Here is a 55,144-nt window from a genome sequence, read left to right as displayed (position 1 = left end):
ACGAGGTCTTCTGGATCAAGCAAGGCGTCCTGACCAAGGAACAAGTGCGGGAGTCGAGGGATGAGGAAATCATCGCCGACATCTTGGCGTTCATGCTTCTGGAGCCGAAACCGCCGTCGCGCAGCGAGGTACTTGATGACTTCTTCGGATACAGCGAGGGAGAACCGCAGCAACAGAGGCACGCGCAAATCGAGTTGGCCACTCAGAAAATCACGACCGAAGTTGCTACGGCGGACTTTCAACGGGTTCTGGATCAGCTCAAGATAACCCTCAATCGATCTGGCCGCACGCTGGGTCAATTGCTGCTGGGTGACCAGCCACCGAGGGCGCCGCGGTATTTTCAGGTGGTTTTCCTCGCGCTTCACAAGCTGATGGTGGTTCAGAACCAAGAGGTTGTTGATCAGGATCAGCTGGCCAAGCTGTTGGACGGCAGTGGGAAGCAGATCCAAGTGCCGGAGGGTGGCCGTTGGGGAGCGGAGGACCGAGCCAATCTGGTGAACGGAGCCGCGGGTGTCTATGGCCCCGCTTTCGGCCCCGCCAAGGCCTACGATCCGGCTCAGGTGCGTTGGATCACGCAGATGGAAAACATCCTCACGCAGTCGTATACGGAGCAAGCGGCCTACGATTTCAAGCAGGGGTTCCTTCGACTTGACGGCAAACACACTTTTGATGAGGACAGCTTCGACAAAATCCTGAAAACGCTGGCTGGCATTGCCAACATCCGAAAGGGAGTGCGCGGATACGTTCTTGTTGGCGTCGCCGACACCGGCGCCGATGCGGAACGGGTGACACAACTCTACGGAGTAGACGCCAAGCCATTTGAGAGATTCTTTATCACCGGCGTTGAGCACGAGGCAAAGGCGCTGGGCCGCTCGCTCGATGATCTATTCATGGAGCTGACTTCGCGAATCAAGAGGTCGGCGCTGTCTGAACCGTTGAGAGACTATGTTGCTCGCAACGTGAAGTCGGTTCGCTACTATGACAAGACCGTTTATGTCTTTGAGGCCCAGGCGCAGGAAGAGCCCTCGAACTTCAATAACGTCTTCTATGTGCGGCATGGGAACCAACTGGCGGAGGTGCCGGCCGCCCAGTATGGAGAGCTATTCAAGCGCTTCTTAGCGGGGATGTAGCCGCCCACAAACGAGGCTTCTTGGACGCGTTCGTGTATCGAGGCATCCTTCACCAAGTGCGCGAGCGCCGCGGCGACATCAGGCACTTTGTGCAAAACCGCGCAAACGCGCTGCTGTTAGCTCCCTTCAGCCATCGCCCGAAGGATACGCTGCGCCTCAAGAGCATCGAATCCAGCCTGCTTGCGACACTCGCTATAGATGCCGTACTTGTACGCAAGATCAACTACCTTGAATCTCGCTTCTGCAGGCGGAGTAAGGTACCGCGGTAAGACGTCTTCTTGCATCTTGATGCTGGCATGTGCTACTCGATGCAGTTTGCACAAGAAACCCACCAAGCTATCCCCGCCCCACCCCTCATAGAACCATCCAACTTTGTTCGGATAGCTGCTATTTAAATTCCACGGATTGAGCGACGCATCGACAAAGTTGGAGAAGACACACACATCATTTACGACGATGAAATCCGCCTGATCGACCGGGTCCGTGCCGCGATCTGCGTAGAACTCCAGGATCTCAAATCCCGTTTCGATTGGCGACGCTTTGCATTGCATCGCGAATACGCCAAAAGGCACACGCTTCGCCCACTCCGATAGCGGATGAAAATCATGGAGAAGTGAGGTAGTCGCTCGTCGCAGCTTCTTTACAGTTAGCCCCTGTTCGAGGGCGCGGTGAAGTTCTGCTCTATCAGCGATGTTGGGTTTGACCTCCACGACGGAATCCACACCTTCGGCCAGCAAAAGGCTGAATTTGTCCTTAGCGCTAACCGTGTACGGATGATTTGGCGCACAAATTATGCAATCTATGGATGCGGCGATGCTTCCATACGAATCACGCACCTTGCCTTTGGCGATTCGATGCGGAAAAGGGAAATAACGCGATAAGAATGCCTGAACAGCGTTTTCCCGGAATTCCGCAATCTCCTGCGAGGTGCCACGCCCTTGAATTGATGCCTTACGGAACTCACTGGACAGCTGCAGAGCATCCTCGCGCAGCAAGTTGTATAGATCATTCATAGTCTTAGGGACGAGGTCATGGCAGTAGCCTACTCGAAAGCGGCTGAATGACCTGCAGTTCGTGCTGGAGTGGTCCACTGCATCGCGAGAATCGTCCCGGCCTTCTCCGATTAGTGCGCGCATTGCTTAGGTAGGAAACCTTCGCCGCCGGACGACAAGGTGCGTTCTTCCGCCCACCAAGGTACGCAAGGTGCGGCCAGCGATGAGCGAGCGAGGCGCCTCATCCTCGCTGTTGCGCAACTGGTCAAGGTAGTCGGCCCAGCGCTGCATCATCTCGCGGCGTTGCGGCAAATGCGCGGTACGGTTGTAGGCGCGGCCATTGGCATCCTTTACTAAGTGCGCGAGCTGATGCTCAATCAGGTCGACCCGCTCCTCCAATACCTCGTCCAGGATCGTGCGGGCCATCGCGCGGAACCCGTGCCCCGTATGGGCGTCTCCATAGCCCATGCGATGCAGCGCCTTGTTGATGGCGGTAGCGCTCAGGCACTTCTGCGGGTCCCTGGCATTCGGGAACACATAGCGCTTGCCGTCGCTCAGAACCTGCATGCTCTTGAATGCGGCGATTGCCTGCCTCGACAGCGGCACGATATGGCCGACTCGCATCTTCATCCTCTTGGCCGGTATGCGCCACTCCGCAGCGTCGAAGTCGATCTCCGCCCATTCCGTCGCGCGCAGCTCGCCGGGACGGACGAAGGTCAGCGTGAGGAGCTTGAGCGCAAAGCGAACGCTGGGGTGGCCCGCGTGCGCGTCGATGGAGCGCAGCAGCGCGCCCACACCCTTCGGATCGATGATGGCCGGATGGTGGTGGGTCTTCTGTGAGGAGATAGCGTCGCTCAGGTCGGTGGTTGGGTCACGCTCGGCACGTCCGGTCACAACGGCATAGCGGAACACCTTGCCGCAGATTTGCAGGCATCTGCGCGCTGTCGTAGTCGAGCCGCGCTCCTCAATGCGATTGATCACCTTGCGCAGGATGTCGCGCGGCGTGAGGGAGGCAACGTGCATCCTTCCGATATATGGGAGGATGTCATGGTCCAGGAATGCCTTTATCGCGTTCTGCGTGACCTTCTCGCGCCTTCCCGCCGTCTTCGCCAACCACTCAAGTGCCACGATCTGAAAGGTGCTGTTCGCCTCGAGTTCGACTTTCTCCTTGATCCGAGCCTTCTCCCTTTTGCGTTCCGCGCCGGGGTCCTCGCCCTCTGCCAATATTGCCTTCGACGCCCTGTGCTTCTCGCGGGCAGTCTTCAGCGACACATCGGGGTAGACACCGTAGGCCAGCTTTTTCTCAACCCCGCCGACGCGGTATTTCGCGCGCCAGTACCGGCTGCCGGTCTTGGTGACTTCAAGGTAAAGTCCACCTCCATCGGCGTGCTTACCAACAGCCAACCCATTACGAATAGTGATATCGGAAAGTTTCATACGATTCATTCGTGTTTATGGTGGGGGGTACAAGTTGGGGGCACATCACTTTTTGTAACAGGCGAAATCCGGCATCCACGCGGCTTCCCACGCCTTATCCGGCTTCTCTCAGGTAAAGCGGACAGCAGGGGTGGCCCATGGCTTGCGCCATGGAATTCGTCTGCCCCTTTGGAGTGCCCCGTGGCTGCTTCTTCCGCTCCCTCCGACGCCCCTCTTCTCAAGACGCCGCTGTACGACCTCCACGTGGAGCTCGGCGCCCGCATGGTGCCTTTCGCCGGCTATTCGATGCCGGTGCAATACCCCGCCGGCCTGATGGCCGAGCACAAGCACACGCGCGATGCGGCCGGCCTGTTCGACATTTCGCACATGGGACAGCTGCGCCTCGTCGGGCCCGATGCGGCAGCCGCCTTCGAAACCCTGATGCCCGTCGACGTGATCGACCTGCCCGCCGGCAAGCAGCGCTACGGCCTGCTGCTGAACGACGAGGGCGGCATCCTCGACGACCTGATGTTCTTCAACGAAGGCCACGGCTCGATCTTCGTGATCGTGAATGGGGCCTGCAAGGTGGCCGACATAGCGCACATCCAGCAGAAGATCGGCGCCCGCTGCGACGTGCAGCCCCTGCCCGACCACGCCCTGCTTGCACTGCAAGGCCCACAGGCCGCCGCCACGCTCGCGCGGCTGTCGCCCGGCGTCGAACGCTTCGTGTTCATGACGGGCGGAGCGGTGCAGATCGGCGGCATTCCCGCCTTCGCCACCCGCAGCGGCTACACCGGCGAGGACGGCTTCGAGATCTCGGTGGCCGCCAAGGACGCCGACGCCCTCGCCCGCCTGCTGCTGGCCCAGCCCGAGGTCAAGCCCATCGGCCTCGGCGCGCGCAATTCGCTGCGGCTCGAGGCCGGCCTGTGCCTCTATGGCAACGACATCGACACCACCACCACGCCCATCGAGGCTTCGCTCAACTGGGCGATGCAGAAGGTGCGCCGCACCGGCGGCGCGCGCGCAGGCGGTTTTCCGGGCGCCGCGAAGATCCTGGCGCAGCTCGCCGCAGCCACCGTGGGCGCGGCAGGCCACACCGACCACGACACGCTGAAGCGCAAGCGCGTGGGCCTCGTCGCCCTCGAACGCATTCCTGTGCGCGACGGCACGGTGCTGCAATCGTTCGAGGGCCAGGACATCGGCCTCGTCACCAGCGGCCTGCTTGGCCCCACCGCCGACCGCTGCATCGCGATGGGCTACGTGGCCACCGCTTTCGCCGAGCCGGGCACGCGCATCCAGGCCATCGTGCGCGGCAAGCCGGTGCCGATGGAAGTCTCGACCATGCCTTTCGTGCCCACCCGCTATTACCGTGGCTGACCGCGGCTAGGCTCGGCACCCCGATTCATTTTTTCCACGAGGAGTTTTCCACCATGAGCATCAAGTACACCAAGGACCATGAATGGGTCTCGGCCGAAGGCGGCGCGGCCACCGTCGGCATCACCGTGCATGCGCAGGACGCGCTGGGCGACGTGGTGTTCGTCGACCTGCCCGAAGTCGGCAAGGGCTTTGCGCAAGGCGATGTCGCCGGTGTCGTCGAATCGGTCAAGGCCGCAGCCGACGTGTTCATGCCCGTGTCGGGCGAGATCACCGAAGTGAACGAAGCCCTGCGCGCCGACCCCTCGCTCGCCAACACCGACCCGCTAGGCACTGGCTGGTTCTTCAAGGTCAAGCTGAGCGACCCCACACAACTCGACGCGCTGCTCGATTCCGCCACCTACGACAAGTTCGCCGCCGAATCCTGATCCGCTGATTCACCCACGCCGCATCCCCTTCCTCCCCGAGCCTTCACCGCCATGCCGATTCCCGCCCTTCCCTCTTTGCAAGACCTGGAGAACGCCGAAGAATTCCTCGCCCGCCACATCGGCATCGATGCGGCGGACGAGGCGCGCATGCTGCCGGTGATCGGCTCGGAGACGCGGGCTGAGCTCATCGACGGCATCGTGCCCCCGGCCATTCGCCGCGCAAAGCCGATGCGGTTGCCCGCCCCGGCGACCGAAGCCGATGCGCTGGCCGAGCTGAAGGTGATGGCGTCGAAGAACAAGGTGTTCCGCAACTTCATCGGCCAGGGCTACTACGGCACGCACACGCCGGGCGTCATCCTGCGCAACGTGCTGGAAAATCCCGCCTGGTACACCGCCTACACGCCCTACCAGGCCGAGATTTCGCAGGGCCGCATGGAAGCCCTGCTCAACTTCCAGACGATGGTGTGCGACCTCACGGGCATGGCCATCGCCAACGCGTCGATGCTCGACGAAGCCACGGCCGCGGCAGAGGCCATGACGCTCGCCAAGCGCAGCGTCAAGAGCAAGAGCAACGTGTTCCTGGTATCGGGCGACTGCCATCCGCAGACCATCGAAGTCATCAGGACACGCGCCGCGCCGCTGGGCATCGAGGTCAAGGTGAGCACCGTGTCGGAAACGCTGCCGCTGCTGATGGTGAGCGGCGAGTTCTTCGGCGTCCTTGCGCAATACCCGGCCACCACCGGCCACGTGCACGACCTGCGCCCGCTCGCGGGCCACGCGCACCAGTGCGACGCCGCCCTCATCGTCGCAGCCGACCTGCTGGCGCTGACGCTGCTGGTCGCGCCCGGCGAGTTCGACGCCGACATCGTCTGCGGCACCACGCAGCGCTTCGGCATGCCGCTGTGCAACGGCGGCCCGCACGCCGCCTACCTGGCCTGCCGCGATTCGTTCAAGCGCTCGCTGCCGGGCCGCTTGGTCGGCGTGAGCGTCGACACGCACGGCCAGCCCGCGTACCGACTCGCGCTGCAGACGCGCGAGCAGCACATCCGCCGCGAGAAAGCCACCTCCAACATCTGTACCGCGCAGGTGCTGCCGGCCGTGGTGGCCAGCATGTACGCCGTGTACCACGGGCCCGACGGGCTCACGCGCATCGCGCAGCGCGTGGCGGCGCTCACTGCCATCCTCGCCCGGGGCCTGTCGCAGATGGGCCGCGAGCCGGTCAACACCACGGCCTTCGACTCGCTGACCATCCGCACCGGCGACGACACGGCCGCGATCATCGAGCGCGCACAGGCGGGCGGCGTCAACCTGCGCCAGCGCCTGCAGCAGCACCTGGGCATCTCGCTCGACGAGACCACCACGCGCGCCGACATCGAGACACTCTGGGCGCTGTTCGTGCCCGCCGGCACCCCGATGCCGCGCTTCGACGACCTGGCCGCCAACACCGCGCCGCTCATTCCCGAAGACCTGCGCCGCACCAGCGCCTTTCTCACGCACCCGGTGTTCAACACCCACAAGAGCGAGACTGCGATGCTGCGCTACATCCGCAGCCTCTCGGACAAGGACCTCGCGCTCGACCGCAGCATGATCCCGCTGGGCAGCTGCACGATGAAGCTCAACGCGACCAGCGAGATGATCCCCATCACCTGGCCCGAGTTCGCGAACATCCATCCCTTCGCGCCCGCCGAGCAGCTGGTGGGCTACGCCCAGCTCGACGCGCAGCTGCGCGCCTGGCTCTGCGAGGCCACCGGGTACGCGGGCATCAGCCTGCAGCCCAACGCCGGCTCGCAGGGCGAGTACGCAGGCCTGCTGGCCATCAAGTCCTTCCATGAGGCCAAGGGCCAGGGCCACCGCAATATCTGCCTGATTCCGTCGTCGGCGCACGGCACCAACCCGGCCAGCGCGCAGATGGTGGGCCTGCAGGTGGTGGTGACGGCCTGCGACGCGCAGGGCAACGTCGATATGGACGACCTGAAGCGCGCCTGCGAGAAGCACAGCGCCCACCTCGCCGCCGTGATGATCACCTACCCGAGCACGCACGGCGTGTTCGAAACGCGCGTGAAGGAGCTGTGCGAGCTCGTGCACGAGCACGGCGGGCGCGTGTACGTGGACGGCGCCAACATGAACGCACTGGTCGGCGTGGCCGCGCCGGGCGAGTTCGGCGGCGACGTGAGCCACCTGAACCTGCACAAGACCTTCTGCATTCCGCACGGCGGCGGCGGCCCGGGCGTGGGCCCGGTCTGCGTGGTGGAAGACCTCGTGCCGTACCTGCCGGGCCATGCGACGGCCGGCGTCGCATCGAACGGCGTCGGTGCGGTTTCCGCAGCACCGCTCGGCAATGCGGCGGTGCTGCCGATCAGCTGGATGTACTGCCGCATGATGGGCGCGAAGGGCCTGCAGGCCGCGACCGAGACGGCAATCCTGAGCGCCAACTACATCAGCGCGCGACTCAAGGACCACTACCCCACGCTGTACGCAAGCCCCAACGGCCACGTCGCACACGAATGCATTCTCGACCTGCGCCCGCTCAAGGACACCAGCGGCGTTACCGCCGAGGACGTGGCCAAGCGCCTGATCGACTACGGCTTCCACGCGCCCACGCTCAGCTTCCCCGTGCCCGGCACGCTGATGGTCGAGCCGACCGAGAGCGAGCCGCTGGCCGAGCTCGACCGCTTCATCGACGCGATGATCGCCATTCGCGGCGAGATCCGCCGCATTGAGGAAGGCGTCTGGCCGAAGGACGACAACCCGCTCAAGCACGCGCCGCACACCGCCGCGAGCCTGCTCGGCAGCGAGTGGAGCCACCCGTACTCGCGCGAACTCGGCGCGTTCCCGCTGGCCGAACTCAAGCAGGCCAAGTACTGGCCGCCGATCGGCCGCGTCGACAACGTGTACGGCGACCGCAACCTGTTCTGCAGCTGCGTGCCGGTGGGCGACTACCAGGAAACCGAAGAGGCCTGAGAAGGCTGGAAAGGCGCGCTCAGGATTCGCGGCGATAGGTCGCCCACTTCACGGTCAGGATGTCCGCGGCGATCTTTGCGGCATTGACGCCCGCATAAGCCTCGGACGGATTGAACTGGAATGCCTCCTGGTATCGCTTGACCTGCGCGTAGTCCTGGTCGAAGGTCATCGGGCCCATGAGTTCGGCAGGATCGGTGCCCGCGGGAAGCGCGAGGAATTTCTCCGGATCGGTAGCACTCTGGTAGAGGTCGACGCTCATCGGGTTCATACGTTTGTCCTCGAGATCTTGGTCTTGGGGACAAATCATCTGCGGCATCCGCGCGGCATGCAATCGGTCCGCGCCTACACGGCGCGCCGGGCGCGTCAGGGCTGCTTCTTTTTCGCCAGGCCGGCCGTGGCGATCTGCTCGCGAAAACCGCGCAGACTGGCCTTCAGCCTGCGTTCGTTCTCGAGCCCCACGCGCACCATGATCTTCTGGCCGGAAGAGAGCGCCTCGAGCTGCGGATCGGCGTATTCGTAGCGCACCCAGGGCCGCTGCGAGGGAACGTTGCCCTTCACCTCGACCAGCCGCACCTGCACCGGGCCGGCGGGCTCCGGCGCCTGCAGCAGGTGGTCGATCACGGCAATGAGCCGGTCGTTGAAGTAGCGCCCCGGATAGCCGAGTTCTTCATAGGCTTGCTGGAACAGCGGGTAGAGCCGGGCATACGTCTTGGCCGCCTTCGCCGGATCGACCGATTCGGCAAACAGGACGACGGCGTTGTAGCGCGCGGCATTGTTGGGAGCGATGACCTGTTTCTCGCCCTGCCCTGCGGTGATGAAGCGCTGCTTGGCCGGCTGCACCGGCCATGCGCTCGCGGGCGCCTGCTCGCGCGCGAGGTTGTCGACCGTCGCCACGAAGCGGCGCACGACGCCGTCGAACCGCAGGAAGTCGGCCACGTTCTTGCTGCCGAGCAAGTCGACCAGCGCCTTCATCACGCGCGTATCGGAATCGGTGATGGTGGGCAGCCCCGTGTCGGGCACCGCGATCGCATCGATGGGGTTGCGCGGTTCCAGGGACTCTGGCGCAGGCATGGGCGCTGGTGCGGGCGCGAGCCCGTCGTTCGGTGCCGCGGCCACGGGAGGAGCCTCGGGTGGTTGTTGCTGCTGCTGGTACCAGCGCCAGCCGAGGAAGGCCGTCCCGAGCAACACCAGCATGAAGGCGACGATGGCGCCTATGGGCATTTCGCGGCGTGGCCGGAATTCGGGGGAATCGTCCCCGGAGCCGGGGGTATCTCGTTCGGACATGGCGGCACTTTCCTTCTGCTAAGGCTGTGTGTGTGATGCGGAGAGACCGGTCATGTTGCACCAATCGGCGCTCCATGGCACCACGGCCGCGTAACGCCCTGTGTCGCCCCGTGCCTTGCAAGCCGCGCGATCAGGCCGCGTCGGCGGGCCCGCTCAGCGATTGCAGCCAGGCGAGCGACCCCTGCAGCTCGGCCGGTCGGATCTCGTGCGCGCCAGGAAAGTCCGAGCCCGACAGCGCCAGCGGCAGGCCGCGCGCCAGCTCGCGCGTGGCCTGCGCGGCGCTCGGCGGAATCACGTTGTCGGCGCTGCCATGGCTCACCCACAACGCCTTGCCCTCGAAGGCCTCCGGCGGTGCGATCTGCGGCACCACCTGCGAGAGCAGCCGGCTGTGCCACACCATCGCGGCACGCACGCTCTGCGGCTTGGTCAGCAGCTGCGACAGCGACATGATGCCGCCCTGGCTGAAGCCGCCGACCACCACGCGCTCGGCCGGCACGCCGAGCTGCTGCGAGGCCGAGACGATCATCTCGCCGACGAGGAAGCGGCTTTCGCGCTCCTGCTCTTCGTTGATCTGCCGCTCGCCATTCGGCAGCACCTGGAACTCGAACCACGCGTAGGCACCAGGCGACAGCACATACGGCGCGCGCAAGCTCAGCACATGGAACTGCGACGGCATCAGCCGCGCAAGGCCGAACAGGTCCTGCTCGTTGCTGCCCACGCCGTGCATCAGCACCAGCAGCCAGGGTTCACGCACCTCGGGCCGGGCCGCGTGTTCGAGGAATTTGAGGGGCAAGTGGAGTTGAGGCATCGATGGATCTTCAGACGGTTGCGTGAAAGCCTTGCGCGAGCGCGCGGGTAACTTCGGCCGCTGGCACCTCGCGGCAGCCGGTCGCGTTCTGCCCCGACCACAGCGGAGAGAAATCGCCGCTGCCCTGCGCTTCGGCCTTGGCCCGCAGCGGCGCAATGCCCGAGGTGGCCAGCGGAAACTCCGGCGCGGCCTCGCCGATGGGCCCCAGGTCGCGCATCACGCGGTTCACGATGCCGCGGGCCGGTCGGCCGGTAAAGAGATTGGTGAGCGCCGTGTGCCGCGCGGCCCTGCCCTTGAGCGCCTCGCGGTGCAGCGCGCTGGTCGTCGCCTCGGGCGTCAGCATGTAGGCCGTGCCCACCTGCACGCCCGCCGCGCCCAGCGCCATGGCCGCGGCCACGCCGCCCGCATCCGCGATGCCGCCCGCCGCGATCACCGGCACCTTCACCGCGTGCACCACCTGCGGCAGCAGCGCGAAGGTGCCGAGCTGCCGCGTCAGGTCGTGCGAGAGAAAGTGCCCGCGATGCCCGCCCGCCTCCAGTCCCTGCGCAATGACCGCGTCCGCGCCGCGCGCTTCGAGCCACAGCGCTTCTTCGACCGTTGTGGCCGAGGCCAGCACCTTCGCGCCCCAGCCGTGCACCTGCGCCAGCAGCGCCTCGGATGGCAGCCCGAAATGAAAACTCACCACCGGCGGCGCGAATTCGGCCAGCAGCCCGGCCACCTCGGCGCTGAAGGGGTTGCGGCCGGGCCCGGTCGGAATCCCGGCCGCATCGATGCCGAACTCGGCGTAGTAAGGCGCCAGTGCGGCGCGCCACGCGGCCTCGCGCTCGGCGCTCGGCACGGGCGGCGTATGGCAGAAGAAGTTGACGTTGTAGGGCTTGTCGGTGCCGGCGCGGATCGCGGCGAGCTCGCTGCGCATGGCCTCCGGGCTCAGCATGGCGCAAGGCAGCGAACCGAGGCCCCCTGCGTTGCTCACCGCGATGGCCATCGCGCTGCCCTGTATGCCCGCCATCGGGGCCTGGATCAACGGGAGTTCGGTGCCGAGAATCTGCTGCAGCGTGGTCATGAAGGCGCTCCTTTTGTGTCGGATGCCGCCAATTCTCCCGCCAAGGCGGAATTGCCCCCGCAGCAGGGTCATCGCCCGTGGATCAGCTCACTCCTCGCTCGTCCACTCCACCTGCACGCCAAGGCTGCGCAGGTTCTCCACGAAGCGCGGATGCGCGCGGCGAATGGGCGTGGCGTTGCGGATCTCGGAGCGGCCTTCGATGCTCGCCGCCACCATGAACAGCGCGATCGCCACGCGGATGATGTACGGGCTTTCGACCACGGCCGGCGTCAGCGGATTGCCGCCGAAGGTGATGAGCCGGTGCGGGTCCGAAGAGAACACGTGCGCGCCGAACTTCGAGAGCTCGCCCGTCCAGCCCAGCGCCCCGTCGTACACCTTGTTCCAGAACATCGCATTGCCCTGCGCACGGACGCCCAGCGCGATGAAGATCGGCAGCAGGTCGACCGGAAAGTAAGGCCACGGCGCCGCCTCGACCTTCGTCAGCACGTTGCTCGTGAACGGCGTCTGCACCTTCAGCGGACCGCTGCGGATGGCGCGCGACCAGCCGTCCTCATGCACGATCTGCACGCCGAACTTCGCGAACGTGCGGTCGATCAGCGGAAAGTTTTCGGGGGCGCTGTTGCGCACGACCACGTCGCCGCCGGTGATGGCGCCCAGCGCCAGGAAGGTCGTGATCTCGTGGAAGTCTTCGTCGAAGCGGAACTCCCCGCCCTTCAGCGTGCCGCCGCCGTGCACAGTGAGCCGCGAGGTGCCCATGCCTTCGATGCGTACGCCGATCAGGGTCATGAAGCGGCAGAACTCCTGCACGTGCGGCTCCGACGCGGCGTTGGTCAGCGTCGAAGTGCCGCCCGCCGCGGCGGCGCACAGCACGAAGTTCTCGGTGGTCGTGACAGAGGCGTAGTCGAGCCAATGGTCGGTGGGCGTGAGCCGGCCCGCGCTGCGCACCAGCAGCGAGCCCTCGGTGCGCTCCACTTCGCCGCCGAAGCGCTGGAACACCTCCACGTGCGGATCGATCTCGCGCACGCCGAGCGTGCAGCCCTTGACGTTGTCCTCGAGCCGCGCAACGCCGAAGCGCGCCAGCAGCGGCGGCACCAGCATGATCGACGAGCGCATCTCCTCGGGCAGCCGGTGGCGCGATGCGTCGAAGCTGGTCTCGCGGTGGTGCAGCTCGAGCGTGCCGGTGTCGTGGTCCATGCGCACGTCGCTGCCCAGGGTGCGGAAGATGTCGAGGATCTTGCGCACGTCGGTGATGTCGGGCACGCCATGCAGGCGCAGGGGCTCCCAGGTGAGCAAGGTGGCACAGAGCACCGGCAGCACGGCGTTCTTGTTGGCAGAGGGGGTGACGCGGCCACGCAGCGGCGTACCGCCGTGCACGATGAGGTTGGACATGGAGGAGCGAGCGGGAAAGCGGGAGGCGGTGGAAAAGAGGCCGCGGACGATCCGAAACCGGAGGCGATAACTTTACCGTCTGAAGCAGCATGAACGGCGCCGAAGTTGTAAGAACTTCGAATGAAAAGCCAATTGCTGGACCGAATCGCGACGAACTTGTTACTCCCCCGCGGCACGCCTGCCCGGCTAGATTGGCTGCATCCAGCCATACCCGCTGGAAAACACACCTCGAAGGACAAAGAAATGAACGACGCCTACACCGGCGGTTGCGCGTGCGGCGCAATCCGCTACGAGATTTCGGCCGAGCCGGTCTTCCAGAACGACTGCCAGTGCCGCGACTGCCAACGCAAGAGCGGCACCGGCCATGGCTCGTACCTCACCTTCCCGCGCGACGGGGTGAAGCACAGCGGCCCGGCCACGCTGTGGGATATGGTCGGCGACAGCGGCAACGTCAAGACGCGGGCCTTCTGCCCCGCCTGCGGGTCGCCTGTGTACATGACCTTTGCGGCGATGCCCGGTGTCTTCACCGTGCACGCCGCGAGCCTCGACGACCCCGGCCGGTACAAGCCGCAAGCGGTCACGTATGCCGTGCGCGGGCATGAATGGGATTTTCTGGATCCGGCATTGCCCAAATTCGACAAGATGCCGCCGATGTGACGGGAGGACTTCGATGCGGCTGCGGGTGCCTTCGAGAGGACAATCGAAGAAGCTCCATTCGAATTCACAGCCACGACCATGCCCCGCCTCGACGATCCTCTCCACGACGCCGAAATCGGCTCCCGCGACAGCACGCTCGACACCACGCGCATCGACGACGTGCGCATCGGCGCCGTCCGCCCGCTCATCACCCCTGCGCTGCTGCAGGAACGCGTGCCCGTGCGCGACAACACGCTGGCGCTGGTCGAACGCAGCCGTGCGGAGATTGCCGACGTGCTGCACGGCCGCGACGACCGGCTGGGGGGCGNGCGCTGCTGCAGGAACGCGTGCCCGTGCGCGACAACACGCTGGCGCTGGTCGAACGCAGCCGTGCGGAGATTGCCGACGTGCTGCACGGCCGCGACGACCGGCTGGTGGTCGTGGTCGGCCCATGCTCCATCCATGACCACGACCAGGCCATCGAATACGCACAGCGCCTGAAGACCGTTGCCGATTCGCTGCAGGACGACCTGCTCATCGTGATGCGNCCATGCTCCATCCATGACCACGACCAGGCCATCGAATACGCACAGCGCCTGAAGACCGTTGCCGATTCGCTGCAGGACGACCTGCTCATCGTGATGCGCGCCTACTTCGAGAAGCCGCGCACCACCGTGGGCTGGAAGGGCTACATCAACGACCCGCACCTGGACGGCAGCTTCGCGATCAACGAGGGGCTGGAGCGCGCGCGGCGCCTGCTGCTCGAACTGACCACCCTGGGCCTGCCGACGGGCACCGAGTTTCTCGACCTGCTGAGCCCGCAGTTCATTGCCGACCTGATCGCCTGGGGCGCCATCGGCGCCCGCACCACCGAGAGCCAAAGCCACCGGCAACTGGCGTCGGGCCTGAGCTGCCCGGTCGGCTTCAAGAACGGCACCGACGGCAGCGTCAAGGTCGCGGCCGACGCCATCCTCGCGGCCCGCGCGCCGCATGCCTTCATGGGCATGACCAAGATGGGCATGGCCGCGATCTTCGAGACCCGCGGCAACGACGACTGCCACGTGATCCTGCGCGGCGGCAAGGCCCCCAATTATTCGGCCGCGGACGTCGCCGCGAGCTGCGAGGCGCTGCTGTCGAACGGCCTGCGGCCGCAGGTGATGATCGATGTCTCGCACGGCAACAGCAGCAAGCAGCACCAGCGGCAGATCGTGGTCGCTGAAGACGTGGCAGCGCAGATCGCAGCGGGCGAGCGGCGCATCACGGGCATCATGATCGAGAGCCATCTGGAGGAAGGGCGGCAGGACCTGAAGCCTGGGGTTGCGCTGAAGCATGGGGTTTCGATCACCGATGCCTGCATTGGGTTTGCGCAGACGGTGCCGGTGCTCGAGGGGCTGNCGGCAGGACCTGAAGCCTGGGGTTGCGCTGAAGCATGGGGTTTCGATCACCGATGCCTGCATTGGGTTTGCGCAGACGGTGCCGGTGCTCGAGGGGCTGGCTTCGGCTGTGAAGGCGCGGCGGCGGGTGTTGAAGGCTGCTTGAATGCGTCAAAGGCGGCTATGCGCAGCCAATCCACCAGTTCCGCCTTTGGATCGCCGAAACAAGATGACAAGCCCGGAAATGAGAAAGTACACAGCCCCGACCGCCGCATAGCCGCCAAAGGTCTGCACAACCGGCGCCGCGCTGCCTTGCTGCGCCACAAAAAATCCCCCAGCCAGCGCAGACTGCGCCCCGCTCAGCATCATCACCCACTGCCCTCGATCGCCTTTGCGACGACGAATGGCCGTCGCCAGTTGAAGCAGCCCCGCAACGATGGCCCATCCCCCAAAGATCACAAAAATGATCTGCAGCCCGAGCACAAGCGAAACCATCACGGCAACCGTGACCAGCCCACTCATCCAGGCATTCAGGACCTGCGTGGGATTGACCTTTGCGCCCCCCGCCATCCTGGCGTCCAGCAGGTTTGCCAACGCGTCCCATGCGGGATAGACGATCAGCAGGCCGCTCGCGAGTGCGGGCGACCCCTTGGCCACTGTGAACGCCAGCGCGACCCACGCGAAGGAAAAGGCGGCGCGAATGAAGTAGAGCTTGCGCAGCCACGCAGCTCGCTGAAGAGAGGACTGGTTGATGTTGGACATGGCATTGGCGGTGAAGACCGCGAGATCAGGTAGAAAGGTCGGAGCCCCTTGAGCGGGGCTGGTGCAGGAGATTCTGTTTCGGCGGCACCGGGCGCGGTATCGGTCGAATGACCGACAGGCCCCGAAAAAGAGCGACTGTGCGATGCTGGGCTTTTGCCTCAGCCATCCATGTCCGACGACGCAACCATTTCCGTTTTTGACGCAGTCCGCGCGCTTGCTTTCATCGGCGACCTGAGCATGGGACAGCCGACCGACCATTCGCTGCGCACCGCGTGGCTCGCCGGAATGATCGCGACGCAGGCCCGCTGCGAGCCATCGCAGGTCGAGGCCGCCCGGCACGTTGCGCTGCTGCGCTGGTCGGGCTGTACTGCCAATGCCCAGGAGTTCGCGGACTTTCTGGAAGACGACGTGCAGGGGCGAAGCGCCCTTCTTGCATCGCAAAAGCCGCGAAAGGCGCTGCAGCCGCCTCGCAGCGTGCCCATTCCCGACGGCATGCTGGCCATGGCCAACATCCATTGCGAAATCGCCGGCGACATAGCGAACACGCTGGGCTTGAGCGCGAATACCGAAGCTGCTCTGCGCGCCATCTTCGAGACCTACGACGGCGGCGGCGTGCCCGGCCTTCTGCAAGGCAACGATGTGCCGCTGGCAACCTACGTCGTGGCCCTGGCGAGCGACCTCGAAATTTTCAGCCGCCTGTACGGACTCGACGAAGCGCTCGCGCTGGCCCGCGGGCGCGCGAACAGCGTCTACCCCGGCTTCCTTGTCGACGCCAGCGCACCGTGGGTCTCGACGTGGATGAAAGCGCTGGATTCCGCTGCCCCACCGTGGACCGACGTTGCCGACCAGCCCGCTTCGATGCTTCGACGCGTCGGGCTGGAACTCGTGGGCGACGTGATCGATCTCAAGCTTCCCTGGATGACGGGCTACTCGCGCCGCGTTGCACAACTGGCACGCGATTGCAGCGCGCGCGCCGGCCTGGACGAAGCCTCGTGCCACCGCACGTACAAGGCCGGATTGATCCACGGCATTGGGCGTGCGTCGGTGCCCAACGCCATCTGGAACGCGCCCGAACCACTGCCAGCCTCGTCATTGGAACGCCTGCGGCTCGTGCCGTACTGGACCTCCCGCGCCACCGGACAAATCGACGGACTCGCGCTCGAAGCAGAAATCGCATCCTTCGCCTTCGAACGGCGCGATGGCTCCGGCTATTTCCGCGGCCGATCGGGTATGGCGATGCCGCAAGAGGGGCAAATCGTCGCCGCAGCCGAGCAGTGGGTCTCTCTTCGAACCCGCCGTCCGTGGCGAGCTGCGTTCACCGAAGCAGAAGCGCTCGATCGCATGAAGGAAGAGGCAGAGGCGGGCCGCCTCGACCAGGAAGTCGTCGCTGCGTTGCTCGCCAGTGTTCTGTCGCATGCGCCCGCGAAGGCTGTGGCGCCGGTGCGCGGCGAACCGTCTCTGTCAGAACGCGAACTGGAGGTTCTGCGCTGCATCAGCCGGGGCGACAACACCAAGCAGGTTGCTCGTGCGCTGGGCATTGGTCCGCGCACGGTGCGAACCCATGTCGAGCGTCTGTTCCTCAAGCTCGAGTGCTCGACGCGAGCGGCCGCGACGCTGAAGGCGGCGACCAGAGGGCTTATTTGACGAGACCTCGGGCATGGGCTTCGCAACTCCCCGGCAGCCTCGCAACCACCTTGATCTCGAACTGAAACCCATAGAGCCATGTCACCCCGATCCCGGTCAGCGTCGGATGCGGCGCACTGCCCCAATACTCCGGCACCACCTTCCAGACCGTCTCGAAGTTCAACTCCGGATCGACGATGAACACCGTGACATCGACCACGTCGTCGAACGTGCAGTTCGCCGCCGCAAGGATCGCATTCAGGTTGCCGAACGCAAGTCGCACCTGCGCCTCGAGGTCGGGCTCGGGCGAGCCGTCGGGGCGACTGCCGACCTGCCCGGAAACGAACAGGAATCCGTTGGACCGTATCGCCGGCGAGTAGCGATTCTTTTCGTAGAGCGCCTGGCGCCCGGGCGGGAAAACGACGTCGCGCTGAGTCATGGATTGGTTGCCTTCTTCTTGAAATGACGATGAAGGGACTTTAGGGAGCCGCGCCTCCCGGATAAACGGGCAAGGCCAACAATCACTGTTTGCAGAACCCAAACAATCCGCGAATCCGCAGGAGCAGCACCCATGGACCGTTTCGATGCGATGCAGGCATTCGCCCGCGTGGTGGAAGCAGGCAGCTTCACCAAGGCGGCCGAGACGCTTCACATGAGCAAGACCAGCGTGACTCAGCTGGTGCAGCAGCTCGAAGCGAGGCTGCGCGTGAAGCTGCTCAACCGCACGACGCGCAAGGTCAACGTCACGGCCGACGGCGCGGCCTACTACGAGCGTGTGGTGCGCCTGCTGGCCGACATGGACGATGCCGAGACCAGCCTCTCGGGCGCCTCGGCATCGCCCAGGGGCCGGCTGCGCGTGGACGTGCCCAGCCCGCTGGCGCGCACGATCCTGGTGCCGGCACTGCCTGCGTTCCACGCGCGCTACCCCGACATCCAGCTCGACATGGGCGTGAGCGATCGCATGGTGGACCTGATCGGCGAGAACGTGGACTGCGTGGTGCGCGGCGGCGAACTCACCGACCAGTCGCTCATGGCGCGCCGCGTGGGCGACCTGCAGCTCGGCGTGTATGCGGCGCCGAGCTATCTGAACCTCGCCGGTACGCCCTCGCACCCGCAGGAGCTGGAAGACACGCATCACCGCATCGTGGGCTTCCTGTGGTCGCGCAACGGCAAGACTTTTCCGTACGCCATGCGCCGCGATGGCGACCGCATCGAGGTGCAGGGCCGCTACGTGCTGTCGGTCGACGATGGCAATGCCTACCTCGCGGCTGGTCTGGCCGGACTCGGCATCCTTTGGCTGCCGGACTACTTGGCCAAGGCGCACCTGGCGAACGGCGAACTGGTACCTCTGTTCGAGGGCTGGCAGCTCGACCCGATGCCGCTGTACATCGCGTTTCCGCCGAACCGGCACGTCAGCGCCAAGCTGCGCGTGTTCATCGATTGGGTGGCCGGGCTGATGGCGCTGCATGCGCCCATCAGCGGCCGACGCGATTCATGAAAGCGGCATAGCGGACAGCTCGCGCAGCCGCTGATGCGCAGCCCCATCCCACGCAATGGGCTGCTGGTTCTTCGCACTCAGGTAGTGGTGCGTGAAGACCGCGAGGTAAGCCTCCAGCGTTTGCTCGGCGGCGTGTTCACCTGCCAGGTTCATGCACAGCGCGGCCACCTCGCTCGTGCAGAAATGGTCGTCGCGGCCGGAGCGGCGCAGCTTGTATTGCGTGATCTGCTCCGGCTGCAGGCTCAGCACGGGCAGCAGGTCGAGGTAAGGGCTCCTGCTGAACATCTTGCGCGCCTCGGCCCAGGTCCCGTCGAACAGGATGAAGAGCGGGCGCTTTGCAGTGCCGCCACGGGTTGGGTCGGGCGACGAGACACTGGCGACCACCCGCTCGGGCGCCGCATACTGCCCCGGGAACACCACGTACGGTTGCCATTGCGGGTCGCTCAGCAAGGCCAGCAGCGCGGGGTCGGTGTCGGTGCGCATCCAGCCGAAGGCGAAGGTATCGGCCACCACGTCTGCAATCAGCCAACCTGTGTTGGTCGGCTTGAGCGGCTCGATGTCGGCCATGAGCAGGCACACCCCAGCGCGTGTTGCCACCGACGGACGCACTGCGCACATGCAGTGGCTGGGTACCAGCCGGCAGGCGGCGCAGCGCTCGCGCTTGAAGCCCCCGCGGGCCAGAAAGGGTTTGGCGCTTCGCGCCAGGCGCGCGGCACGAAGGAGGGAAACGGCGTGGGGCATGTGGGGATTCTCTGCGGTGACAATGCGGAAATGGCCAAAGGCAAACGAATTTCCGCAGACATCGGGGGCGACGCTATTCAAGCGATCAAGGAGCTGGGCGCCGCCGCCAAGCTGGCGCGCACGAGTGCTGGCGAGGGCCAGGCCGCCGCTGCCGCACGCCTGGGCGTTCACGTCCAGACCATCGCCCGGATCGAATCGGGCGAGCCGGGCGTTGCCATCGGGCATGTGCTCGGCATGCTGGCGCTTTACGGCATCTCGACGCAGCTGCAGCACCCGGACGCAGGCGGGGCCGCCTAGCGCCGGTCTTCGGTCTTTCGAAACAGCACCTGCACTTCGGCTGCGCGCGCCCTCAACTGGCCGCATCCGCCGTCGACGTCCTGCCCGGCTGAATTGCGCAGCTTCGTCAGGATGCCCCGCTCGTGCAGCGTGCGGGCCATCTGTTCGCAGCGCTCCCACGACGGGCGACTGAACGCCACGCCATCGACCGCGTTGAAGGGAATCATGTTCAGCACGCCGTACTTGCCGGAGAGCAGTTTGACGATGCCTTCGATGTCCTCCGGCCCGTCGTTGACGCCCTCCAGCAGCGTCCACTGGTACTGAATGGGATAGCCGGTGGCCCGCGCGTAGCGCTCGCCCGCGGCGACCAGTTCTTCTGGCGTCATGTTCGGCGCGCGCGGCAGGAGCTCTCTGCGCAGTTCGGCTTTGGTCGTGTGCAGCGAAAGGGCCAGCGCGGGCTTCACGCGTTCCTGGTGCAGCCTCTCGAACACGCGCGGATCGCCCACGGTGGAGAACACCAGGTTCTTGTGGCCGACGTTGCCCACCGTGCCGAGCAGGTCGATCGCCTCCATCACGTTGTCCAGGTTGTGGGCCGGTTCGCCCATGCCCATGAACACCACCTTGCGCACCGGCCGGCGCATGCGCGCGAGAGCGACCTGGGCAATGATCTCGGCGCTTCCCACCTGGCGCAGCAAGCCTTCGCGGCCGGTCATGCAGAACTGGCACCCGACGGCGCACCCGACCTGCGAGGAGACGCACAGGCCGTCCCGAGGCAAGAGCACGCTCTCCACGGTCTGGCCGTCCGCGAGAGCGACGAGCAGCCGCTCTGAACCATCCGCGCCGGGATGCACCGCGTGGATGCGCGCCAGCCCGGCAAGCTCGGCTTCGATGGACGGCAAGGCAGCCAGCAACGACGACGGGAAGAAGGTCCCCGGCAGACGCCTGCCGCTGTCCCGGGGCAGCGCGTGGGACCACAGCCGCAGGATGCGTTGTTCGTGGCTGGGGCCGGCTCCGGCTTCGCGCAGCCGGCGTTTCAGTTCGTGGATTCGCATGCTGGGGCAGATTGTGCACGGCAGTCGGTCCGCCGCCGAGCCGTGCCCGTCGATCGGATCCCTGTCTCAGGACGCCTGCGGCAGGTAGCTCGGCCGGGCCGCCGTCATGCCCTGCTTGACTTGCTGGGTGAGCTCATCGGCCAGCACCTCGTCGAGGCCCGATTCGAGTCCGTCGAGCGCGCGACCGACGATCGCTTCGGGGCTGGACTTCGGCGCCTCGAGCCCGCGCGTCAGGTCGGTATCGACATAGGCCATGTGCAGCCCCAGCACCTGCGTCTTCTGCAGCGCCAGTTCGTTGCGCAGTGCATTGGTGAGCGACCAGGCCGCGGACTTGCTGGCCGAATAGGCGGCCAGCTCGCCGCCGTTCACCCATGAGGCGACCGACAGCACGTTGAGCAACGCGCCACCGCCGTTGGCCTTGAGGATCGGCGCGAAGGCCTTGCTCATGCGCAGCACGGCGAAGAAGTTGGTCTCGAAGATGCGTCGCGCGACTTCTTCGCTGTCCGGTGCCAGAAAGCCGCCCGGCTGGGCGATGCCGGCGTTGTTGATCACAAGCGTCACATCCGACGCCAGCTCCGCGGCGGCCGCCACGTCCTCCGGCTTGTTGACGTCGAGCCGCAGGGGCTGGACACCAGCTTGCGTGACGGTGACGGGGTCGCGCGCACCAGCGTAGACCTTGCGGGCGCCACGGGCGAGCAGCTCGCGTGCAAAGGCCAGGCCAATGCCGCGATTGGCCCCGGTGACGAGGACGACAGCGTTTTCGATCTTCATGGGAGACTCCAAAAAATGAGTTGGTTGGGGATCGGATTCACTTGACTTTGATGACGACCTTGCCCTTCGCGCGGCCAGACTCGACATAGGCCAGGGCCTCGTTGGTCGCCTCGAAAGGAAAGACCCGGTCCATCACGGGGCGGATGGCCCCGGCCTCGATGAGCCGGGTGATCTCGCGCAGCTGGCTGCCGTTCGCCTTCATGAAGAGGAACGAGTAGCCAACGCCTCGGGCTTTCGCCTTTCGCCTGATGCCCGAGCTCAGCAGCCGCATGACCAGTTTCACGAACCCGGGTGCCGAGATTTCCTTGCTGAATTCGGGGTCCGGCGGCCCGGAGATGGAAATGAGCTTTCCGCCGGGTTTGAGCACGCGAAGAGACTTCTCGAGCGTCTTGCCATCCTGGCTGTTCAGGACCACGTCGTAGTCGCGCAGCACATCCTCGAAGTCCTGCGTCTTGTAGTCGATGACCACGTCTGCGCCCAGGCTCTTCACAAGCGCGACGTTGCCTGCGCTCGTCGTCGTGGCGACGATTGCGCCCAGATGCTTGGCCAACTGGATTGCGAAAGTGCCCACGCCGCCGGAGCCCGCCTGGATGAAGACCTTCTGCCCCTTCTTCAGGTCGGCTTTCTCGACCAGCGCCTGCCATGCCGTCAGGCCCACCAGGGGGATGGAGGCGGCTTCGACCATCGTGAGGCCCTTGGGCTTGAGCGCGAGCGATGCTTCCTTGACCGCGACGAATTCGGCGAAGGTGCCGATGCGGAAATCATCCGGGCGCGCATACACCTCGTCGCCCGGCCTGAAGTGCTGCACGCGCCGGCCCACTTCCACCACGACGCCGGCCACGTCGTGGCCCAGGACGAGGGGCAGGCGGTAAGGCAGGATGAGCTTGAACTCTCCGTCCCTGATCTTGGCGTCCAGCAGGTTCACGCCGGCGGCATGAACCTCGACCAGGACTTCGTCATCGCGCAGTTCGGGGATCGGGAATTCTGTCGATTGCAACGCGCGCTTTTTCCCGTAGCGCTCCAGCACAAATGCTTTCATGGTCTTCCTTGTTTCTCCGTCAATAAGCACTTCATTTGGCATGACAATCATCATATTTAAAGGCAAACAAGAGGGCGGCATCCATCCATCAACGGATTCAGCTGCCGACGGAGGTCAGGTGCTTGTGCGCGGCCTCGCGCAGGCTGTCAGACAGCGCAGGCTCGTCGACTGCACGCGCCAGCAGCAAGGCACCCACCATCGTGGAGAGGGTCACCAGTGCCTGTTCGTGGGCTCCGGGCTGTCCCCAGTCCGGCAGCTGGCGGGCGACGAGGTCGATCATTTCCTTGATGTGCCGGGTCGCTACACGGCGCACTTCGGGCGCCTGCCGCGAGGTCTCGGAACCCAGCGCGGCCAGGGGGCAGCCTATGTCGGCATTCTCCAGGTGCTCCCTGGAGAGATAGGCGCTCAGCATGGATGCGAGCGCCGTGCCAGGGGGCACGCTGGCCACGACGTCGGCCGCGGCGGCAGCGGACTCCGCGCACGCCCTCCCCGCCGCTTCGGCCAGCATGGTCTCGCGCGACGCGAAGTGGGCATAGAAGGCGCCGTGCGTCAGGCCGGCCTCCTTCATGATGTCCGAGACCCCGGTCCCGTCGTAGCCGCTGCGACGGATCGCGCGGGCAGCCACGGATACGATGCGCTCGTGCGTTGCATCCTTGGCGGCAGCTCTGGTGTTGGGCCTGATATTTCGCATGATGCGCATCATACAACATCCGTATGTCATGCGCACTGCGGCACGGTTTGACCTCGGCAAGCGACCGCCCGGCTGCGGCCGTCTCCCGATCAGGCTGTGACGGCAACCCCATTCCGCTCGAGCACCTCCAGCAGCTTCGGAATATCAGGCGGCCCCACCGGAATCTCGCGATCGATCGCGGTGAACATCTGGGCGGCCAAGGCGCCCTCCCCGGTGATCTCGAGCATCTGCCCGCCGCCCTTGCCGTAGTGAAAGCCATGCACCGTTCCACGCGGTACATGGACGAGCGTGCCGGGCTGGCACATGTGCGCGCGGCCGTCGCAGAGAAACTCGACCTCGCCTCCGAGGACGTAGAAGGCTTCGTCCCAATCGTGGCTGTGCGGCGGTGGCCCCGTGCCTTCGTCACCCCGTTGGAAGGTGATGCCATAGCTCTGCGTCGTCGCATTCGACGCCAGCACCGTCACCTGTGTGCCGAGCACATTCAGAGGAACTTCACGCCGGTCAGGCGTCAGGACAAAGTACGGAATCGTCATGGTCAATTCCTCCAACGCGGGGCCGTGATTCTGCTCGCCGCATGGAGGGGACACAAGCTGTCAGGCGGCGCGGAGGGTACCCTCCTGCGTCAGCGCCTCGCACTGGCTTTCGATGCGGGCATGAAGCAGGCCCAGCGACACCGAGAGAAACCGCTGCAGCGCGCTGCGCTGGCATGCGTCGAAGAGCGGCGCGGGGTCTGCGTCGGACAAGGCGGCATCGCGACGATCTTCGTCCCAGGCGAGCAGTTGGACCAGCGTGTGTGCGCCTTGCACGGCATCGCGCGCGTCATTGAGGAATGCGGCCAGGCTTTGTTGCGAGGGGCCGAGCCGCTCGGCTTGTACCCATTCGAAGGATTTGAATTGGGCGGCAGGACGATATGGCGTGCAGGAGCAGCCGGCGTTTGAAGCATGGGCCATGGGGCCTCCAAGGATGTCGATTTGCAACAACCGACGCCCTCGCTTCCAAACGAAGGCGGCAGCTCGAACGGGTTGGAAGACCGGGACATCCTTGCGGAAACCGGCAGGGCGCGAGCCCTCCCGCTCGAGCCGCCAAAAAGAGGCACGAACGAAAAAGCCGCAGACCATGTGCGGTGGCTGCGGCTTTCGTCGCAGGATGTCGGCGGGCTTCCAAACCCGGCCTCGCTCATCACGAGGCAGGGGCAATGTACGTGTTCTTTGGAGGGTCCGTCAAGTCGAGAGACCTAGGATGCGGTTGTCGTGACGGCTGTGTGAGAGGCGGTTTTGCGGCGGACGCAGTCGTTCGACAACTAACCAGCGACCGACTAGCCGGGCGCGGGCCAATCCGGCCAAGACGGCGGCTCGCTGCCCCATCGGATTGAAACGAGTCTCGAACCCCTCGATGCTGCGATTTCCTGTGTTCAGCAGCCATCATTCGATAGCAGCGGAGCCGCCCCTCAGCACGGGATTGGCGAGAATTCGCAAATGACCACAGTACGCACCGACTTCTGCTCGCAAATTCCCATCTTCACCAAGACTGCGTTTGGGGCCACTGGCTTGTCAACGGCAACCGCATTTTTCTATCGGCGGAACGAGAGCATGTACCTGGTTTCGAATTGGCACGTCCTATCCGGCCGGAATGCTCAGACACTCGAACCACTGGACAAGAACTGCGGCATCCCTGACCGAGTTGAATGCTACGCCCTGAAGGCGTCCGATTTCATTGAGCGAGTGTGGCACTCGTTTCCGTTGCTAGACGACGGTGGCAACCCGCGTTGGCTCCATCACCCAAGCTTGCAGAATCAGGTAGACGTAGCGGTGCTGCCGGTTGAGATTCCCGCGTCGCTCAGAACGTGCGCCATGAACGACCTTGCCGAGGCGGAAATGACTCTGCGTGTTTCTCACGACGTGTTCGTTCTTGGGTACCCCCTTGGCATTCAGGACGTTGTAGGTTTGCCTATATGGAAGCGGGCAAGTGTTGCTAGCGAACCGGGGACATCTGCGCCAAGCTTTCTTGTGGACACAGCTACTCGCCAAGGAATGTCGGGTTCGCCGGTGATCTTGCGCTACCGTGGCTTTCACAAGAGTGATCCGACGACACCCGCCGTAAGTGCCGAAGACTGGTTCGGCGAAGGCGATATGTTTGTTGGCGTCTACTCGGGCAGGCTGCTCGGAGCGTCGGAGCTTGAGGCTCAGCTTGGCATCGTCTGGAAGAGCAGAGTCATCGATGAGATCATTGATGGCGGCTCCCGAGCCGAGATCTGAGCCTGATTCCCTTCAACCAGTCTCTATTGGGCGTCTAGGCGTACTGCCCTCAACGACCGCAATCAGTCGAGGCTGTGTGAAAACTCACCACTCTGCTGGTCATGTCGGAAGTCGACCTCTCAGATCGAGTCAGGATCGACGATCGAAGACAAGGGAAGGGTCTGATGGCCCTCAAAAACATGCGCACCGAATGTTTTCACACGGCCTCGGCCAAGAGCATCGGCGCGTCCAAGAGCGTGGCTCTCCGCTCCGTCTGACCAATGCGTGCTGCGCAGGCCTCTGGGTCGGGACCGACTGCGAAGAGAAGCGTGAACTGCACCGAGACGTTCTGTTTGAAGAAGCCAAATACCGAGATACTCTGCGCTTGACAAACTGGCCCGATCAGAGAAACGGACGTTCAAGGCGTGCGTCAGAATTACTGGTTGCTACTGGTTCTGAATCGTCAAGGTGATCCGTGCACTCAGGTTTCAAAAATGAGGAAGAGATCGTATTCCCTTCGCTATCCTGCGAGCAAAAAACCAACATGAGGAGAATTTTTATGCTGCACCGCCGTGTACTCGCCTGCGCTATTGCCGCCGTGTTCGCACTGTCTGCGAACGCACAATCTTCCAGTGGCCCGGTCGCCCTTTCGGAGCAGCGCGCGGCGCTTACGATGCGGTACCTTGAGTTAGTCGGCTACAAGGAGACTTGGGCAGAGTCCTCCCAACGATGCCTCAATGATCTGCCATCGAAAGCACGCAAGGCGTTCATAGCGAGCCCAGGCAGTTTTGGAGGTCTGTCTCCACAGTCGGCATACTGGCCCGAGGTCGAACTCATATACGCCAAGAACGAGAGAACGAAATGCGATGCAATAGGCCGCGAAGATTTCTATCGCGACTTTGCCGAAGGCTTCGCTCGAAATCTTAGCGATTCGGACCTGCACGCAGCGATTGCCTTCTACTCCTCCGAAACGGGAAAACGAATTCAACGCGCGACCATTGAAGCGTCCGGCACGGTCTTGACGGAGATGAACAAGAAGTTGACCCTCATTGGTGACCAAGCCGACGTCGAATTTCGCAAGGAATTCAGAGCTCTCACCGCCAAGTATCGGGAGGACCCGAAGTAAGGGCCCGACCGGCAAGACACGGCCAGTACCGGTCATTCGTCACGGGACCCCAAAAATCTCCTCCGCGCGCTGGTGCGGTGGCCGGGGTCGAAGCTACATTGCCTCGTCTCTCAAACTAGCATTGCCGCCATGCCTTCACCGCAGCTCTCCTTGAACACTACGACTCGTTCCCACTATGGTGAGAACGACGAACTCGAGGTTGCTGTTGCTGTGTCGGGCTCGGTGATTTTCGGCTCGGTGGTTGCATACGACGACCATCGCAAACTCTCTGCCATCTGCAAAGTGCTGGCTGGCTTTCCCCAGCACGCGGGCGATTCGACCTCGTTTGACTACGGTATCTTTGATCGGCTCCGGGTCAACCTGACTACTGATGCGAAGGGCAATGTGGGCGTCACCGCCGTTCTAGAAAAATGGGGAGGGCCTGCAGCGAAATACTCGGAGTCCATGTCGGTGCAGTTTTGGTGCGGCCCTTCGGGCTTGGATGAATTCTGCAGCGCGATTGCCGCCTTGGAGCCCGACATGCCGGCCGAAGCGCACCTTCTTGGTAGGGCTGATCTGTGACGCCGGCCGGCCACTTTCGGACGTTGGCGATGGTAGGCCTCCGGCTGCCAAATTAGTAGGATTCCTGTGAAAACCTTCGACCTTTATGCTCGGGTCTATGTGGCTGCCAGCGGCGGCTGGAAGACCACCTTCTTGGGTACGATCTGCAGTGGAGCGGAGCCGGTTCAGACGCTGAAGGGACCAGAAAATTACTACTGGGTCGAGTTCGATGCACCTCAGGAGGATATATCGGGGCCCGACCTCTATCGGAAGGCCCAAATTCTGAGCTGCTATCTGGAGTCGGTGTAGTGTCGGTGCACGGGACCGCATCCGGCCACAACCGGACGCGCCCCAACGCTCGCCTATTCGACCGTCACCTCGTTCAGAATGACCATTGAAGCCGACCTCAACTTAGCCGAAATTCCATACGAATCCGGCGCCATCAAGTTCCGCTATGCACGGGTGATGTCGCCAGACAAGAAGCGTTGGATTCGGCATGGCCTCTTCGTTGCCTATCATGAGAACGGTACGGTGGTGTCCGAAGGTCACTACGTCGAGGGCAAGGAAGACGGCTTGTGGCGGGACTTCCACCCTGACGGAAAGCCTGCATCGGAGGGCCGCTACCATGACGGTCAGGAGGTTGGTGTCTGGCGTTTCTGGGGTGTCGATGGGACCGAAGAGCCAAGCACGGACTACGACGCTTGACGGCCAAAACCGGACCTTCGGACCCAGCTTCCAGTAGCACCATGCAGCGACACACTCTTTATGCGTACGTAGACGGCTCTGACTTAGAGGACGTCGCCGCGCCCATCGAGGAACGGCTTGTCGAGCTTGCCACAGCGCCGGGCTGGGTCACTTCTAGCCCAACTGTGGTGAATCAGAAGGCAAGCGTGTCTGGCAGCCGCCTTGATGATTTCCCGACTGGGACCTTGGCATCAACTTGGCACTGCCGGACCCAGGCGACGAGCCTGATGGGTGGTTCGGCGACGTGGTCCGTATTGCCGGGTACTTGGCAAAGCTGCATTCGGCTTTCGACCGCGAGTTTGTCATCGGCATTACCGACAACGTCACGGGCGTGACCGACGACCTCTTTTTCGTTGAGTCCGATGCGCCGGACCTAGACAGGCTGCGTAGCGCCATCGGTGTTTGTGGCGGCTAGCATCAGCAGCTTGCGGCCACAACCCGACGTTCATCAGGCAGGCTCACTTGTACCCACATCGACGATGACCAACCCAGCTCTTTGTCCTGCTTGCGCATCGTCTCGGATTGAGCACTCGATGCACGGCGGCCTGTTCTCGGACCGGTGCGCGGCCTGCGGCTGGGAGAGCTCCGGCACGTACTCGCCGACCATCGAAGGCCTGCCGCCATCGCCTGTCAACCGAGTAAGTGTTCGATGGCCGAAAGGCGACGTTGCTCCGCATGCCCTTAAGGTCCTGCGAGAGGTCTCTCCTCTGGCGAAGAAGATGGGCATTGCCGGCCTGTCGGCATCCATGGCCGAAGGTCGGCCGTTTGAGCTGGGCGTTGTCGCTGAATATGCGCGAGCGCAGCTATCGCGCGAGCTGGAGCAAGCAGGCTTCTTGGTCACCAGTGAGATGGTGTCGTAGGCGTAGTTTCGGCCAGAACCAGACATTCGCCGCTGCTGCGAAATTTGACTAAAGAGCGGACCCGTGCGGCCAGGCAGAAATCCACTTGTCCCAACCCACCTGGCACTTGAAGTAACTTGTGTTCCCGAGCAGCCACGAACAGTGCCGCATCTTCTTGATAGCCCAAGGACCTTAAGAAGGATTCCCCGACGAGTCTGCCTGCTCCGCAACCGTGTAAGCAGTCAGTCTTGGTGGCGAAGTGCATCGACAACCAGCGCAAACGCTCGGGAAGACATCCGACGGCTCGGATAATAGAGATGGTAGCCAGGGAAAGTCGGCCACCAATCCTCCAACGCGGGCACTAAGTGACCGGCTTGGATGTACTGCTCCGCCAGCGTTGCGGGCACATAGGCAATGCCCGCCCCAGCCAGAGCCGCCACGAGCATTTGTGGCGTTGTGTTTCCCGTGAACTGGCCCCTTACCTGCACCTGCAGGCTGCTGCCTGCTTTTTCCAGCTCCCACGCATATAAGCCCCCGTGAGTCGCCAAACGCAGGTTGACGCAGTTGTGTTCCACCAGATCGTGCGGCGTGCGCGGCCGAGGATGTGCTTCAAAATAGGACGGCGCGGCCACGATGGCCATCTTCAGGTCAGGTGTGATGCGCACAGCGATCATGTTCTGCGCCACCTGATTGCCAAACCGGATGCCAGCATCAAAGCGCCCCGCAACAATGTCGATCAACTCGTTGTTGATGTTGATCTCGATATTGATCTCTGGGTAGTTCTGCATCAGGACCGCGAGCTTGGGCCAGAGGAAGCTACTGGCCCCGTAATCCGAAGCGCTGATTCTGATCGTGCCCGCTGGGCTGTTGCGGTCGCGACCCAATTCCGCAAGCCCTGCTTCAATGCCCTCGTACAAGGGTGCCAACCTGGCTAGCAGGCTTTCTCCTGCTTCCGTGGGCGCGACGCCTCGTGTCGTGCGTGCCAGGAGGCGCACGCCGAGCTGCGCTTCCAGCCGCTTGATGGTGTTGCTTAGCGAAGGCTGAGTGATACCCAGCTGAGCAGCAGCGCGAGTGAAGCTGCGCTCTCGCGCAACTACCAAAAATGCCCGAAGGTGGTTGAGGTCCGCGTCTTTCATTTATATCGATTAGCTATAGCAGTATGCATCTGTTATAGGCTATCCCAGCAGTCTCCATTTGGGCACAGTCAGGTCAACAGCCTCGTCACACCTGAACTTTTGGAGAAACATGCATCTTTCATTCGAAAACCAAGTAGCCGTTATCACGGGCGCCGCATCGGGCATCGGCTTGGAAACAGCAATCGCCTTTGCCAAGGCCGGCGCGGCAGTCGTGCTAGCCGACGTCAACGAAGCTGCCGTCTCGAAGGCAGCTGAAGAGCTCCTCGCCAAAGGGCACAAGGCCCTGGCGTTTGCCTGCAATGTCGCCGACGAGGCGCAGGTTGCCGCTCTGACTGAAAAAACCATTTCCACCTTCGGTCGGCTCGACATCGCTTTCAACAACGCCGGCATCCAGGTGCCGGTTGCCGAAACAGCCGACGCCAGCGGCGCCGACTTCGACCGAATCATCGGAATCAACTTGCGCGGGGTGTGGAACAGCATGAAGCACAGCTTGCGGCACATGCGGCTTCAAGGCAGCGGCGTGATCGTCAACACGTCGTCCCAGGCCGGGCTCGTGGGCACCGCTGGCTTGGGCGCCTATACCGCTTCCAAGCATGGCGTGATCGGATTGACTCGCGCTGCTGCGCTTGAATACGCCGCGAAAGGGATACGGATCAACGCGATCTGCCCCGGCGCCATTGATACGCCCATGGTCCAAACAGCGCTTGCTGACGAGCCCGACACGATGAACGCAGTGATTGCATCAATACCGGCCGCACGCCTGGGTCGTTCCCAAGAAATTGCATCTACCGTGCTTTGGCTGTGCAGCCCAGGAGCAGGTTTCATAACGGGCCAGGCAATCGCTGTCGATGGTGGCTTCACTGTGAGGTGATGCGCTTTGCGTCGGCCGATTTGGCAAGTACAAATGCCCTCTCTGCTCAGATGACAACGCGAGCACGTGACTGGGCTCTCTTGAGGGTGGCATCTCCGAAGGGATGCCCTTTTTCCCATCTCCAGCGTGTCGTAGCCTAGGCGCGTCCACGTCGCCTCAGCGGTCTCTGGCGTGAACCGCTTCGGCACGGCATTAGAGCTCCGCAGCCCTGGACGACCGGTGTTTGCGGATCCGGAAGACCGCTTTGGGCCCGATTGCGACATTCAGGCGTCGCGACCTTAGGACGGCACCCAGTCTGAAGCTGCCGACGCCCACGTCGCACGAATAGCACCCGCAAGCAAGCAAGCCCCCTCCAGCCTCACCCCTTCGACACCCGCCGCCGCGCCTTCACCGCCGAAGCCAGCCCCTCGAGCACCGGCACCGTCTGCGCAAACCCAATGCAGGCATCGGTGATCGAAACCCCATGCTTCAGCGCAACCCCAGGCTTCAGGTCCTGCCGNCAGCCCCTCGAGCACCGGCACCGTCTGCGCAAACCCAATGCAGGCATCGGTGATCGAAACCCCATGCTTCAGCGCAACCCCAGGCTTCAGGTCCTGCCGTCCTTCCTCCAGATGGCTCTCGATCATGAGGCCCGTGATGCGCCGCTCGCCGGCCGCGATCTGCGCTGCCACGTCTTCGGCGACCACGATCTGCCGCTGGTGCTGCTTGCTGCTGTTGCCGTGCGAGACATCGATCATCACCTGCGGCCGCAGGCCATTCGCCAGCAGCGCTTCGCAGCTGGCCGCGACATCCGCGGCCGAATAGTTGGGGGCCTTGCCGCCGCGCAGGATCACGTGGCAGTCGTCGTTGCCGCGGGTCTCGAAGATCGCCGCCATGCCCATCTTGGTCATGCCCATGAATGCATGCGGCGCGCGGGCCGCGAGGATGGCGTCGGCCGCGACCTTGACGCTGCCGTCGGTGCCGTTCTTGAAGCCCACCGGGCAGCTCAGGCCCGACGCCAGCTGCCGGTGGCTCTGGCTCTCGGTGGTGCGGGCGCCGATGGCGCCCCAGGCGATCAGGTCGGCAATGAACTGCGGGCTCAGCAGGTCGAGGAACTCAGTGCCCGTCGGCAGGCCCAGGGTGGTCAGTTCGAGCAGCAGGCGCCGCGCGCGCTCCAGCCCTTCGTTGATCGCGAAGCTGCCGTCCAGGTGCGGGTCGTTGATGTAGCCCTTCCAGCCCACGGTGGTGCGCGGCTTCTCGAAGTAGGCACGCATCACGATGAGCAGGTCGTCCTGCAGCGAATCGGCAACGGTCTTCAGGCGCTGTGCGTATTCGATGGCCTGGTCGTGGTCATGGATGGAGCATGGGGTCGTCGCGGCCGTGCAGCACGTCGGCAATCTCCGCACGGCTGCGTTCGACCAGCGCCAGCGTGTTGTCGCGCACGGGCACGCGTTCCTGCAGCAGCGCGGGGGTGATGAGCGGACGGACGGCACCGATGCGCACGTCGTCGATGCGCGTGGTGTCGAGCGTGCTGTCGCGGGAGCCGACTTCGGCGTCGTGGAGAGGATCGTCGAGGCGGGGCATGGTGGTCGTGGCTGTGGTTTCGAATGGAGCTTCCTCGATTGTCCACTCGAAGGCCCCATGGCCGATCCGCCCATCAGACCAGCTGCAGATCCTTCGGCGCCACCCCGTCGAACACCTTCGCAAGCTGCGCCGGCGACAAGCCATACATCCGCCTGAACAATCCGCCGAACACCGCCCGGTATTCATTGAGCACCGGATAGTCCCGGTTCTCGAACAGCGTCGCCTGCGTCAGCGCCTGCTGCTCGCCCACGACGCGCCCGCCCGCCTGCGCCGACAGCCCGCCGCCAAGCACCCAGTACACGGTGCCGTGCCCATGGTCGGTGCCGCGGTTGCCGTTCTCGCGGAAGGTGCGGCCGAATTCGCTGATGACCACGACCACGGTCTGGCGCCACGCGTCCTCGCCCATCTCCTGCGCGAAGCCGGCCACGCCACGGCCCAGTTCCTCGAAACGATTGGCAAGGTAGCCGGTGGCGCCGCCCTGCCCCACGTGCGTGTCCCAACCGCCGACGTCGACGAAGCCCAGGTCGAATCGGTCGCGCATCAGCAGCGCCATGCGGCGTGCGACCAGCTCGAAGCCCTTGGCGCTCATGGCGTTGCGGCTGGCCGCGTCCATCTCGGCCTGCACCGCGCGCATGACTTCGTCGCGCACCTGGAAGCCTTCGGCCACGGGCTGCGCCAGCGCGGTGTTGCGGTACATGGCCGCGATAACCTGGCTCTGCCGCGCGTCGAGGGCCGAGCGCGCATTGCCCGCGAGTGCCATGTTGGCGGCCTTGGCATCACCACGCAGCGAGATCGGTAGCTGGTCGGTGAAGGCGATGGGCGACACGTCGGTGACGGGCCCCGCGCTGAGCACGCCGGCCAGCCGGTTCAGAAAGCCCGAGCGGTAGTCGCGCCGCTTGTCGAGCGCCTGGCCGAGTTCGATGGAGTCCTGCGTTTCGAAGTGGCTGCGCGTGAGGTCGTCGGTGCCTGCGAAGGCGATGAAGGAGGCCTGCTTCTGCTGGAACAGCGGCATCACGGTTTGCGCGAGCGCGGGGTGCAGGCCCCAGTTGCTGTCGATCGGCAGCGCGCCGTTGGGTGTGCCGGGGCGCGCGATGGCGATGCTGGGGCGCGAGGCGTAGTAGAAGTCGCTGCTGGTCGGCACGAGCAGGTTGCTGCAGTCGTACGCACCGCGCAGGAACACGACCAGCAGCTTGGTGCCTTCGGCGGCGGGGGCGGCCATCAGCTGGCCGGCGGCGCCTGCGAACGGGGCGGCGGCGATGAGCTTCAAGAGTTCTCGACGTTGCATGACGGGTGTCCTTTCTTCTGTCTTGCTCCTTCCCCTTCCGGGGGAAGGTTGGGATGGGGGCTCAGCGGCGCTCGATCAAGCACCAAGACGGAATGAACGCCGCTTGCCCCCACCCCTGCCCTCCCCCGGAAGGGGAGGGAGAAATACAAAACCACTACGTCAGCGCCGCATCAGCTCGGGCGACGCCAGCAGGAAGGTATTCCATTCCTGCGGATTCTTCGCCTGCGCCAGCGCCTCGCGCGTATCCGCACTCAGGCCGCCCTGCATCGCGCGAACCGCTGGCGATTCGGCCAGTGGCGGAAAGGCGGGCTTCTCCAGCGGCGCCTTGTCGTCCACACGAAACAGCACGGCGCCGTTCGCACCGATGGCACGCGCGATTTCGAATCGCGTATTCATCTGCCCCGCGCTGGCCCATGCGGCTTCATTGAGCGGATAGCCATCGGGCGTCTCGTGGCCGTACAGCTGCTCGCCCATGCGGTTGATCCAGTTGAGCACAGGGTTCACGTTCGACGCCACGCGGTCGTCGTATGCGAGCCGCACGCCGGCCATCACGTAGTGCACCGGATCGCGGAACTTGCGGCCCAGCGATGCAGCGAACTCGGGCGATTCGAACAGCGACTTCAGCGTGATGGCGATGTCGCCGTCGCTGCGCGTGAAGGCCGCGGCCATGCGGTCGACCAGCGCGGGCGGTGGGTCGTCCGACACGAAGTACACGGCGAGCTTGCGCGAGATGAAGCGCGCGGTGGCCGGCGCACGCGCGAGGCGGTCGAGCGCCTCGTCGGCCTCGGCCAGTCCATGGCTCTGGATGGGTTGGCCCAGCAGCGTCTTCGGCCCGTAGTCGTGCCGGTTCGGGTTGAACTCGAACAGGCCCTTGCGCACGTAGTCGGCACGCACGGCCGGCCGCACATTGGGCGGTGGCGCATCGAGCGGCTGATAGCTCACGCCCACGCCGGTGAGCACGCGCGCCAGCTCCTGCACGTCGCCCTGCGAATAGCCGCCGCCCACGCCCAGCGTGTGCAGCTCCATCAGCTCGCGCGCGTAGTTCTCGTTGATGCGGTTGGCACCGTTCTGCGCGTTGTCGAGGTAGCGCAGCATCGCGGGGTGGTGCAGCGTGGCGCCGAGCAGGTCGCGGAACTTGCCGAGCGCGTGCGGGCGGATGGCGCTCTCTTCGTAGTCGCCCACCATCGCGCGGATGTTGTCCTTGCGCAGGTTGACGTTGAAGTGATTCATCCAGAACCACGTCATCTGCTCCTGCAGCTGGTTGGGCGAGTACAGCGCGCGCAGCACGAAGCGCTGCTGCGCCTCGCGAGCGAGCTGGTTGAGCTGTTGCTGGTAGGCCTGCCGCGCAGCCTTCTTCTGCTCTTCGTCAGGCAGCGCGTCGGCGGCCTTGCGCTGCGCGTCGAGTTCGGTGACGAGCTGGTCGAGCGGCGTGCGCGAGATGGTCATCGCGTCGATCTGCGCCTGCGCCGCCGGCGGCAACGGCGCGGAGCGCGGGTTCAGCTGGTCGCGCATCCACAGCGAGAGGCCGCGCTTCGCCAGCTGCGCATCGCTGCTCGCGTTGGCGCCCCAACTCACGCGGTCGAGCCAGCGCAGGCGTGTGGCTTCGTTCACCGGGGCGGAGGGCAGCGATACCGATACCAGTGGCCGATGGTCTCCCGGCGCGCTCGCGCAGGCCGCGAGCAGCGCCACCACACAGGCGCCGATTAGGCTTTTCTTATTCATCGGAACTCCTGGGCGTGGGCGTAAAGAGAACGCCCCTCCTCAACCACCGCACCCCGCTGCGCGTTGACGCTCTTTACCTTCGCAGCGCTGCGCCAGGAAGCTCCTAAGCGCCAGCTAAGTCAGGCTACCGACACGCTCGACGGCGCAGCGCCTGCAATCTGCCGCAGCGCGCGCTCGAACACCTCGACAGGCTGGCCGCCGGAGATCAGGTGCTGGTCGTTGATGATGATCGCGGGCACCGAGTGGATGCCGGCGTCGGTGTACATGCGCTCGCGTTCGCGCGTTTCCTGCGCGAATTCGTCGCTGTCCAGGATCTGGCGCGCACGCACCGGGTCGAGCCCCGCTTCGGTCGCCGCGCGCACCAGCACTTCGGGGTCCGACGGGTTCTGGCTGTCGGTGAAGTAGGCCTTCAGCAGCAGCTTCTTGAGTGCCGCCTGCCGGGCCGGGCTCTCGAGCTCGGCCCAGTGCAGCAGCCGGTGCGCGTTGAAGGTGTTGTAGACGCGCGGCCGGCCTTCAGGGCTGAACTCGAAGCCGACGGCAGCGCCGCGCTGGCGGATCATCTCGCGCGACTGGGCCTGTTGTTCGCGCGTGGAGCCGTACTTCTGATTGAGGTGCTCGAAGGTGTCCTGGCCTTCGGGCGGCATCTGCGGGTTCAGCTCGAAGGGCTGGAAGTGCAGCTCCGCTGTGACCCCGGGCGCCACGTTCCTGAGCGCCGCCTCGAGCGAACTCAAGCCGACGGCGCACCAGGGGCAGGACACATCGGAGACGAAGTCGATCTTGAGATGGGAAGAAGAGGTAGTCATGGCGCCATTCTTCACGGCGCCACAACCCTTGGCCTGCGAAAGGTCTTCAGCCCAGACCCAAGCTCAGGCCGCGGCCTTGGCCATGCGCGCTTCCGCCAGCGTCTTCTCGCGCAGGAGGTCGTACTCCTGCTTGTCGACCGGAATCGCGTCGGGCCTGCCCAGGTCGTTCATGTGCACGCGGTAGGTTTCGCGGGCGCTCCAGGCCGAGACGGCGGCGATGGCGCAGATCGCGAGAGTGATGCAACCGACGGTCAGCGGGATGTTGGCGGCGCCGGGGGGCGCGACCGCCACGAACAGCGCCGGCAGCAGCGCAGTGATCGCGGTGCCGATGTTCTGCGAGATCGCCATGCCCGAGACGCGGGTGCGCGTGGGGAACATCTCCGGATAGAAGCTCGGGAACACGGCGTTGTAGCCCTGGTAGACCACGCCCCACATCAAGAGCGACATCACGATGGCCAGCGGCACGTTGTGGATGCTGATGGCGTACAGGTAGCCGAACGACAGCAGGCCCGAACCGATGGCTCCGACGACGATCGGCAGGCGGCGGCCGATCTTGTCCGACAGGGTGCCGACGTACGGAATCACGATCACGGCCAGGATGTTGCCGATCACCGGAATCCAGAGGTAGATGTCTTTCTCGAAGTTGATGCCGTAGCCGGGCTGCACCGCGTAGGCGGCGCCGAAGATGGTCGCGACCACCGGGATCACGTTCATCAGGGAGCACAGCAGCACGCGCAGCATGTCGGGCCAGCTCTCGGTCACGGCCTGGATCACCGGCGCCTTCGGCACTGCTCCGCTCTTGTCGACTTCGGTGAAAGCGGGTGTCTCGTCAACTTCCCTGCGGATGATGTAGCCGGCCACGATGACGATGAAGCTCAGCAGGAACGGAATGCGCCAGCCCCAGGAGTTGAAGGCGTCCTTGTCCATGTAGTGCGCGAGCGGCAGGAACACGGCGGCCGCCATGATCTGGCCGGCCTGCACGCCCTGCAGCGTGAAGCTCGCGAAGAAGCCGCGGCGCCCGAACGGCGCGTGCTCCAGGATCATCGAGCTCGCGCCGGAAATCTCGCCGGCCACCGCGAAGCCCTGGATCAGGCGCAGCAGCACCAGCAGCGCGGGCGCCCACAGGCCGACCTGGTCATATGTCGGCAGCAGGCCGACGGCAACGGTGGAAAGTCCCATCAGGAACATGCAGAGGATCAGCACGTTCTTGCGGCCGTGTGTGTCGCCCCAGTGGCCCAGCAGCACCGCGCCGATCGGTCGTGCGACGTAGCCCACGCCGTACGTCGCGAGCGACGCGATGATGGCGATCTGCGGGTCGCCCTTCGGAAAGAAGATCTGCGGAAAGATCAGCGCCGCCGCGGTGGCGTAGATGAAGAAGTCGTAGTACTCCAGCGCCGAGCCGATCCAGCCGCTCGCGGTGGCCTTCTTCGACTGGTGCTTGCCTTTCGGCTCGTGGGCCGTGGTGGTTGCCATGGTTTGTCTCCGGGTTGACGAAAAAATCTATCTATTCCTGCGCCTGCGATGCCATGCGCGCGGGTGCGTTGAGCGCGCCGTAGGCGTCGTAGCCCGCGGTGCGCTGTGCCAGTTCGAAGAACAGTCCGCCTTCGATGTTCTCGGTGTAGATGTGCAGGTAGTCGCCCGCCGGCGAACGGTCGAACAGCACGCCCGCTTCGCGCATGCGCGCCAGCAGTTCGGGCGCGATGTCGATGCGCGTGGCCAGGTCGTCGTAGTAGTTGTCGGAGATGGGCACGAAGCGCGTGCCATTGGCGCGCAGTTTCGCGGCCGTGTCGAAGATGTCCGCGCAGCCCAGCGCGATGTGGTGCACCGCCCCGCCGCCGGTCACGCTCAACGTGCGCGCGGTGCGGGTGCGCTGGCTCAGCGACACGTTGAGCACCAGGCGCACGCTGCGGTCCGCGTTGGCAACGCCGCGGCTGCGGATCAGGCCGAAGGGATCGGCCAGCTCCAGGCTTTCGCCTGGTTCCAGGCCGAGCACGGCGCGCGTGAACAGCACCCAGGTGTCGAGCTGGTCGACCGCCAGGCCCAGGGCCACGTGGTCGATGCGCAGCAGGCCGGCGTCGTTGTCGTCCTTGGCTTGGGCGCCATCGTCTTCGAGGACGAAGTCGGCCTCGTACAGGCCGTTGGCGCCCAGCGCCTCGGGCACGAAGTGAATGAGGTTGCCGCCCGGCGCGACGATGGCGGGCACGTGCAGTTCGTGAGGGCCGACCGGGCTGTCGTGCCGCTGCGAGCGCATCGCGGTCGCGCGGTCCACGGCCGCCAGCGGGTCGCCGCAGCGCACGCCCAGCGCGCACACCGAGGTGCCGTGCGCCTCGAAGCGGCTGCGCGCAAAGGAATCGGGCTGGGCATTGACGATCAGGTTGATCTCGCCCTGGCGATACAGCGTGACGGCCTTGGAGCGATGCTTGCCGATGCGGCGGAAGCCGAGCTGCTTCACCAGCGTGTCCAGCGTTGCGGCCGAAGCCTCGTCGGCCGCGAACTCGATGAACGAAAGGCCCGACAGCGCGGACACCGGCGGCGGGTTGAACAGCTCCACCTGCAGTGGCTGTATCAGGGCTTCGGCCACCAGCCGCGCGCGCGCTTCGCTTTCGAGGTACAGCAGCGAGCGCATGGCGTCCACCGCTGTGCGGCGGTTCGGCGTCTCGCGGAAGATGTCGTTGAAGATCTCGAGCGACAGCGGCCCGGTGTAGCCCGCGCGCAGCACCTGCTCGAAGAAGGCGACCACGTCGAAGTCGCCCTGCCCAGGGAACGAGCGGTGGTGGCGCGCCCACTGCAGCACGTCCATCGACAGCAGCGGCGCGTCGGCCATCTGCAGGAAGAAGATCTTGTCGCCCGGAATCTTGGCGATGCCCGCCGGATCGTCCTTCAGCGAGAGCGTGTGGAAGCTGTCGAGAATCAGGCCGAGATGCGCGTGGTCGGCCTGCTTCACGATGTCCCAGGCCTGGCCGTACAGCGAGGTGTGGCGGCCCCAGGCCAGCGCCTCGAAGCCCACGCGCAGGTTGCGGCGCGCGGCGCGCTCGGCCAGTTCATGCAGTTGCGCGGCGGCGCGTGCCGGGTCGTTGACAGACAGCGGCGAGGTGTTCGAGCAGCACAGCACCATCGGCGCGCCCATGGCTTCCATCAGGTCGAACTTGCGCTCGGCGCGCTCCAGGCTGCGGCTGAACTGCGCCTCGGGCATGCCCTCGAAATCGCGGAACGGCTGGTACAGGTCGATGCTCAGGCCAAGGTCGCCCGCAATGCGGCCCAGCTCGGCGGCAGTGCCCTTGAAGTTGATGAAGTCGGCCTCGAACAGCTCGATGCCGTCGAAACCGGCGGCGGCGACGGCTTCGAGCTTCTGGCGGAGCGTGCCGCTGAGCGAGACGGTGGCGATGGAGCGATGCATGGAGTGGACTTTAGAAATACCCAGCCCTCGCCACAATCAATTCCGAGGCCGACTGATCGATGATCGATCACATGCGTTCATCATTCGCACGAAATGCGGGATAAACCTAGGCTCCCGCCCCCGCCGGTGGCCTTCAAAGGCTGCGCCAGAAATCGATCAGCAGCTGCGTGAACTCCACCGGGCGTTCGACCGCGCTCAGGTGCGCGGCGTCGATGGTGACGAGACGCGCGCCCGGAATGGCCCCGGCCATGGCCTGCGACATCGCCATCGGCGTGGCCTCGTCCTGCAGCCCGCCGACCACCAGCGTGGGCACCGCCATGCGGTGGTTGCTCTCGCGGAAATCGATGGCCGCGACGGCGTTGCAGCTCTCGATGTAGCCCTGTGCGTCGGTGTGCACCAGCACGTCGTGCAGCGCCTTCGCGGCGGCCGCGCCCTCGGGCGTGCCCACGTAGGCCGGCGTGAGCCAGCGCGCCACGGCGCCCGGGGCGATGGCGGCCACGCCCTTGGCGGCCACCGTCTCGGCGCGTGCGCGCCAGGGGGCCTGGTCGGGGTAGTGGGCCGACGAGTTGGCGATCACCACCGTCTTCAGCAGTTCGGGGTGCCGCACCGCCAGCGCCTGCGCGGTCATGCCGCCCATCGAGAGTCCGACGAAGTGCACCGGCTCGCCGCCCGCCTCGCGCTCGATGAGCTCGGCCACGTCCTGCGTCAGCGTCTCGACGCGCAGTGCACCGGGCACCACTTCCGACGCGCCGTGGTTGCGGTGGTCGTAGCGCAGCACCGTGTGGGCGCGCGCGAGCTGGGCGGCCACGCCGTTCCACATGCTCAGGTCGCAGCCGAGCGCATGGCTGAGCACGACGATGGGGCCATCGCCTTCGCGGACGACATTCAGACGGGTCATGGTGTGGTTTCCTTTTTCGGGTGTTGAAGACGCGGCAGCCAGAAGAACGCGATGGCCATCAGCACGCCGCCGGCCAGCAGCATGGGCACGACCATCGGCCAGGCGCCATGGGAAAAATCGGCGTCGACGAAATGCGAGGCCGCCTGGCCCACGCAGAACGCGACCATCATCACGCCGAAGCCGGACCACGACACGGCCCGCCCCGCCAGGTGCGGCAAGTCCCCCACCGCGCCCGCCTGTCCGCAGGGCTGGTGGATGCCGTGGCCGAGGCAATACACGGCATGGCCGAGCAGCAGCGGCACAGCGCTCAGCGGCATCAGCCAGCAACCGAGCGCTTGGACGAGCGCCCCTGCCAGGCTCAGCGAAGCGCCCAGCCGCACGGTGCGCACCGGCCCGTAGCGCCTCAGGAGCGTGCGGCACATGGTGGTGCTGAAGATATAGACCAGCGAGCCGCCGGCCGGGATCCATCCGTACCAAGCAGGCGACCAGCCCAGGTAGCCGATGTAGACCATCGGCGACAGCAGCAGGAAGCAGAACAGCCCGCCCCACGTCGCCGCAGCCAGCGAAGCCCAGGCGCGGAAGGACCGGCTCGCGAACACGGCGCGCGTGCTGCCGCGCGGCGCGGACGACTCGCCCTCGCCCGGCGGCTTGCGCGTTTCGCCGAACGAGCGCCAGCACAGCGCGAACAGCACCGAGGCATACGCCGCCATCGCCACCATCACCCAGCGCCAGCCCGCGCCCTGCACCAGCCAGGCGCCCAGCAATGGCGCCAGAAGGCCGACCACGCCCAGCCCGGTCAGGCCGCGCGCCATCACATGCGGACCTTCGTGCGCGGGGTACAGGTCGCGCACCGCCGCGCGCGAGCACACGAGGATCGCCGCCATCGAGAAGCCCTGCAGCGCGCGCCAGCCCGCAAGCAGCGCCACGCTGCCCGCGAGCGCGCCGCCCAATGCCGCAAGCACGTAGCAGCCGAGCCCCGCCAGCAGCACCGGGCGGCGCCCGAACCGGTCGGCCAGCGGGCCGCACAGCAGCTGCGCGAAGCCGAAGGCCAGCACGAACAGCGTGAGGCTGGTGCTGGCGGAACCGAGTTCCTTCGCAATGGCCGGCAGCGCCGGCAGGTAGCTGTCGGTTGCCATCGGCTGCGCCGCCAGCAAGAGCGGCAGCAGCAAGGAGAAGCTGGCGTCGAACCGGGCCTTTCCGCGGGCGACCGGCGTGCTCACTGGGGCAGCGCAGGCAGCAAGCCCTTCTCGCGCAGGATGCCGGCCGCGATGCCGAACGCATGGTTGGCCACCGGCACGCCGCAGTAGATGGCGGCCATCATGATCACTTCCTTGATGTCCTCGGGCGTGAGGCGCGACTCGGGCGGGCCGTCGAGCGCGGCGCGCACGTGCATGGCGAATTCTTCGTACGCATGGATGCCCAGCATCATCGACAGCACCATGTAGCGGCGCGTCTTGTCGCCCAGCGCGGGGCGGCCCCAGATGTCGTTCCACGCGTGGCGCGTGATCAGTTCCTGGAACTCGGCGTTGAAGCCGTTGCGGTTGGCGAGCGACTTGTCGACCCAGGCATCGCCGAGCACGCGGCGGCGGTTGACGAGGCCGGCTTCGTAGCCGTCGGCGGGAGTTTCGGGGGCGGTCATTGCGAGAGTTCCTTGTCGTTGAGCCGAGCCTGCAGCGCCTTCACTTCGGCGAGTGCGGTCTGTCCGGCGTTGCGGGCGAGCGCGGGGTCGAACCATTCGTCGGCCGCGTCGCGCGGGAGTTCGGAACGCAGCCGGTCGATGTTGGCGCGCATGCGCGCGGCGTCGACCTGCAGGCCGGGCAAGGCGCCCGCCATTGCGCGCACGCTGCCGTGCGCCGACATCAGCAGCTGCGGCCATTCGGCCAGCTCGGCCTGCCAGGCGCCGAGCGCGCGCTCGTGCTGTTGCGGCATGGCGCCGAGCAATGCGGCCACGCGCTGCGGTGCGCGGTGCGCGGCGGCAATGGCGACCATCGAGGCCACCGGGTTGCGCTTGTGCGGCATGGCCGACGAACCGCCGCGGCCAGGCTCGCTGGGTTCTGCAACTTCGCCGACTTCGTACTGCCCGAGCAGCGCGATGTCGACCGCGATCTTGCCGAGGCTGCCGGTAACGAGGCCCAGCTCGCAGCCGAGCGCCACCCATTCGTCGCGCTGCGTGTGCCATGTCGCGCCGGGATCGCCCAGCCCCAGTTCCTTGGCCATGCGCTTGCGTACGGCCGCGCCCTGCCCCTTCATCTGCGCCAGCGTGCCGACGGCGCCGCCGAGCTGCAGCTGCAGCGCATGCTTCGCCGCATCACGCAGGCGGAGGCGGCTGCGCACCAGCGGCGCGGCCCAGCCCGCGCACTTGAAGCCGAAGCTGGTGACCGAAGCCGGCTGCATCAGCGTGCGCGCGAGCATCGGCGTTTCGGCGTGCGTGACAGCCAGGCGCAGCAACGCATCGGCGGCCTTGGCGAGGTCGGCCTCGACGAGGGCGACCGCCTCGCGCGTGACCAGCGCCATCGCGCTGTCGATCACGTCCTGGCTGGTGCTGCCGAAGTGCACGAAAGGCGCGGCCTCGGCATTGAACAGGCCCACGGCTTCGCGCAGCGCCTTCACCAGCGGAATCGCGACGCTGCCCGCGCGGCCGCTCTCGCGCACGATCTTGGCAACATCGAACAGCTCGACCTTGCAACTGCTGACGATCGAATGCGCGGCGCTTTCGGGGATCAGCCCTTCGGCCGCCTGCGCGCGCGCGAGCGCGGCCTCGAAGCGCAGCATGGCGTCGACGAAAGCGCGGTCGCTGAAGGCGCCGAGCGTTTCGGATGTGGAGAGGAAACCTTCAAAAATACTCATGGGGTGACCCGGCCTTTCAGTACTTCAGTTGGGCCACGGCGCGCAGCTCTTCCGGCGAGGCCGTGCCGAAGCCGAAGAACTCGAGGTACGCGGGAATCATCTCGAACAGCATGTCGGTGCCGACCTGCACCTGGCAACCCTTGGCCTTGGCCGCCTGCAGCAACGGCGTGAACTCGGTCTTCATGACGACCTCGCCGACGAAGGTGTTCGGGTCGATGCGGTCCACGTCGAAGGGCAGCGGATCGCCCTCCTTCATGCCGAGCGGCGTGGCGTTGACGACCACGTCGTAGCCCGCTGGGTCCTTCGAGCCCGTGGCCACCTTCATCTGCGGGTAGTGCTCGCGCAGCCGCGCGGCCAGTGCGCCGGCCGAAGCCTCGCTCATGTCGAACAGCATCAGTTCGGCAGCGCCTGCCGCGGCAATCGACGCCGCAATGGCCGAGCCCACGCCGCCCGTGCCCGACACCAGCACGCGCGTGCCCTTGAAGAGGCGCCCCTTGCGCTCCACGCCGCGCACGAAACCCGCGCCGTCGAACTGGTCGCCCAGCAGCGTGCCGTCGGGCCGCTTGAGGATCGCGTTGCAGGCGCCCGCGACGCGCGCCGTGGGCGTCACCTCGTCGACCAGCGCCATCGTCGTGACCTTGTGCGGCATGGTCACCAACGCGCCGCGCAGGTTGCTGAACTTGAAGATCTGCGGCAGCGAGGCCGCGTAGTCCTCGGGCTTCACGCCCATGGGCACGACCACGGCGTCGATGCCCTGCTTGTCGAACCAGGGGTTGTAGATCATTGGAGCCTTGAAGGCTTCGGTGGGATAGCCGATGTGGGCGATGAGCGTGGTCTTGCCGGAAATCATGTCGTTCGTTTCAGTAGGAAGGCGCGGTCAGGCCACGCTGGAGGAGTGGTAGCGCAGCGGCTGCGCGATTTCGGCGTGCATCGCCGGCGGATAGATGATTTCGCGCAGGAAGTTCGAGTCGGCCTGCATCGCGGCGGCCGCGTCCAGATGGCCGAAGTAGCGAAAGTAGTGCGGCATCTGCTGGATCAGCATCTCGAAGCCCGCCTGCGCGTTGAGCCCGCGTGCGCGGGCCGCGCGCACCAGCGGCGTGGGCTGGTTGCGCAGAAGAATGTCGAACAGCGCGGCATGGCTTTCCATCCGCGCCACGTCGACCGGCAATGCATCGCCATCGACCAGCCCGAGCTGCGTGGCGTTGATCACGAGGTCGAAGCCTTCGGGTGCGTTGCTGTTCACCGCGGCCACGGTCGCGTCGAAGAAGGCATCAAGCTTGGCGGCCACGCCGGCCGCCTTGCCTGCGGCGCTGTCATAGAACGCGATGTACTCCGCGCCGTTCACCGTGCCGCCCTCGGCCAGCGCCACGCCGATGGCCGCGGCGCTCACGCCCGCGCCGAGGATCAGCACGCGCTTGCCGCGGAACGGGATGCTGCAGTGGTCGAGCGCGCCGATCAGGCCTTCGCCGTCGAACAGGTCGCCTTCGAGCTGGTCGCCCTCGGTGCGGCGCACCACGTTGACCGAGCCGGCCACGCGGCCGAAGAGGCCGCAGCCGTCGAGCAGGTCGACCACCAGCGGCTTGTGCGGCGGCGCGATCACCATGCCGCGCAAGTTGCGCGCAAGAAAGGCCGACTTGAAGAACACCGCAAAGTCGCGCACTGGCACCTGCATGGGCAGCAGCACGGCATCGATGCCGAAACGCTCGAAGGCGGCGTTGAACATGCGCGGCAGCCGCACGTTGCGAACCGGGTCGCCGGGAATCAGGTAAGCCTGGGTGCTGCCGCGGATGGAATGGCTCATGTGCGTGCTTCCGTTCGTCAATCGCTCTTTTCGAGGCCGGATGCCGAGCTTTATAGTCGCTTCACCCAAATCTCGCAGCCCCCTCACAGGACAAACGATCGATCATCGAACTTTAAAAATCGTTTATCGTTCGATTCAAGGGTTTTCACCTGCATTCAATGCAGCCCCCGAACCCTTCCACGAAGGCACACTTCCCGCCATGAGCAAGGACAGCAAGGACGACGCCGCGCCCCCGCCCGGCCTGGACAAGCGCGACTGGATCGCCGGCCTGGAGCGCGGCGTGAGCATCATCGAGGCCTTCGACGATGCCAACCCGCGCCTCACCGCCAGCCAGGCCGGCCAGCGCACGAACATGACCCGCACCGCCGCCCGGCGCTACCTGCTGACCTTGCAGCACATGGGCTACGTCGCGAGCGACGGCAAGCTGTTCTGGCTCACGCCGCGCGTGCTGCGGCTGGGCCAGTCGTACCTGGAGTCTGCCCGGCTGCCGCGCGTGGTGCAGCCCTTCCTGCAGCGGGTGGCCGCCGGTACCAACGAGATCGCCTACCTCAGCGTGATGGACGGCGACGAGGTGGTCTACATCGCGCGCAACGGCCCCAACCGCAGCATGAGCACGGGCTACGTGCTCGGCGCGCGCGTGCCGGCGCAGGTCACGGCCTCGGGCATGCTGATGCTGTCGCTGCGCAGCGATGCCGAGCTGAACGAATGGCTGACGACCCGGCAGCTCACGGTGTTCACCTCGCACACCATCTCGAGCATGGAGCGCATGAAGCTCGAGCTGGCGCGCATCCGGGCGCAGGGCTGGGCTCTTTCGGAACAGCAGCTCGACCTGAACTCACGCGGCATCGCGGTGCCGCTGCGCGACCGGCACGGCACGCTGGTCGGGGCGCTGAACATCACGATGCCGATGGGGCATGAAAGCTCGGAAGACGCGGTGGCGCGCGTGCTGCCGGTGCTGCGCGAGACGGCGCAGGCGATGCGCAACCTGATCTGACTGACAGCTTTCCGACAGCAACCGTCGGGCACCATGCGCGCTTTCAATCCAAAAGCGCTGGAGACAAGCACCATGTCCGACCTCTTCGTTCCCGACGACGCCCGCCTGAACCGCCGCGGCCTGCTGCAAGCCGGCGGCGCCGCAGCCCTCGGCGGCCTGCTCCCCTCCCTGGCTTCGGCGCAGGACACCTGGCCCAGCAAGTCGATCCGCTTCGTCGTGCCCTTCGCGCCGGGCGGCAGCTCGGAGATCGTCGCGCGCTCGACCGCCGCCGAACTCTCGCGCACGCTGGGCCAGAGCGTGTTCGTCGACAACAAGCCGGGCGCCGCCGGCAACATCGCGATGAGCGAGGTGGCGCGCAGCACCGACCAGCACACGCTGATCCTCGGCCACATCGGCACGCTGGCGGTCAACCCGTACATCTTCGCCAAGCTGCCCTACGACGCGAACAAGGACTTCAAGCCCGTGAGCCTGCTGGCCAAGGTGCCCAGCCTGTACGTGGTGCACCCCGACGTGCCGGCGAAGAACCTCAAGGAGTTCATCGCCTATGCCAAGTCGAAGCCCGGCAAGCTCAGCTACGGCTCGGCGGGCAACGGCAGCGCGGGCCAGCTCGCCTTCGAGTACCTGAAGATGACAGCCGACGTGTTCATGCTGCACGTGCCCTACCGCGGCACCGGCCCGATGGTGACCGACCTGCTCTCGGGCCGGCTCGACGCCTCCGCCATTGGCGCGGCGGCGATCATTCCGTTCATCAAGGCCGGCAAGGTGCGCTGCATCGCGACCGGCTCGGCCAAGCGCCTTGCGCAACTGCCCGATGTGCCGACCGTGGCCGAACAGGGCTTTCCGGGTTTCGAGATGACGCAGTGGTACGGCATGCTCGCACCGGCCAACATCGCGCCTGCCAACCTGGCCAAGCTTTCCGCCGAGACGATGAAGGCCGTGAAGTCACCCGATTCGATGCAGCGTTTGACGGCCGACGCCGCTGAGGCCATCGGCGGCACGCCCGAGCAGTTCGCGCAGTTCATCGCGGCCGAGCAGGCGCGCTGGCAAAAGGTCATCGCAAGGGCAAACATCAAGCCGGATTGAGCCCTGCCGGCCCTAGCATCGGCCCATGCGCATCCTCCTTGCCGAAGACGAACACACCCTGGGCACCTGGCTGTGCAAGGCGCTGGAGCACGCGGGCATCCAGGTCGAATGGGTAGACGATGGGCGCCTGGCCGACCGGGCGCTGCAGCAGCGCGACCACGACGCGCTGGTGCTCGACCTGGGCCTGCCCGGGCTCGACGGGCACACGGTGCTGCAGCGGCTGCGCGAACGCGACCAGCGGCTGCCGGCGCTGATCCTCACGGCGCGCGACTCGCTGAACGAACGCGTCGCCTCGCTCAACGCGGGCGCCGACGACTTCCTCGCCAAGCCTTTTGCACTGGCCGAGCTCGAGGCGCGGCTGCACGCACTGGTGCGGCGTGCGCGGGGCATCGAGCATCCGCGGCTGGCCTGCGGCCCGCTGGTGTACGACGGCGCGCGCCGGCACTTCACGCTGAACGGCGAGGCGCTGGCGCTCTCGCCGCGCGAACTGGCCGTGCTGCGCGTGCTGGTGCAGCGCAGCGGAGAGCCGCTGTCGAAGCAGCAGATCCTGGAGCGCGTGTTCTCCGATGACGAAGACGTGCACCCCGAGGCGGTAGAGGTCTTCGTCTACCGGCTACGCAAGCGGCTCGACGGTAGCGGAGTTCGCATCGTCACGCTGCGCGGACTCGGCTACGTGCTGGAAGCGGACTGAGTGAGCGTGACGCTGAACCTTGCAGCGCGTCTGCGGCGCGCGAGCCTGTGGCAGCGGCTCGCACTGCTGCTGTTCCCCGCCCTCCTCATCGTGACAGGCATCGAGCTTTGGATGACGCGGCACGACGCGCTCGCCGCAGCCAACGCGGCGTACGACCGCTCGCTGCTGGGCGCGCTCAAATCCATCGACGCCAACATCTCGACCGCCTCGGGCGGCCTGTCGGTGGAGCTGCCGTACACGATGTTCGAGTTCTTCGAGCTCACGGCGAGCGGGCAGGTGTTCTTTCGTGTGTCCACGTCCGACGGGCTGGTCGAGCTCGGCAGCGCCGACCTGCCCGCACCGCCCGCCGAACTGGCGATGGGCGTGCCGGCCTTCTACGACGCGGCCTACTTCGGAGAATCGGTGCGGCTCGCGGCCTACCGGCGCGACCTCGATCGCGCGCCGGCCGGCAGCACCGGGCGCAGCGTGCTGATCCAGGTGGGCGAGAGCACGCGCTCGCGGCAGGAGTTCAGCGCGCGCTTCGTGCGCAGCGCAGCACTGCGCGATGCTCTTGTGCTGGCGATACTGCTGTGCGGCACCGCCATTGCGCTGGCGGCGGCGCTGCGGCCCCTGTCGCGGCTGGCGCGCGAGGTGCAGGCGCGCACGCCGGACGACCTCACGCGCATCGCAGAAACCGACCTGCCCGCCGAAGTGCGCCCGCTGGTGACGGCGGTCAACCAGCAGATGTCGCGCACGCAAGAGCTCGTCACGCAGCAGCGCCAGTTTTTGGACGACGCCTCGCACCAACTGCGCACGCACCTGACCACGCTGCAGATGCAGGCCGACTACGCGCGGCGCGAGCAGGACCCGGCGCAGGTGCAGGTGGCGCTCGACGCGCTTGGCACCGAGATCGGCCGCGCGACGCGCAGCGCACAGCAGCTGCTGGCACTGGGCCGCAGCGACACGGTGTCGGTGGAACCCGCCGAGTTCGACGTCGCGGCATTGCTGCGCGAGGTGGCGGTCGATCTGCTGCCGCTGGCGCGCGCCAAGCGCATCGACCTGGGCATTCATTCGCCCGCGCCTGAATTCCTTGCCGTGGCGGATCGATCCTTGATGCGCGAGGCGCTGGGCAACCTGGTGGCCAACGCCATCACCTACACGCCTGCCGAGGGCACGATCACGCTCTTTGCCGCGGGCGACGCGGCGGGCTGGAGCCTCAACGTAGAGGACAACGGCCCCGGCATCGGCGACGAGGAGCGCGCCGCGCTCGGCCAACGCTTCCGGCGCGGCGCGCGCGCCGGCAAGGGCGGCTTCGGGCTCGGGCTGGCCATTGCGCGTTCCATCGCGCAGCGGCACCGGGGCGAGTTGCGGCTCGAAGCGCGCGAGGCCGGCACCGGCCTGCATGCAATCATCTGGTGGCCCCGCACCAAAGCCACGACTGCCGCCTGACAGGACCGCCGCCATGACCATGCCACCTACCCGCCGCCACGCACTTCGCGCGCTGTCCGCGCTGCTGATGCCTTGGGGCGCGGGCGCGATGGCTGCTGCGAACGATCCCTCCGAAGACGCCGCCGACTGCGTGATCCCCGCCAAGGCCGGCGGCGGCTTCGCACTGACCTGTGCGCTCGCGCGCGATGCGCTGCAGGCCGTGCGCCCGGCTCGCCCGCCGCTCGCCCAGCGCTACCTGCCGGGCGGCATCGGCGCCGTAGCCTTCGACCGCATTGCCACCGGCCGCCTCGGCGGGCCGGGCACGCTGGTGGCGTTCTCGAGCGGCTCGCTACTCAACCTCGCACAGGGCCGCTTCGGACCGCATTCGCCTTCGGCCGTGCGCTGGATCACAACGCTCGGAACCGACTATGGCGTGATCGCCGTGCACCGCGATTCGCCCTACAAGCGCCTGCAGGACCTCGTCGCCGCGCTGCGGCAGGACCCGTCGCGCATCGCCTTCGGCGCGGGCGGCACGGTGGGCAGCCAGGACTGGGTGAAGGCCGCGCTGCTGGTGCGCGCCGCGGGGCGCGACCACAAGGCGATGCGCTTCGTATCGTTCGAGGGCGGGGGCGATGCGCTCGGCGCGCTGCAGGGCAAGCATGTGGACGCCTTTCCGGGCGATGCGGCCGAGGCGCTGCAGGCTATTGCGGGCGGTGCGGCTGTGCGCCTGCTCGCCGTGCTGTCGGAGAACCGGCTCGGCGGCGCACTCACCGGCGTGCCGACCGCGCGCGAACAAGGCGTCGATGTGGTGTGGCCCACCGTGCGCGGCCTTTACCTGAGCGCGGCCGTGCCGGAATCGGCCGTGCGCGCGTGGACCGCGGCCTTTCGCGAGGCGAGCGCGGCGCCCGGCTTCGCTGCCTTGCGCGAGCAGCACGGCCTGTACCCCTTTGCGCTCACCGGCGCCGCGCTCGACGACTACGTGCAGGCGCAGATCAAGAGTTATCGGCGGCTGGCGGACGAACTGGGCTTGCGGCGCTGGCCTTCCTGAACGCCGGGCAGTCTTGTCAGGCCGCCTTCAGGAACACGTCGTGGTCGGGCGCGAAGTTGGCGTGCAGCGGCAGCATCGCGCCGCCCAGCGCACAGGCTTGCGCCCCCGCCTTGCCGCCATGCAGCCGAGGCTGCCAAAGGCCTTCCCAGTTGCAGCCGTCCAGCGCGGCGCGGGTCTGGTCGAGCAGCGCCTGCAGCAGCGGGCGCGACATCGAGCCGTCCACCACCACGTCGGGCAGGTCCAGCATGGCGGTGCCGCTCACGATGGCATGCGCCAGCGCCTGCGAGGCGCTCTCCAGCCAGGCTTGTGTGGTGGCGGCATAGGGCGGCTGCAGGGCGCGGTCGTCATAAGCGGCCATGGCGTCCAGGCCCTCGCCGGCCAGGCGCTGCTCCAGCTCCCAGAGCGACGCCTGCCCAACCAGCTGCGGCGGCAGCGCGCCGCGGCTGCCCGGAGGCTGCATCGGCAATGAAGCGAGCGCGCCCGCGTTGCCGTGCGCACCCGTGTGCAGATGCGAGTTGATGACCAGCCCGCCGCCCACGAAGGTGTCGACGAAGATGTAGAGGAAGCTCTTCAGGTCGTGCCCTCGCCCGCCGACCAGCTCGGCCACGCAGGCCGCCACCGTGTCGCGCGCGAAGCTCACCGGCACGTCGGTGCGCGCGCGCACCTCGGCGGCCAGGTCCATCTGGTTCCACAGGTCGGACTGCGCCTTCGACAACCCCAGCGTGCGGTGCCAGCCGCCGAGCTGGAACGGCGCGGCCAGCCCCGCGCCCACATTGCGCACGGCCAACGGCCCCAGCCCGTCGCGCAGCCGGTGGATGTGCTGCGCGATGGCGGGCAGCAGTTCGTCCGCATCGGGAAAGTCGTAGCTGATCGCGTGGCGCTCGCGCACCTGCGCGGCGAAGTCGATCAGCAGCCATTCGGCGCCGCGCCGCCCCACCTTGATGCCGATGGCGAAGGCGCCGTCGGGGTTCAGCGCCAGCGGCACCGAAGGCTGCCCGATGCGCCCACGCACGCGGCTCTGCTTGACGATGAGCCCGTCTTCTTCCAGCCGCGCGGTGATGAGCCCGATGGTCTGCGCGCTGAGCCCGGTCAGCCGCGCGAGGTCGGCCTTGGGCAGGCTCGTGTGAACGCGCAGTGCCTGCAGCACCGTGCGCTCGTTGAACTGGCGCATGCCGACCTGGTTGGAGCCGCGGGGCCGCAACAGGTCGGGGGTGCGCGCAGGCATGTCCGCATCAGGCATGCGCCTCCGCGGGCAACTGGTCGGCCGTCATGGCGCCGGTCATCACGGCGACCGTGTCGCTCATGCTGATCTTCTTCGGGTTGAGCACGGCCGCGCGACGGCCAAGGCGCGCCACGTGGATGCGGTCGGCCACCTCGAACACGTGCGGCATGTTGTGGCTGATGAGCACCACGGGCAGGCCGCGATCGCGCACACGGCGGATCAGCTCCAGCACCATGTTGCCCTCCTTCACGCCGAGGGCGGCGGTGGGCTCGTCCATGATGACCACGTGCCGCGCGAAGGCCGCGCTGCGCGCCACGGCCACGCACTGGCGCTGGCCGCCCGAGAGCGTTTCGACGGCCTGCGTCATCGACTGGATGCCGACCTTCAGGTCGGCCATGCGGGCCGTGCTTTCCTTCAGCATCTGCTTCTTGTCGAGCATGCGCAGCACGTTGCCCAGGAAGCCGGGGCGGCGCAGCTCGCGGCCGAGGAACAGGTTCTCGTAGATGGTCATGGCCGGGGCCACGGCGAGATCTTGATAGACCGTCTCGATGCCGGCGCGGCGCGCATCCAGCGGATTGCGGAAATGCACTGCCTTGCCGTCGAGCAGGATCTGCCCTTCGTCGGGCACCACCGCGCCCGACAGCGCCTTGATGAGCGAGGACTTGCCCGCGCCGTTGTCGCCGATCACCGCGAGGATTTCTCCTTCGCGCAGCTCGAAGTCGACACCGTCGAGCGCCGTGACCTGGCCGTAGCGCTTCACCAGGCCCTTGGCCTGCATCACGATCTTGGGGTTGGCGATGGTGTTCATCAGCGGGCCCCCTTGCGCGAGAGTTGGTCGGCCGCTACCGCAAGAATCACCAGCACGCCCGTCACCAGCACCTGGTAGATCGACGACACGCCCATCAGCGTGAGCCCGTTGCGGAACACGCCCACGATCAGCACGCCGATCAGCGAGCCCAGCACGATGCCGCGGCCGCCGAACAGGCTGGTGCCGCCAAGCACCACGGCCGTGATGGCGTCGAGGTTCTCGGTCTGCCCCGCGTTCGGGTCGCCCACGCCGGTGCGCGCCACCGACAGCAGCGAGGCAATACCGTAGAGTGCGCCCGCCGCCACGTACACGCCCAGCAGCACGCGCTGCGTCGGAATGCCGACCAGCCGCGTGGCCTCGGCGTTGTTGCCCACTGCATAGATGTGCCGGCCAGCACCCGTCTCGCGCAGCACGAACCACGCGAGCAGGTAGAGCACGAGCATCAGCACCGAACCCCACGCCACTTCGGCATTGCCGATGGCGAAGGTGGTGCCCAGGCCCGTGAGGCCGCCGGGCAAATCGGTGATGGTCTGCGACGACGAATACAGCTGCGTGATCGCGAAGGCGATGTTCAGCGTGCCCAGCGTCACGATGAAAGGCGGCAGCTTGATGCGCGTGACCAGCAGCCCGTTGAGCAGGCCGAACAGCGTGGTCACACCGATGCCGCAAAGGATGGCCACCGGCGCGGGCATGCCCAGTTCGGTCGCGAACTTGCTCATGATGATCCCGCCCAGCGCCATCACCATGCCGCACGACAGGTCGATGCCCGCCGTGAGGATGATCAGCGTCTGGCCGATGGCGATCACGCCGACCACCATCACCTGCTGCAGGATCAGCGAGAGATTGCCGCCGGTGAGAAAGCGGTCCGACTGGGTCGCAAAGAAGATGCACGCGCCGAGAAGAGCCAGCCACGGCCCGAGGGCGCCCCACGGAATGTGGTGCGTTGGAGACTTCGCCATGGCTTCGTCCTGATGTTTCCGATTACTTCTTGCCCCAGCACAGCTCGGTGCCGGTCTTGGTGTCCTTGCTGTCGACGCCGGCCACGCTCTTGCCGGCGATCAGCGTCACGCCCGTGTCGACGTAGCCCGAGGCTTTCTTGCCGGTCTTGGCGAATTCCACGCCTGCGGCCACGCCCATGGCGGCCATCTTCAGCGGGTACTGCTGCGAGGTCGCGGCGATGACGCCCGCGGCCGTGTCCTTGATGCCCTGGCAGCCGCCGTCGACCGAGACGATCATCACGCCCTTCTCCTTGCCCGCGCGCTTCAGCGCGTTGTAGGCACCGGCCGCGGCGGGCTCGTTGATGGTGTAGACCAGGTTCACGTCAGGTGCCTTCTGCAGGCAGTTTTCCATCACCGTCTGCGCCTTGGCCTGGTCGCCGTAGCTGTCGGCCATGCAGACGATCTCTGGCGTTTTCGACAGCTCGTTCGACTTGGCGTCGTTGGCGGCAAGCCCGAAGCCCTTCATGAAGCCGTTGTGGCGCTGCGCGCCTACCGGGTGGCCCGGCAGCAGGTCGAGCGCGATGATCTTCGCCGGCTTGCCGGCCATCGCGGCCTTGGCGTATTCGCCGATCAGCACGCCGGCCGTGTAGTTGTTGGTGGCGAACAGCGCATCGGTCGCGTCCGGCGGATCGGCCGGGCTGTCGAGCGCGATCACCATCACGCCCTTGTCGCGCGCCTTCTTGATCGCCGGCACGATGGCCTTGGCGTCGCTCGGCGTAATGAGGATGGTCTTGGCGCCGGCAGCGATCATGTTTTCCATTGCCGTGATCTGGCCCGCGTTGTCGCCGTCGGCCTTGCCAGCGCCTGAGAGCAGCTTTGCGCCGAGCTTCTTGGCCTCTTCCTGCGCGCCTTCCTTCATCTTGACGAAGAAGGGGTTGGTTTCGGTCTTGGTGACGAGGCCGATGACGGGCTGGTCGGCGGCGAAGGCGGTGGATGCGGCCACTGCGGTGAGGGACATGGCCGCCATGGCCAGGATGGAGCGGGAGCTGAACATGGATGGTCTCCTTGGGCGGGCGGCGAAGCGCCTGCGGTCTTGTGGAACCGGATCGCTCGGGCCTTGAGGGCTCGGTGTCCGGGCGCAGGGAGACTATCGGCCAGCGGAGGGACTAAATCAAGTGGATTTAGTTATCGAAAACCCGGGGTTGCGGCGAGGGGCGGGACGGTTCGGATCAGTGCGAAGACCCGTTCTCGAAGGGCATGTGCTCCTGGCCTTTTCCAAAATTTTCAAGCCATTCTCAAGCAACGAGTACAGCCCCTCAATCTCGTCGCCGGATTTCCCCTTCAACGAGGCAAGATACTGAGTTAATCGGTGAGCATCGATTGCTCTTGAAGTCTTACAGAAATGGTTGTGCGCGTCTATTACATCACCGCGCTCACTTGCAAAGCTATATCCAAGGCCATGCTTTTTGTACGTCCAACTCCCGCCATCGATCGTCAGCACTCCCGATTTAGGAAAATCAGCAAGCAGCTTGAAGTCGATCACATCGGGGTTTTTTAAAAAAAATTCTTGGAGAAGCCTCCTTTGCATGGAGTCGATCTCGACTGCAGCCTGCAAAATCTCCTCTGGCGACATAACTAGCATCTATTCATCCTTTCGGTCCGAGCCATTGCAGCCTGGTCTTTTAGTGTCTGGACCTCTTCTGGCGACTTCATTCGCGAAGGCCTCCGGCGTTCTCTGCTGCTGCCCGTTCCATAGCGGGTCCTGCTCGATGTCGTAGCGCCCGCCGTTGCCGGCCATCAGCGCCTTCACGTCCGTCGTCTCGCTCAGTTCGACAGCATG

At 65.8% G+C, this 55,144-nt stretch carries 55 protein-coding genes and 4 pseudogenes (1 of these 59 cut by a window edge); 24 read left to right on the top strand and 35 right to left on the bottom strand.

All coding sequences use genetic code 11. From position 1 onward, the window contains the following. Positions 1-1,130, top strand: the 3' portion of a protein-coding gene (locus ASC92_RS27080; protein ID WP_056522354.1) for a DUF262 domain-containing protein. Its footprint begins 676 nt before the window's first position; 1,130 of the gene's 1,806 nt are visible here — the last part of the coding sequence; its start codon lies off the left edge, out of view; it ends in the stop codon at positions 1,128-1,130. Between the two features lie 116 nt (positions 1,131-1,246). On the opposite strand, the gene ASC92_RS28830 is transcribed toward ASC92_RS27080, so the two are convergent. Together ASC92_RS28830 and ASC92_RS27070 are read right to left on the bottom strand one after the other, a co-directional pair. Beyond that, positions 1,247-2,143 (bottom strand): DUF6602 domain-containing protein, encoded by an 897-nt coding sequence (locus ASC92_RS28830; protein WP_157609147.1) that lies wholly within the window; start codon positions 2,141-2,143, stop codon positions 1,247-1,249. A 126-nt stretch (positions 2,144-2,269) separates the two neighbouring features. Further along, on the bottom strand, positions 2,270-3,559 hold the full coding sequence (locus ASC92_RS27070) for a tyrosine-type recombinase/integrase (RefSeq protein ID WP_082519747.1): 1,290 nt from the start codon (positions 3,557-3,559) through the stop codon (positions 2,270-2,272). A 180-nt stretch (positions 3,560-3,739) separates the two neighbouring features. Here ASC92_RS27070 and gcvT point away from each other — a divergent pair, with 180 nt between their 5' ends. From gcvT to gcvP, 3 genes are read left to right on the top strand one after another with little or no spacing between them, the layout of a single operon-like run. Further along, complete coding sequence (gene gcvT, locus ASC92_RS27065; RefSeq protein ID WP_056522349.1) at positions 3,740-4,915, top strand: glycine cleavage system aminomethyltransferase GcvT; 1,176 nt, start codon at positions 3,740-3,742, stop codon at positions 4,913-4,915. Between the two features lie 53 nt (positions 4,916-4,968). Then, positions 4,969-5,340 carry a glycine cleavage system protein GcvH gene (gene gcvH, locus ASC92_RS27060; RefSeq protein ID WP_056522346.1) on the top strand — a complete coding sequence of 124 codons (372 nt, stop codon included), beginning with the start codon at positions 4,969-4,971 and terminating at the stop codon, positions 5,338-5,340. A 51-nt stretch (positions 5,341-5,391) separates the two neighbouring features. Beyond that, on the top strand, positions 5,392-8,301 hold the full coding sequence (gcvP, locus tag ASC92_RS27055) for an aminomethyl-transferring glycine dehydrogenase (RefSeq protein ID WP_056522341.1): 2,910 nt from the start codon (positions 5,392-5,394) through the stop codon (positions 8,299-8,301). Between the two features lie 19 nt (positions 8,302-8,320). Here the strand turns inward: gcvP and ASC92_RS27050 are convergent, their stop codons facing one another. The 5 genes from ASC92_RS27050 to ASC92_RS27030 form a co-directional block, all read right to left on the bottom strand. Further along, complete coding sequence (locus ASC92_RS27050; RefSeq protein WP_056522339.1) at positions 8,321-8,569, bottom strand: hypothetical protein; 249 nt, start codon at positions 8,567-8,569, stop codon at positions 8,321-8,323. A 95-nt stretch (positions 8,570-8,664) separates the two neighbouring features. Next, positions 8,665-9,585 carry a DUF3014 domain-containing protein gene (locus ASC92_RS27045; RefSeq protein WP_056522337.1) on the bottom strand — a complete coding sequence of 307 codons (921 nt, stop codon included), beginning with the start codon at positions 9,583-9,585 and terminating at the stop codon, positions 8,665-8,667. 130 nt (positions 9,586-9,715) lie between these two features. Continuing rightward, positions 9,716-10,393, bottom strand: coding sequence for an alpha/beta hydrolase (locus ASC92_RS27040; protein WP_056522333.1), 678 nt, complete (start codon positions 10,391-10,393; stop codon positions 9,716-9,718). Between the two features lie 10 nt (positions 10,394-10,403). After that, a complete protein-coding gene (locus tag ASC92_RS27035; RefSeq protein WP_056522330.1) occupies positions 10,404-11,456 on the bottom strand; it encodes an NAD(P)H-dependent flavin oxidoreductase in 1,053 nt (350 codons plus the stop codon). A gap of 87 nt (positions 11,457-11,543) precedes the next feature. Beyond that, positions 11,544-12,845 (bottom strand): UDP-N-acetylglucosamine 1-carboxyvinyltransferase, encoded by a 1,302-nt coding sequence (locus tag ASC92_RS27030; protein WP_056522327.1) that lies wholly within the window; start codon positions 12,843-12,845, stop codon positions 11,544-11,546. A 120-nt stretch (positions 12,846-12,965) separates the two neighbouring features. On the opposite strand from ASC92_RS27030, the gene ASC92_RS27025 reads away from it, so the two are divergent. From ASC92_RS27025 to ASC92_RS27020, 4 genes and pseudogenes are all read left to right on the top strand, one after another. Next, positions 12,966-13,502: a GFA family protein gene (locus tag ASC92_RS27025; RefSeq protein WP_235506023.1), complete on the top strand. Its 537-nt coding sequence runs from the start codon at positions 12,966-12,968 to the stop codon at positions 13,500-13,502. Between the two features lie 78 nt (positions 13,503-13,580). Next, a pseudogene (locus tag ASC92_RS28825) lies at positions 13,581-13,809 on the top strand (3-deoxy-7-phosphoheptulonate synthase); the annotation flags it as partial. Position 13,810: 1 nt separating this feature from the next. Then, positions 13,811-14,028, top strand: a pseudogene (locus ASC92_RS29535) (3-deoxy-7-phosphoheptulonate synthase); the annotation flags it as partial. Position 14,029: 1 nt separating this feature from the next. Continuing rightward, a pseudogene (locus ASC92_RS27020) lies at positions 14,030-14,875 on the top strand (3-deoxy-7-phosphoheptulonate synthase); the annotation flags it as partial. Between the two features lie 150 nt (positions 14,876-15,025). On the opposite strand, the gene ASC92_RS28390 reads toward ASC92_RS27020, so the two are convergent. Next, a complete protein-coding gene (locus ASC92_RS28390; RefSeq protein ID WP_082519759.1) occupies positions 15,026-15,616 on the bottom strand; it encodes a DUF308 domain-containing protein in 591 nt (196 codons plus the stop codon). A gap of 168 nt (positions 15,617-15,784) precedes the next feature. Here ASC92_RS28390 and ASC92_RS27015 point away from each other — a divergent pair, with 168 nt between their 5' ends. Beyond that, positions 15,785-17,260, top strand: a complete 1,476-nt coding sequence (locus tag ASC92_RS27015; protein WP_056522322.1) for an HD domain-containing phosphohydrolase — start codon at positions 15,785-15,787, stop codon at positions 17,258-17,260. Here ASC92_RS27015 and ASC92_RS27010 read toward each other — a convergent pair. Further along, positions 17,253-17,678 (bottom strand): RidA family protein, encoded by a 426-nt coding sequence (locus ASC92_RS27010; RefSeq protein WP_056522320.1) that lies wholly within the window; start codon positions 17,676-17,678, stop codon positions 17,253-17,255. The genes ASC92_RS27015 and ASC92_RS27010 overlap by 8 nt on opposite strands. A 132-nt stretch (positions 17,679-17,810) precedes the next feature. Here ASC92_RS27010 and ASC92_RS27005 point away from each other — a divergent pair, with 132 nt between their 5' ends. Further along, entirely contained in the window at positions 17,811-18,737 is a 927-nt protein-coding gene (locus tag ASC92_RS27005) for a LysR family transcriptional regulator (RefSeq protein ID WP_056522317.1), read from the top strand. Here ASC92_RS27005 and ASC92_RS27000 read toward each other — a convergent pair. Further along, positions 18,732-19,478 carry a tRNA-uridine aminocarboxypropyltransferase gene (locus tag ASC92_RS27000; protein ID WP_056522315.1) on the bottom strand — a complete coding sequence of 249 codons (747 nt, stop codon included), beginning with the start codon at positions 19,476-19,478 and terminating at the stop codon, positions 18,732-18,734. The genes ASC92_RS27005 and ASC92_RS27000 overlap by 6 nt on opposite strands. A 30-nt stretch (positions 19,479-19,508) precedes the next feature. Between ASC92_RS27000 and ASC92_RS26995 the strand changes: the two genes are divergently transcribed. Further along, positions 19,509-19,775 carry a helix-turn-helix domain-containing protein gene (locus tag ASC92_RS26995; RefSeq protein WP_056522313.1) on the top strand — a complete coding sequence of 89 codons (267 nt, stop codon included), beginning with the start codon at positions 19,509-19,511 and terminating at the stop codon, positions 19,773-19,775. Here ASC92_RS26995 and ASC92_RS26990 read toward each other — a convergent pair. From ASC92_RS26990 to ASC92_RS26965, 6 genes are all read right to left on the bottom strand, one after another. After that, complete coding sequence (locus tag ASC92_RS26990) at positions 19,772-20,806, bottom strand: RNA methyltransferase (protein WP_056522310.1); 1,035 nt, start codon at positions 20,804-20,806, stop codon at positions 19,772-19,774. The two genes, ASC92_RS26995 and ASC92_RS26990, sit on opposite strands and share 4 nt — an antisense overlap. A gap of 66 nt (positions 20,807-20,872) precedes the next feature. Further along, entirely contained in the window at positions 20,873-21,577 is a 705-nt protein-coding gene (locus tag ASC92_RS26985) for an SDR family oxidoreductase (protein ID WP_056522306.1), read from the bottom strand. Positions 21,578-21,614: 37 nt separating this feature from the next. Next, positions 21,615-22,616, bottom strand: coding sequence for an NADP-dependent oxidoreductase (locus ASC92_RS26980; protein WP_056522303.1), 1,002 nt, complete (start codon positions 22,614-22,616; stop codon positions 21,615-21,617). A 97-nt stretch (positions 22,617-22,713) separates the two neighbouring features. Further along, positions 22,714-23,319 (bottom strand): TetR/AcrR family transcriptional regulator, encoded by a 606-nt coding sequence (locus ASC92_RS26975; protein ID WP_056522300.1) that lies wholly within the window; start codon positions 23,317-23,319, stop codon positions 22,714-22,716. 77 nt (positions 23,320-23,396) lie between these two features. Continuing rightward, positions 23,397-23,840, bottom strand: coding sequence for a cupin domain-containing protein (locus ASC92_RS26970; protein WP_056522297.1), 444 nt, complete (start codon positions 23,838-23,840; stop codon positions 23,397-23,399). 60 nt (positions 23,841-23,900) lie between these two features. Next, complete coding sequence (locus ASC92_RS26965) at positions 23,901-24,284, bottom strand: hypothetical protein (RefSeq protein ID WP_321164601.1); 384 nt, start codon at positions 24,282-24,284, stop codon at positions 23,901-23,903. A 498-nt stretch (positions 24,285-24,782) separates the two neighbouring features. On the opposite strand from ASC92_RS26965, the gene ASC92_RS26960 reads away from it, so the two are divergent. From ASC92_RS26960 to ASC92_RS26935, 7 genes are all read left to right on the top strand, one after another. After that, entirely contained in the window at positions 24,783-25,562 is a 780-nt protein-coding gene (locus ASC92_RS26960) for a trypsin-like peptidase domain-containing protein (protein WP_056522292.1), read from the top strand. Positions 25,563-26,016: 454 nt separating this feature from the next. Then, positions 26,017-26,667, top strand: coding sequence for a DUF2059 domain-containing protein (locus ASC92_RS26955; protein ID WP_157609146.1), 651 nt, complete (start codon positions 26,017-26,019; stop codon positions 26,665-26,667). A gap of 129 nt (positions 26,668-26,796) precedes the next feature. After that, entirely contained in the window at positions 26,797-27,228 is a 432-nt protein-coding gene (locus tag ASC92_RS26950; protein ID WP_056522286.1) for a hypothetical protein, read from the top strand. A gap of 66 nt (positions 27,229-27,294) precedes the next feature. After that, positions 27,295-27,516 (top strand): hypothetical protein, encoded by a 222-nt coding sequence (locus ASC92_RS28820; protein WP_157609145.1) that lies wholly within the window; start codon positions 27,295-27,297, stop codon positions 27,514-27,516. A gap of 78 nt (positions 27,517-27,594) precedes the next feature. Next, positions 27,595-27,912 carry a toxin-antitoxin system YwqK family antitoxin gene (locus tag ASC92_RS26945; protein ID WP_056522283.1) on the top strand — a complete coding sequence of 106 codons (318 nt, stop codon included), beginning with the start codon at positions 27,595-27,597 and terminating at the stop codon, positions 27,910-27,912. 235 nt (positions 27,913-28,147) lie between these two features. Further along, the gene (locus ASC92_RS26940; RefSeq protein WP_056522277.1) at positions 28,148-28,366 is read left to right on the top strand and encodes a hypothetical protein; all 219 of its coding nucleotides are present in this window, start codon (positions 28,148-28,150) and stop codon (positions 28,364-28,366) included. 118 nt (positions 28,367-28,484) lie between these two features. Further along, complete coding sequence (locus ASC92_RS26935; protein ID WP_056522274.1) at positions 28,485-28,811, top strand: hypothetical protein; 327 nt, start codon at positions 28,485-28,487, stop codon at positions 28,809-28,811. A gap of 221 nt (positions 28,812-29,032) precedes the next feature. Here the strand turns inward: ASC92_RS26935 and ASC92_RS26930 are convergent, their stop codons facing one another. Beyond that, positions 29,033-29,926: a LysR family transcriptional regulator gene (locus ASC92_RS26930; protein WP_056522272.1), complete on the bottom strand. Its 894-nt coding sequence runs from the start codon at positions 29,924-29,926 to the stop codon at positions 29,033-29,035. A gap of 109 nt (positions 29,927-30,035) precedes the next feature. Here ASC92_RS26930 and ASC92_RS26925 point away from each other — a divergent pair, with 109 nt between their 5' ends. After that, positions 30,036-30,797: a glucose 1-dehydrogenase gene (locus ASC92_RS26925; RefSeq protein WP_056522270.1), complete on the top strand. Its 762-nt coding sequence runs from the start codon at positions 30,036-30,038 to the stop codon at positions 30,795-30,797. A gap of 500 nt (positions 30,798-31,297) precedes the next feature. Here the strand turns inward: ASC92_RS26925 and ASC92_RS26920 are convergent. The 12 genes and pseudogenes from ASC92_RS26920 to ASC92_RS26865 form a co-directional block, all read right to left on the bottom strand. Continuing rightward, positions 31,298-32,360, bottom strand: a pseudogene (locus ASC92_RS26920) (3-deoxy-7-phosphoheptulonate synthase); the annotation flags it as partial. Between the two features lie 73 nt (positions 32,361-32,433). Continuing rightward, the gene (locus ASC92_RS26915) at positions 32,434-33,645 is read right to left on the bottom strand and encodes a DUF1501 domain-containing protein (RefSeq protein WP_056522268.1); all 1,212 of its coding nucleotides are present in this window, start codon (positions 33,643-33,645) and stop codon (positions 32,434-32,436) included. A gap of 159 nt (positions 33,646-33,804) precedes the next feature. Then, positions 33,805-35,367 carry a DUF1800 domain-containing protein gene (locus ASC92_RS26910; protein ID WP_056522267.1) on the bottom strand — a complete coding sequence of 521 codons (1,563 nt, stop codon included), beginning with the start codon at positions 35,365-35,367 and terminating at the stop codon, positions 33,805-33,807. Positions 35,368-35,486: 119 nt separating this feature from the next. Further along, positions 35,487-36,170 carry a DsbA family oxidoreductase gene (locus ASC92_RS26905; protein WP_056522265.1) on the bottom strand — a complete coding sequence of 228 codons (684 nt, stop codon included), beginning with the start codon at positions 36,168-36,170 and terminating at the stop codon, positions 35,487-35,489. Between the two features lie 63 nt (positions 36,171-36,233). Beyond that, the gene (locus ASC92_RS26900) at positions 36,234-37,643 is read right to left on the bottom strand and encodes an MFS transporter (RefSeq protein WP_056522263.1); all 1,410 of its coding nucleotides are present in this window, start codon (positions 37,641-37,643) and stop codon (positions 36,234-36,236) included. 31 nt (positions 37,644-37,674) lie between these two features. After that, complete coding sequence (locus ASC92_RS26895; protein ID WP_056522261.1) at positions 37,675-39,567, bottom strand: bifunctional sugar phosphate isomerase/epimerase/4-hydroxyphenylpyruvate dioxygenase family protein; 1,893 nt, start codon at positions 39,565-39,567, stop codon at positions 37,675-37,677. A 133-nt stretch (positions 39,568-39,700) separates the two neighbouring features. Continuing rightward, positions 39,701-40,465 (bottom strand): alpha/beta fold hydrolase, encoded by a 765-nt coding sequence (locus ASC92_RS26890; RefSeq protein WP_056522258.1) that lies wholly within the window; start codon positions 40,463-40,465, stop codon positions 39,701-39,703. Then, on the bottom strand, positions 40,462-41,601 hold the full coding sequence (locus ASC92_RS26885) for an MFS transporter (RefSeq protein WP_235506033.1): 1,140 nt from the start codon (positions 41,599-41,601) through the stop codon (positions 40,462-40,464). The genes ASC92_RS26890 and ASC92_RS26885 overlap by 4 nt, the downstream gene beginning before the upstream one ends. An 80-nt stretch (positions 41,602-41,681) precedes the next feature. Beyond that, entirely contained in the window at positions 41,682-42,104 is a 423-nt protein-coding gene (locus ASC92_RS26880) for a carboxymuconolactone decarboxylase family protein (protein ID WP_056522254.1), read from the bottom strand. Next, positions 42,101-43,312 carry a 3-carboxy-cis,cis-muconate cycloisomerase gene (gene pcaB / locus ASC92_RS26875; RefSeq protein WP_056522251.1) on the bottom strand — a complete coding sequence of 404 codons (1,212 nt, stop codon included), beginning with the start codon at positions 43,310-43,312 and terminating at the stop codon, positions 42,101-42,103. Before pcaB ends, ASC92_RS26880 begins: the two co-directional genes overlap by 4 nt. Before the next feature lie 16 nt (positions 43,313-43,328). Next, positions 43,329-44,162: a shikimate dehydrogenase family protein gene (locus ASC92_RS26870; RefSeq protein ID WP_056522249.1), complete on the bottom strand. Its 834-nt coding sequence runs from the start codon at positions 44,160-44,162 to the stop codon at positions 43,329-43,331. Positions 44,163-44,189: 27 nt separating this feature from the next. After that, a complete protein-coding gene (locus ASC92_RS26865; protein WP_056522247.1) occupies positions 44,190-45,113 on the bottom strand; it encodes a shikimate dehydrogenase family protein in 924 nt (307 codons plus the stop codon). Between the two features lie 199 nt (positions 45,114-45,312). Between ASC92_RS26865 and ASC92_RS26860 the strand changes: the two genes are divergently transcribed. From ASC92_RS26860 to ASC92_RS26840, 5 genes are all read left to right on the top strand, one after another. Next, positions 45,313-46,107 (top strand): IclR family transcriptional regulator domain-containing protein, encoded by a 795-nt coding sequence (locus ASC92_RS26860; RefSeq protein ID WP_056522245.1) that lies wholly within the window; start codon positions 45,313-45,315, stop codon positions 46,105-46,107. 72 nt (positions 46,108-46,179) lie between these two features. Beyond that, positions 46,180-47,190: a Bug family tripartite tricarboxylate transporter substrate binding protein gene (locus ASC92_RS26855; protein WP_056522243.1), complete on the top strand. Its 1,011-nt coding sequence runs from the start codon at positions 46,180-46,182 to the stop codon at positions 47,188-47,190. Between the two features lie 25 nt (positions 47,191-47,215). Beyond that, positions 47,216-47,881 (top strand): response regulator, encoded by a 666-nt coding sequence (locus tag ASC92_RS26850; protein WP_056522241.1) that lies wholly within the window; start codon positions 47,216-47,218, stop codon positions 47,879-47,881. A 12-nt stretch (positions 47,882-47,893) separates the two neighbouring features. Beyond that, positions 47,894-49,309 carry a sensor histidine kinase gene (locus ASC92_RS26845; protein ID WP_056522742.1) on the top strand — a complete coding sequence of 472 codons (1,416 nt, stop codon included), beginning with the start codon at positions 47,894-47,896 and terminating at the stop codon, positions 49,307-49,309. Between the two features lie 19 nt (positions 49,310-49,328). Beyond that, positions 49,329-50,336, top strand: coding sequence for a tripartite tricarboxylate transporter substrate-binding protein (locus ASC92_RS26840; protein WP_157609159.1), 1,008 nt, complete (start codon positions 49,329-49,331; stop codon positions 50,334-50,336). 16 nt (positions 50,337-50,352) lie between these two features. Here ASC92_RS26840 and ASC92_RS26835 read toward each other — a convergent pair whose 3' ends face one another. From ASC92_RS26835 to ASC92_RS29530, 6 genes are all read right to left on the bottom strand, one after another. Beyond that, a complete protein-coding gene (locus ASC92_RS26835; RefSeq protein ID WP_056522224.1) occupies positions 50,353-51,576 on the bottom strand; it encodes an ROK family transcriptional regulator in 1,224 nt (407 codons plus the stop codon). Further along, positions 51,569-52,366, bottom strand: coding sequence for an ATP-binding cassette domain-containing protein (locus ASC92_RS26830; RefSeq protein WP_056522222.1), 798 nt, complete (start codon positions 52,364-52,366; stop codon positions 51,569-51,571). Before ASC92_RS26830 ends, ASC92_RS26835 begins: the two co-directional genes overlap by 8 nt. Beyond that, the gene (locus ASC92_RS26825; RefSeq protein ID WP_056522220.1) at positions 52,366-53,325 is read right to left on the bottom strand and encodes an ABC transporter permease; all 960 of its coding nucleotides are present in this window, start codon (positions 53,323-53,325) and stop codon (positions 52,366-52,368) included. Before ASC92_RS26825 ends, ASC92_RS26830 begins: the two co-directional genes overlap by 1 nt. Positions 53,326-53,347: 22 nt before the next feature. Next, a complete protein-coding gene (locus ASC92_RS26820; RefSeq protein WP_056522218.1) occupies positions 53,348-54,358 on the bottom strand; it encodes a sugar ABC transporter substrate-binding protein in 1,011 nt (336 codons plus the stop codon). 117 nt (positions 54,359-54,475) lie between these two features. Continuing rightward, positions 54,476-54,946 (bottom strand): DUF6896 domain-containing protein, encoded by a 471-nt coding sequence (locus tag ASC92_RS28815; protein ID WP_157609144.1) that lies wholly within the window; start codon positions 54,944-54,946, stop codon positions 54,476-54,478. Then, positions 54,947-55,144, bottom strand: a 198-nt coding sequence (locus ASC92_RS29530) for a hypothetical protein (RefSeq protein WP_056522215.1), incomplete at its 5' end; no start/stop codon positions are given.

It is taken from the genome of Variovorax sp. Root411, from assembly GCF_001425205.1.
Classification (GTDB): Bacteria; Pseudomonadota; Gammaproteobacteria; order Burkholderiales; family Burkholderiaceae_C; genus Variovorax.
Note: the sequence above shows the minus strand (reverse complement) of the source record. Positions and strands in the feature narration are given on the sequence as shown.

Excerpts from the sequence above, each read along its gene's own strand:
- ASC92_RS28830 (WP_157609147.1), bottom strand. The coding sequence starts at position 2,143 with ATGAATGATCTATACAACTTGCTGCGCGAGGATGCTCTGCAGCTGTCC.
- ASC92_RS27070 (WP_082519747.1), bottom strand. The coding sequence starts at position 3,559 with ATGAAACTTTCCGATATCACTATTCGTAATGGGTTGGCTGTTGGTAAG.
- gcvH (WP_056522346.1), top strand. The coding sequence starts at position 4,969 with ATGAGCATCAAGTACACCAAGGACCATGAATGGGTCTCGGCCGAAGGC.
- gcvP (WP_056522341.1), top strand. The coding sequence starts at position 5,392 with ATGCCGATTCCCGCCCTTCCCTCTTTGCAAGACCTGGAGAACGCCGAA.
- ASC92_RS27050 (WP_056522339.1), bottom strand. The coding sequence starts at position 8,569 with ATGAACCCGATGAGCGTCGACCTCTACCAGAGTGCTACCGATCCGGAG.
- ASC92_RS27045 (WP_056522337.1), bottom strand. The coding sequence starts at position 9,585 with ATGTCCGAACGAGATACCCCCGGCTCCGGGGACGATTCCCCCGAATTC.
- ASC92_RS27040 (WP_056522333.1), bottom strand. The coding sequence starts at position 10,393 with ATGCCTCAACTCCACTTGCCCCTCAAATTCCTCGAACACGCGGCCCGG.
- ASC92_RS27035 (WP_056522330.1), bottom strand. The coding sequence starts at position 11,456 with ATGACCACGCTGCAGCAGATTCTCGGCACCGAACTCCCGTTGATCCAG.
- ASC92_RS27030 (WP_056522327.1), bottom strand. The coding sequence starts at position 12,845 with ATGTCCAACCTCATCGTGCACGGCGGTACGCCGCTGCGTGGCCGCGTC.
- ASC92_RS27025 (WP_235506023.1), top strand. The coding sequence starts at position 12,966 with ATGAAAAGCCAATTGCTGGACCGAATCGCGACGAACTTGTTACTCCCC.
- ASC92_RS28390 (WP_082519759.1), bottom strand. The coding sequence starts at position 15,616 with ATGTCCAACATCAACCAGTCCTCTCTTCAGCGAGCTGCGTGGCTGCGC.
- ASC92_RS27015 (WP_056522322.1), top strand. The coding sequence starts at position 15,785 with ATGTCCGACGACGCAACCATTTCCGTTTTTGACGCAGTCCGCGCGCTT.
- ASC92_RS27010 (WP_056522320.1), bottom strand. The coding sequence starts at position 17,678 with ATGACTCAGCGCGACGTCGTTTTCCCGCCCGGGCGCCAGGCGCTCTAC.
- ASC92_RS27005 (WP_056522317.1), top strand. The coding sequence starts at position 17,811 with ATGGACCGTTTCGATGCGATGCAGGCATTCGCCCGCGTGGTGGAAGCA.
- ASC92_RS27000 (WP_056522315.1), bottom strand. The coding sequence starts at position 19,478 with ATGCCCCACGCCGTTTCCCTCCTTCGTGCCGCGCGCCTGGCGCGAAGC.
- ASC92_RS26995 (WP_056522313.1), top strand. The coding sequence starts at position 19,509 with ATGGCCAAAGGCAAACGAATTTCCGCAGACATCGGGGGCGACGCTATT.
- ASC92_RS26990 (WP_056522310.1), bottom strand. The coding sequence starts at position 20,806 with ATGCGAATCCACGAACTGAAACGCCGGCTGCGCGAAGCCGGAGCCGGC.
- ASC92_RS26985 (WP_056522306.1), bottom strand. The coding sequence starts at position 21,577 with ATGAAGATCGAAAACGCTGTCGTCCTCGTCACCGGGGCCAATCGCGGC.
- ASC92_RS26980 (WP_056522303.1), bottom strand. The coding sequence starts at position 22,616 with ATGAAAGCATTTGTGCTGGAGCGCTACGGGAAAAAGCGCGCGTTGCAA.
- ASC92_RS26975 (WP_056522300.1), bottom strand. The coding sequence starts at position 23,319 with ATGATGCGCATCATGCGAAATATCAGGCCCAACACCAGAGCTGCCGCC.
- ASC92_RS26970 (WP_056522297.1), bottom strand. The coding sequence starts at position 23,840 with ATGACGATTCCGTACTTTGTCCTGACGCCTGACCGGCGTGAAGTTCCT.
- ASC92_RS26960 (WP_056522292.1), top strand. The coding sequence starts at position 24,783 with ATGACCACAGTACGCACCGACTTCTGCTCGCAAATTCCCATCTTCACC.
- ASC92_RS26950 (WP_056522286.1), top strand. The coding sequence starts at position 26,797 with ATGCCTTCACCGCAGCTCTCCTTGAACACTACGACTCGTTCCCACTAT.
- ASC92_RS26945 (WP_056522283.1), top strand. The coding sequence starts at position 27,595 with ATGACCATTGAAGCCGACCTCAACTTAGCCGAAATTCCATACGAATCC.
- ASC92_RS26935 (WP_056522274.1), top strand. The coding sequence starts at position 28,485 with ATGCACGGCGGCCTGTTCTCGGACCGGTGCGCGGCCTGCGGCTGGGAG.
- ASC92_RS26930 (WP_056522272.1), bottom strand. The coding sequence starts at position 29,926 with ATGAAAGACGCGGACCTCAACCACCTTCGGGCATTTTTGGTAGTTGCG.
- ASC92_RS26925 (WP_056522270.1), top strand. The coding sequence starts at position 30,036 with ATGCATCTTTCATTCGAAAACCAAGTAGCCGTTATCACGGGCGCCGCA.
- ASC92_RS26915 (WP_056522268.1), bottom strand. The coding sequence starts at position 33,645 with ATGCAACGTCGAGAACTCTTGAAGCTCATCGCCGCCGCCCCGTTCGCA.
- ASC92_RS26910 (WP_056522267.1), bottom strand. The coding sequence starts at position 35,367 with ATGAATAAGAAAAGCCTAATCGGCGCCTGTGTGGTGGCGCTGCTCGCG.
- ASC92_RS26905 (WP_056522265.1), bottom strand. The coding sequence starts at position 36,170 with ATGACTACCTCTTCTTCCCATCTCAAGATCGACTTCGTCTCCGATGTG.
- ASC92_RS26900 (WP_056522263.1), bottom strand. The coding sequence starts at position 37,643 with ATGGCAACCACCACGGCCCACGAGCCGAAAGGCAAGCACCAGTCGAAG.
- ASC92_RS26895 (WP_056522261.1), bottom strand. The coding sequence starts at position 39,567 with ATGCATCGCTCCATCGCCACCGTCTCGCTCAGCGGCACGCTCCGCCAG.
- ASC92_RS26890 (WP_056522258.1), bottom strand. The coding sequence starts at position 40,465 with ATGACCCGTCTGAATGTCGTCCGCGAAGGCGATGGCCCCATCGTCGTG.
- ASC92_RS26885 (WP_235506033.1), bottom strand. The coding sequence starts at position 41,601 with ATGGCAACCGACAGCTACCTGCCGGCGCTGCCGGCCATTGCGAAGGAA.
- ASC92_RS26880 (WP_056522254.1), bottom strand. The coding sequence starts at position 42,104 with ATGACCGCCCCCGAAACTCCCGCCGACGGCTACGAAGCCGGCCTCGTC.
- pcaB (WP_056522251.1), bottom strand. The coding sequence starts at position 43,312 with ATGAGTATTTTTGAAGGTTTCCTCTCCACATCCGAAACGCTCGGCGCC.
- ASC92_RS26870 (WP_056522249.1), bottom strand. The coding sequence starts at position 44,162 with ATGATTTCCGGCAAGACCACGCTCATCGCCCACATCGGCTATCCCACC.
- ASC92_RS26865 (WP_056522247.1), bottom strand. The coding sequence starts at position 45,113 with ATGAGCCATTCCATCCGCGGCAGCACCCAGGCTTACCTGATTCCCGGC.
- ASC92_RS26860 (WP_056522245.1), top strand. The coding sequence starts at position 45,313 with ATGAGCAAGGACAGCAAGGACGACGCCGCGCCCCCGCCCGGCCTGGAC.
- ASC92_RS26855 (WP_056522243.1), top strand. The coding sequence starts at position 46,180 with ATGTCCGACCTCTTCGTTCCCGACGACGCCCGCCTGAACCGCCGCGGC.
- ASC92_RS26850 (WP_056522241.1), top strand. The coding sequence starts at position 47,216 with ATGCGCATCCTCCTTGCCGAAGACGAACACACCCTGGGCACCTGGCTG.
- ASC92_RS26840 (WP_157609159.1), top strand. The coding sequence starts at position 49,329 with ATGCCACCTACCCGCCGCCACGCACTTCGCGCGCTGTCCGCGCTGCTG.
- ASC92_RS26835 (WP_056522224.1), bottom strand. The coding sequence starts at position 51,576 with ATGCCTGATGCGGACATGCCTGCGCGCACCCCCGACCTGTTGCGGCCC.
- ASC92_RS26830 (WP_056522222.1), bottom strand. The coding sequence starts at position 52,366 with ATGAACACCATCGCCAACCCCAAGATCGTGATGCAGGCCAAGGGCCTG.
- ASC92_RS26825 (WP_056522220.1), bottom strand. The coding sequence starts at position 53,325 with ATGGCGAAGTCTCCAACGCACCACATTCCGTGGGGCGCCCTCGGGCCG.
- ASC92_RS26820 (WP_056522218.1), bottom strand. The coding sequence starts at position 54,358 with ATGTTCAGCTCCCGCTCCATCCTGGCCATGGCGGCCATGTCCCTCACC.
- ASC92_RS28815 (WP_157609144.1), bottom strand. The coding sequence starts at position 54,946 with ATGCTAGTTATGTCGCCAGAGGAGATTTTGCAGGCTGCAGTCGAGATC.